The 57,671-nt window shown below is 47.3% G+C and carries 47 protein-coding genes (1 of these 47 running past the window's edge); 18 read left to right on the forward strand and 29 right to left on the reverse strand.

What is annotated here, in order from left to right:
• The first annotated feature begins 400 nt into the window (after window positions 1-400).
• The 4 genes from EST55_RS09065 to EST55_RS09080 all read left to right on the forward strand — a co-directional run bounded on the left by EST55_RS09065 (window position 401) and on the right by EST55_RS09080 (window position 4,211).
• Complete coding sequence (locus EST55_RS09065) at window positions 401-1,540, forward strand: DEAD/DEAH box helicase (protein WP_129497233.1); 1,140 nt, start codon at window positions 401-403, stop codon at window positions 1,538-1,540.
• A gap of 15 nt (window positions 1,541-1,555) precedes the next feature.
• Window positions 1,556-2,476: a pirin family protein gene (locus EST55_RS09070; protein ID WP_129497234.1), complete on the forward strand. Its 921-nt coding sequence runs from the start codon at window positions 1,556-1,558 to the stop codon at window positions 2,474-2,476.
• A gap of 114 nt (window positions 2,477-2,590) precedes the next feature.
• Complete coding sequence (locus EST55_RS09075; RefSeq protein WP_129497235.1) at window positions 2,591-3,487, forward strand: prolyl oligopeptidase family serine peptidase; 897 nt, start codon at window positions 2,591-2,593, stop codon at window positions 3,485-3,487.
• A 28-nt stretch (window positions 3,488-3,515) separates the two neighbouring features.
• Entirely contained in the window at window positions 3,516-4,211 is a 696-nt protein-coding gene (locus EST55_RS09080; RefSeq protein ID WP_100691938.1) for a GPP34 family phosphoprotein, read from the forward strand.
• 27 nt (window positions 4,212-4,238) lie between these two features.
• On the opposite strand, the gene EST55_RS09085 is transcribed toward EST55_RS09080, so the two are convergent.
• The gene (locus EST55_RS09085; protein WP_129497236.1) at window positions 4,239-5,363 is read right to left on the reverse strand and encodes a serine hydrolase domain-containing protein; all 1,125 of its coding nucleotides are present in this window, start codon (window positions 5,361-5,363) and stop codon (window positions 4,239-4,241) included.
• Between the two features lie 43 nt (window positions 5,364-5,406).
• Window positions 5,407-5,970, reverse strand: coding sequence for a helix-turn-helix domain-containing protein (locus EST55_RS09090; RefSeq protein WP_129497237.1), 564 nt, complete (start codon window positions 5,968-5,970; stop codon window positions 5,407-5,409).
• 200 nt (window positions 5,971-6,170) lie between these two features.
• On the opposite strand from EST55_RS09090, the gene EST55_RS09095 reads away from it, so the two are divergent.
• The gene (locus tag EST55_RS09095; protein ID WP_129497238.1) at window positions 6,171-7,580 is read left to right on the forward strand and encodes a methyl-accepting chemotaxis protein; all 1,410 of its coding nucleotides are present in this window, start codon (window positions 6,171-6,173) and stop codon (window positions 7,578-7,580) included.
• Here EST55_RS09095 and dps read toward each other — a convergent pair.
• The 9 genes from dps to sdhC all read right to left on the reverse strand — a co-directional run bounded on the left by dps (window position 7,577) and on the right by sdhC (window position 18,296).
• Window positions 7,577-8,098, reverse strand: a complete 522-nt coding sequence (dps, locus tag EST55_RS09100; protein ID WP_129497239.1) for a DNA starvation/stationary phase protection protein Dps — start codon at window positions 8,096-8,098, stop codon at window positions 7,577-7,579. The genes EST55_RS09095 and dps overlap by 4 nt on opposite strands.
• Before the next feature lie 312 nt (window positions 8,099-8,410).
• Window positions 8,411-9,283: a succinate--CoA ligase subunit alpha gene (gene sucD / locus EST55_RS09105; protein WP_100691921.1), complete on the reverse strand. Its 873-nt coding sequence runs from the start codon at window positions 9,281-9,283 to the stop codon at window positions 8,411-8,413.
• Window positions 9,283-10,449 carry an ADP-forming succinate--CoA ligase subunit beta gene (gene sucC, locus EST55_RS09110; protein WP_088767976.1) on the reverse strand — a complete coding sequence of 389 codons (1,167 nt, stop codon included), beginning with the start codon at window positions 10,447-10,449 and terminating at the stop codon, window positions 9,283-9,285. The genes sucD and sucC overlap by 1 nt, the downstream gene beginning before the upstream one ends.
• A 137-nt stretch (window positions 10,450-10,586) precedes the next feature.
• Complete coding sequence (odhB, locus tag EST55_RS09115) at window positions 10,587-12,158, reverse strand: 2-oxoglutarate dehydrogenase complex dihydrolipoyllysine-residue succinyltransferase (RefSeq protein WP_129497240.1); 1,572 nt, start codon at window positions 12,156-12,158, stop codon at window positions 10,587-10,589.
• Between the two features lie 13 nt (window positions 12,159-12,171).
• Complete coding sequence (sucA, locus tag EST55_RS09120) at window positions 12,172-14,976, reverse strand: 2-oxoglutarate dehydrogenase E1 component (RefSeq protein ID WP_129497241.1); 2,805 nt, start codon at window positions 14,974-14,976, stop codon at window positions 12,172-12,174.
• A 107-nt stretch (window positions 14,977-15,083) separates the two neighbouring features.
• Window positions 15,084-15,797: a succinate dehydrogenase iron-sulfur subunit gene (locus EST55_RS09125; protein ID WP_129497242.1), complete on the reverse strand. Its 714-nt coding sequence runs from the start codon at window positions 15,795-15,797 to the stop codon at window positions 15,084-15,086.
• 16 nt (window positions 15,798-15,813) lie between these two features.
• The gene (sdhA, locus tag EST55_RS09130; protein ID WP_129497243.1) at window positions 15,814-17,580 is read right to left on the reverse strand and encodes a succinate dehydrogenase flavoprotein subunit; all 1,767 of its coding nucleotides are present in this window, start codon (window positions 17,578-17,580) and stop codon (window positions 15,814-15,816) included.
• On the reverse strand, window positions 17,581-17,928 hold the full coding sequence (sdhD, locus tag EST55_RS09135) for a succinate dehydrogenase, hydrophobic membrane anchor protein (RefSeq protein WP_053952372.1): 348 nt from the start codon (window positions 17,926-17,928) through the stop codon (window positions 17,581-17,583).
• Window positions 17,922-18,296 (reverse strand): succinate dehydrogenase, cytochrome b556 subunit, encoded by a 375-nt coding sequence (sdhC, locus tag EST55_RS09140; protein ID WP_129497244.1) that lies wholly within the window; start codon window positions 18,294-18,296, stop codon window positions 17,922-17,924. The genes sdhD and sdhC overlap by 7 nt, the downstream gene beginning before the upstream one ends.
• A gap of 316 nt (window positions 18,297-18,612) precedes the next feature.
• On the opposite strand from sdhC, the gene gltA reads away from it, so the two are divergent.
• Window positions 18,613-19,893 carry a citrate synthase gene (gltA, locus tag EST55_RS09145; protein WP_088767970.1) on the forward strand — a complete coding sequence of 427 codons (1,281 nt, stop codon included), beginning with the start codon at window positions 18,613-18,615 and terminating at the stop codon, window positions 19,891-19,893.
• Between the two features lie 241 nt (window positions 19,894-20,134).
• On the forward strand, window positions 20,135-21,481 hold the full coding sequence (locus tag EST55_RS09150) for a 4Fe-4S cluster-binding domain-containing protein (RefSeq protein WP_129497245.1): 1,347 nt from the start codon (window positions 20,135-20,137) through the stop codon (window positions 21,479-21,481).
• A gap of 19 nt (window positions 21,482-21,500) precedes the next feature.
• On the opposite strand, the gene kdsB is transcribed toward EST55_RS09150, so the two are convergent.
• Genes kdsB through EST55_RS09175 form a run of 5 tightly spaced genes read right to left on the reverse strand, consistent with a single transcriptional unit; the run spans window position 21,501 to window position 27,372 of the window.
• Window positions 21,501-22,262, reverse strand: a complete 762-nt coding sequence (gene kdsB / locus EST55_RS09155; protein ID WP_129497246.1) for a 3-deoxy-manno-octulosonate cytidylyltransferase — start codon at window positions 22,260-22,262, stop codon at window positions 21,501-21,503.
• Entirely contained in the window at window positions 22,259-22,456 is a 198-nt protein-coding gene (locus tag EST55_RS09160; protein ID WP_129497247.1) for a Trm112 family protein, read from the reverse strand. The genes kdsB and EST55_RS09160 overlap by 4 nt, the downstream gene beginning before the upstream one ends.
• Complete coding sequence (gene lpxK / locus EST55_RS09165) at window positions 22,446-23,432, reverse strand: tetraacyldisaccharide 4'-kinase (RefSeq protein WP_129497248.1); 987 nt, start codon at window positions 23,430-23,432, stop codon at window positions 22,446-22,448. Before lpxK ends, EST55_RS09160 begins: the two co-directional genes overlap by 11 nt.
• A complete protein-coding gene (msbA, locus tag EST55_RS09170) occupies window positions 23,432-25,180 on the reverse strand; it encodes a lipid A export permease/ATP-binding protein MsbA (RefSeq protein WP_088767965.1) in 1,749 nt (582 codons plus the stop codon). Before msbA ends, lpxK begins: the two co-directional genes overlap by 1 nt.
• Window positions 25,181-25,215: 35 nt before the next feature.
• Entirely contained in the window at window positions 25,216-27,372 is a 2,157-nt protein-coding gene (locus EST55_RS09175; protein ID WP_129497249.1) for a DNA internalization-related competence protein ComEC/Rec2, read from the reverse strand.
• A gap of 50 nt (window positions 27,373-27,422) precedes the next feature.
• Here EST55_RS09175 and EST55_RS09180 point away from each other — a divergent pair, with 50 nt between their 5' ends.
• Entirely contained in the window at window positions 27,423-27,932 is a 510-nt protein-coding gene (locus EST55_RS09180; RefSeq protein WP_088767963.1) for a DUF2062 domain-containing protein, read from the forward strand.
• Here EST55_RS09180 and EST55_RS09185 read toward each other — a convergent pair.
• From EST55_RS09185 to EST55_RS09195, 3 genes are read right to left on the reverse strand one after another with little or no spacing between them, the layout of a single operon-like run.
• A complete protein-coding gene (locus EST55_RS09185; RefSeq protein WP_129497250.1) occupies window positions 27,929-29,164 on the reverse strand; it encodes a lipoprotein-releasing ABC transporter permease subunit in 1,236 nt (411 codons plus the stop codon). The genes EST55_RS09180 and EST55_RS09185 overlap by 4 nt on opposite strands.
• The gene (lolD, locus tag EST55_RS09190) at window positions 29,161-29,871 is read right to left on the reverse strand and encodes a lipoprotein-releasing ABC transporter ATP-binding protein LolD (protein WP_129497251.1); all 711 of its coding nucleotides are present in this window, start codon (window positions 29,869-29,871) and stop codon (window positions 29,161-29,163) included. Before lolD ends, EST55_RS09185 begins: the two co-directional genes overlap by 4 nt.
• On the reverse strand, window positions 29,864-31,090 hold the full coding sequence (locus tag EST55_RS09195; protein WP_129497252.1) for a lipoprotein-releasing ABC transporter permease subunit: 1,227 nt from the start codon (window positions 31,088-31,090) through the stop codon (window positions 29,864-29,866). The genes lolD and EST55_RS09195 overlap by 8 nt, the downstream gene beginning before the upstream one ends.
• 85 nt (window positions 31,091-31,175) lie before the next feature.
• Here EST55_RS09195 and EST55_RS09200 point away from each other — a divergent pair, with 85 nt between their 5' ends.
• From EST55_RS09200 to EST55_RS09220, 5 genes are all read left to right on the forward strand, one after another.
• On the forward strand, window positions 31,176-31,817 hold the full coding sequence (locus EST55_RS09200; protein WP_129497253.1) for a PilZ domain-containing protein: 642 nt from the start codon (window positions 31,176-31,178) through the stop codon (window positions 31,815-31,817).
• Window positions 31,818-31,888: 71 nt separating this feature from the next.
• Window positions 31,889-35,368 carry a transcription-repair coupling factor gene (gene mfd, locus EST55_RS09205; RefSeq protein WP_129497254.1) on the forward strand — a complete coding sequence of 1,160 codons (3,480 nt, stop codon included), beginning with the start codon at window positions 31,889-31,891 and terminating at the stop codon, window positions 35,366-35,368.
• A gap of 20 nt (window positions 35,369-35,388) precedes the next feature.
• Entirely contained in the window at window positions 35,389-36,483 is a 1,095-nt protein-coding gene (locus tag EST55_RS09210) for a CsiV family protein (protein WP_129497255.1), read from the forward strand.
• A gap of 14 nt (window positions 36,484-36,497) precedes the next feature.
• The gene (locus tag EST55_RS09215; RefSeq protein ID WP_053952388.1) at window positions 36,498-36,977 is read left to right on the forward strand and encodes a MarR family transcriptional regulator; all 480 of its coding nucleotides are present in this window, start codon (window positions 36,498-36,500) and stop codon (window positions 36,975-36,977) included.
• A 2-nt stretch (window positions 36,978-36,979) separates the two neighbouring features.
• Entirely contained in the window at window positions 36,980-38,779 is a 1,800-nt protein-coding gene (locus tag EST55_RS09220) for an ExeM/NucH family extracellular endonuclease (RefSeq protein WP_129497256.1), read from the forward strand.
• On the opposite strand, the gene EST55_RS09225 is transcribed toward EST55_RS09220, so the two are convergent.
• A complete protein-coding gene (locus EST55_RS09225) occupies window positions 38,716-39,735 on the reverse strand; it encodes a hypothetical protein (protein ID WP_129497257.1) in 1,020 nt (339 codons plus the stop codon). The genes EST55_RS09220 and EST55_RS09225 overlap by 64 nt on opposite strands.
• Window positions 39,736-39,834: 99 nt before the next feature.
• Here EST55_RS09225 and msrB point away from each other — a divergent pair, with 99 nt between their 5' ends.
• Window positions 39,835-40,917: a peptide-methionine (R)-S-oxide reductase MsrB gene (gene msrB / locus EST55_RS09230; protein ID WP_276318903.1), complete on the forward strand. Its 1,083-nt coding sequence runs from the start codon at window positions 39,835-39,837 to the stop codon at window positions 40,915-40,917.
• 12 nt (window positions 40,918-40,929) lie between these two features.
• Here msrB and asnB read toward each other — a convergent pair whose 3' ends face one another.
• The 4 genes from asnB to EST55_RS09250 all read right to left on the reverse strand — a co-directional run bounded on the left by asnB (window position 40,930) and on the right by EST55_RS09250 (window position 46,074).
• Complete coding sequence (gene asnB, locus EST55_RS09235; protein WP_100691901.1) at window positions 40,930-42,945, reverse strand: asparagine synthase (glutamine-hydrolyzing); 2,016 nt, start codon at window positions 42,943-42,945, stop codon at window positions 40,930-40,932.
• An 18-nt stretch (window positions 42,946-42,963) separates the two neighbouring features.
• A complete protein-coding gene (locus EST55_RS09240; RefSeq protein ID WP_100691900.1) occupies window positions 42,964-44,031 on the reverse strand; it encodes an aspartate carbamoyltransferase in 1,068 nt (355 codons plus the stop codon).
• A gap of 113 nt (window positions 44,032-44,144) precedes the next feature.
• Window positions 44,145-45,578 carry a sodium:solute symporter family protein gene (locus tag EST55_RS09245; protein WP_129497259.1) on the reverse strand — a complete coding sequence of 478 codons (1,434 nt, stop codon included), beginning with the start codon at window positions 45,576-45,578 and terminating at the stop codon, window positions 44,145-44,147.
• A complete protein-coding gene (locus EST55_RS09250; RefSeq protein ID WP_129497260.1) occupies window positions 45,571-46,074 on the reverse strand; it encodes a hypothetical protein in 504 nt (167 codons plus the stop codon). The genes EST55_RS09245 and EST55_RS09250 overlap by 8 nt, the downstream gene beginning before the upstream one ends.
• Window positions 46,075-46,216: 142 nt before the next feature.
• Here EST55_RS09250 and folK point away from each other — a divergent pair, with 142 nt between their 5' ends.
• The gene (gene folK, locus EST55_RS09255) at window positions 46,217-46,585 is read left to right on the forward strand and encodes a 2-amino-4-hydroxy-6-hydroxymethyldihydropteridine diphosphokinase (RefSeq protein WP_129497261.1); all 369 of its coding nucleotides are present in this window, start codon (window positions 46,217-46,219) and stop codon (window positions 46,583-46,585) included.
• The gene (locus EST55_RS09260; protein ID WP_129497262.1) at window positions 46,582-47,289 is read left to right on the forward strand and encodes an SDR family NAD(P)-dependent oxidoreductase; all 708 of its coding nucleotides are present in this window, start codon (window positions 46,582-46,584) and stop codon (window positions 47,287-47,289) included. The genes folK and EST55_RS09260 overlap by 4 nt, the downstream gene beginning before the upstream one ends.
• 74 nt (window positions 47,290-47,363) lie before the next feature.
• On the opposite strand, the gene acnA is transcribed toward EST55_RS09260, so the two are convergent.
• Window positions 47,364-50,033, reverse strand: a complete 2,670-nt coding sequence (gene acnA / locus EST55_RS09265) for an aconitate hydratase AcnA (RefSeq protein ID WP_129497263.1) — start codon at window positions 50,031-50,033, stop codon at window positions 47,364-47,366.
• A gap of 256 nt (window positions 50,034-50,289) precedes the next feature.
• On the opposite strand from acnA, the gene tesB reads away from it, so the two are divergent.
• Window positions 50,290-51,150: an acyl-CoA thioesterase II gene (gene tesB, locus EST55_RS09270; RefSeq protein ID WP_088767945.1), complete on the forward strand. Its 861-nt coding sequence runs from the start codon at window positions 50,290-50,292 to the stop codon at window positions 51,148-51,150.
• Between the two features lie 20 nt (window positions 51,151-51,170).
• Here tesB and EST55_RS09275 read toward each other — a convergent pair whose 3' ends face one another.
• Window positions 51,171-52,379 (reverse strand): NupC/NupG family nucleoside CNT transporter, encoded by a 1,209-nt coding sequence (locus tag EST55_RS09275; protein ID WP_088767944.1) that lies wholly within the window; start codon window positions 52,377-52,379, stop codon window positions 51,171-51,173.
• 12 nt (window positions 52,380-52,391) lie between these two features.
• The gene (udk, locus tag EST55_RS09280) at window positions 52,392-53,024 is read right to left on the reverse strand and encodes a uridine kinase (RefSeq protein WP_088769362.1); all 633 of its coding nucleotides are present in this window, start codon (window positions 53,022-53,024) and stop codon (window positions 52,392-52,394) included.
• A 225-nt stretch (window positions 53,025-53,249) separates the two neighbouring features.
• On the opposite strand from udk, the gene EST55_RS09285 reads away from it, so the two are divergent.
• Window positions 53,250-56,021 carry a pitrilysin family protein gene (locus tag EST55_RS09285; RefSeq protein WP_129497264.1) on the forward strand — a complete coding sequence of 924 codons (2,772 nt, stop codon included), beginning with the start codon at window positions 53,250-53,252 and terminating at the stop codon, window positions 56,019-56,021.
• A gap of 89 nt (window positions 56,022-56,110) precedes the next feature.
• On the opposite strand, the gene EST55_RS09290 is transcribed toward EST55_RS09285, so the two are convergent.
• Window positions 56,111-56,806 (reverse strand): 2OG-Fe(II) oxygenase, encoded by a 696-nt coding sequence (locus tag EST55_RS09290; RefSeq protein ID WP_100691893.1) that lies wholly within the window; start codon window positions 56,804-56,806, stop codon window positions 56,111-56,113.
• A gap of 7 nt (window positions 56,807-56,813) precedes the next feature.
• Window positions 56,814-57,671, reverse strand: the 3' portion of a protein-coding gene (locus tag EST55_RS09295; RefSeq protein WP_129497265.1) for an EAL domain-containing protein. 732 nt of this gene lie beyond the right edge of the window; the window shows 858 of its 1,590 coding nt (coding positions 733-1,590); its start codon lies beyond the right edge, outside the window — the gene reads right to left on this strand; the stop codon is at window positions 56,814-56,816.

Genomic DNA, 57,671 nt, shown 5'->3' on the forward strand with positions numbered 1-57,671 from the left:
TATGTTCCAGTTATTTGCCATTACTCAAAAGTACCTTTACCGCTTAACATTTATATATTGCGCATGCCCATTTTGTAACCCCCAAAAGCAGCATTCCTAACCGTCTTAACTCACTGGTAATAAGCACTATTCTTACCCTTAATCCAAGTTTACCCGAAAAACAATTCGAGCATGCTCACTTTCGTTGAATCTAATGCGCAATATCACACTTTGATTTTTTGTTATATATCTGACGATAAAAGAGTTAATCCCATAAAGCAATGCTAAACCGTGCAACATCACTGAAGAATGTGCGCAAACAACTGAATCAACCAACCTGTCATAATCGGCAGAGCCGTACCAAATAACCCGCATCTAACGTACAATCCCCCCTTACCACCATTAACCTGCGCACGATCACATGACATTTTCTGATCTCAAACTTTCCCCTGAAACCCTTACTGCCCTAGCACGCCAGGGGTATAGCGAACCTACGCCCATTCAGACTGAAGCTATTCCCTTGCTGCTAGCGGGGAAAGACGTCATGGCGGCGGCGCAAACGGGTACGGGAAAGACAACGGCCTTTACGGCGCCTATTTTAGAGCTTTTGAAAGGTAACGAGCGCGCAACGGCAAACACGGCGCGCGTACTCATTTTAACGCCCACTCGCGAGTTAGCGGCTCAGGTGGGTGAAAACGTTGCGAACTTAAGCGCGGGCCTGCCATTGAATTACGCGGTGGCGTTTGGTGGTGTGAAAATTAACCCGCAAATGATGAAGCTTCGAAAAGGCGTGGATATTCTGGTGGCAACGCCGGGACGCCTGCTGGACTTATACAAACAAAACGCGGTTCGCTTTCCTAAGTTAGAGGTGTTGGTGCTGGATGAAGCCGACCGTATGCTCGACATGGGTTTTATTCACGACATTAAGAGCATTATTAAGTTACTGCCGGCTAAGCGCCAAACGCTGCTTTTCTCGGCAACTTTTTCTGACGACATTCGAGCGCTGGCTAAAGGCTTACTGAAAAGCCCGGTCGAAATCTCGGTTGCACCACCCAACGCCACTGCCGAGCCTATTGAGCAAACAATGTATGAAGTACAAAAAAGCCAAAAGCTGGGGCTTCTATTAAAACTACTGAAAAGTCTGGAGCAACCCAAAGTGCTTGTGTTTTCGCGCACCAAGCAAGGCGCTAACCGGTTAGTTAAGCAGTTGGATAAAGCTGGCTTCTCAGCGGCTGCTATTCACAGCGCCAAAAGTCAGGGGGCCCGCACGAAAGCGTTGTCCGACTTTAAAAGTGGCAAAGTGCAGGTGCTTATCGCCACTGACATTGCCTCACGGGGCATTGATATTGAAAAGCTGCCGTACGTGATTAATTACGACCTCCCACACGTCGCAGAAGACTACGTGCACCGTATTGGTCGCACCGGCAGAGCCGGCCAAACGGGTCATGCTATATCTCTGGTTACAGAGGAGGACGCTCCCTTTCTGCAGGCCATTGAAAAACTCATTGGCCAGCCAATTGAACAGCGTACCTTGGAAGACTCTGCTAAAGTTAAATCATAAACGGAGAGCCCAAAAATGAGTAACTTAGCCAAAGCGTTAGAAAGTGAATGCCAAATTGTCTCGGGGTGCAATGCGCTTAAGCGCGTCATTAGCCCTAAATCGCGTGACTTGGGCGGTTTTACGGTAAAGCGCATATTACCTTCGGTAGGCATGAAATCAGTCGGCCCCTGGGTGTTCTTTGATCATATGGGTCCTGCTGAGTTTGCCGCTGGTGACGGTATTAACGTGCGCCCTCATCCACACATTGGGCTGGCTACGGTTACTTATTTGTTTGAGGGTGAAATTCAGCATAAAGACTCGCTAGGCACGGATGTTGCGGTGCAACCGGGTGACATAAACTTAATGGTTGCTGGTCATGGCATTGTTCACTCAGAGCGGCAACTTGAGAAAATTACAAAACACCCTCACAGCACTCATGGTTTGCAATTATGGTTAGCACTGCCGCAAGCCCATGAACAATGTGAGCCCAGTTTTCATCATTACAATAGCGACAACCTGCCTACGGTGAAGTTTGATGGTGCGCGCGCAAAAGTACTTATTGGCGAGGCGTTTAGTGAACGTTCTCCGGTGAAAACATTTTCTGAGACCCTGTACGTTGAAGTGAATTTAAACGAGGGCATAAGTTTCGAGCTTCCCAAGGTTGAAGAGCTTGCGCTTTATGTCGTTGCAGGCAGCCTGAAAATAGAAAACTTTACTTTGGCAGACCACCACATGGCGATATTCAATGAAGAGCAGGGTATAAAGGTGACCGCACAGGCTAACACTCGCTTTGTGTTGGTAGGTGGGGCCTCGCTTGGTCCTCGCTTCATGGAGTGGAACTTTGTGGCAACCGATCAAGCATTGATTGATGCGGCCAAACAGCGCTGGCAACAGCAGGAGTTTCCTGACGTGCCAGGAGATGCTGAGGAGTTTATTCCACTGCCGGAGTCAAATTAAAAGTGATAATTACTAAATTTATTAGCTAAGAGCCACGCATCTCAGCAAAAGGTCAGCGGAACTTTCTTCGAATGTTTTCAACTAATAAGCCATACTCAATAACAATTTAAAATAATGAAAATCGCTTTCCTGATTTCAATTTTACTAATCTTAAGCGCCTCTCCAGCCATAGCTGGCGAAAAATACCTGCGTAATGATGGTACGGAAATTCAATATTACTTAGATAACGCCACTGCCGATAATTTGCTGGTGATTTTTCAGGGTTCAGACTGTAACAGTGTCCGTCACATGGAGTCAGTTACGACTATTTGGCAAGCACTAGCTCCTGATTCCGCGCTGTTAACGATTGAAAAGTACGGCATTAACGATAGCTTACTTTACTCCTCCGGAGAGCGAGGCGATTGCCCTACCAAATACCTTCAACACAACACAATGGCGCAGCGAATTAATGACGGAGTCCAGCTCATCGACGCTTTGAAGAATTCCTATGACAAAGTCATAGTCGCGGGAGGCAGCGAAGGCGGCTCCATTGCGCTGGCGGTAGCCAAACGAGTTTCGGGCTTGCACTCCGTACTAGCGTTAAACTCGGGTTCCTCCAGCTTTCAGCATGATATCGAATTCAGCATTAAACAGACTGTACCAGAAGACCAACGTAATGAAGCTTTAAACGGATTTCGACAATTTGTGGCGCGAATTAAACAAAGTCAGGAGCCTTTTCCAGCCAACGTCAGCGGACACGGTTACGCATACTGGAAAGATGCCTTAGAGCGAGACTTACTCAAGCCCCTAACAAGCATTGATGCACCTGTAGTAGTTATACAGTCACAGGAAGATAAAAGTGTCGACCCTGAGCAAACGCGGCGGGAAATAAACAGAATTATTTCCAATGGCGCAACGCATATAACACTAAAGATGTTGCCCAGACTTGATCACGGTTTTCGAGATTCAAATGGCCAATCCCAACTAAAAAATGTTGTTGAGGGTGTATCTAATATCATCAATACTAAATGATCGAGAAATCTAAAAAGACAGTTACGCCATGCCAGAAAATTTAAAACTCTACGAAGCTATTATGCTGCTCGCATTGTGCGAAGAAAAAGGCACCATGAGTGGTATGTACGTGGAATACGCAACCTCCGGAGCCATAGCCGCTGAGTTACTGCTGCTGCATCGGATTAAGGTTGATGAAGCCAATAAAAATAAAGTTGCGGTGCTCGATGACAGCCCTACTGGCGACGCACTGTTGGATGAAGCCCTCACGATGATTACTGAAGCCACGCGTCCACGAAAACTAAAAGACTGGGTCCACAAGCTTGGCGGTATTAAGAACCTGAAACATAAAGTTGCACAAGCACTCGCTGATGATGGCATTGTGTCTCATGAAAAAGAGAAAGTGTTGTGGCTATTTGAACGCCAAGTTTACCCGGAGGTTAATCCAAAACCTGAGCAAGAGCTGCGTCAGGCCATGCGTGATGCAGTGCTAACTGATTCCGATGAAGTTCAACCTAAAGTAGCTATTGCCGTCGCATTAGCCAATAGCGCCAAGCTATTACCGCAAGTATTCAGTAAGCAAGAACTGAAAGACCGCAAACAACGCATAAAACAGCTAGAAAATGGTGAGCTAGTGTCTAAAGCCGCCAAAGAAGCCGTTCAGGCTATTGAAGCTGCGGTCATGATAGCCGCTATTATGCCCGCCATAACGGCAGCCTCAGCACCTACTTCCGGGGGTTGCTGAGGTATCAGCAACCCTATAGTTTTTTGTTCAGTCTTCAACAAATGTCTCGAGGAACCTTAACGCCAATGGGTTCTTCTCAATGTGTGCGCCAGTCAAACTATTTATTTCGAACCTCAGACCATCGGTATTTCCAAGTGCGACTAACGTTACCCCAGAGTTAGGGACTTTTAGTAGAAGCCCTGCATAAGCATCCGGCCACCAACCTCCGTGCCAAACTAATTTATGACCCTGCCAGTTCTGGACGAACCAACCGTAGGCATAAGGCATCGGATTCCCCTCTTTGTCACTCGCCGGGGACCACATTTTATCCATCAAGTCTTTAGGTAGGATACGTCCCTCGTCCAAAGCGATAGAATAATGAGCAAGCGCTTTTGCACTGACGATTATGCCTGAACTGGCGTTGAGTTCGGTATTCGGTAATACGGAATTAGCCAGCCCGTCGGACTCTTCCGACGCATGACGAAACGGAGGCGCGATATGAGTCAGTACCTCACTGGCAGCCGGATCTCGCCAACCAGCCGCGATATCCTCTAAGTCCCCCGCTTCAATAACGTATTTATTCACCCAATAACGCCAGCTTTTATCCGTATTCTCCTCTACCCAGTTAGACAACCGACCAAACACAATAGGGTTATAGAAAAAGCTCGTGCCTGGCTCGCCCTGTACCTGGTGTTGAAGTACATGACGCAACGTAATGACTTGGTCGCACTGTAAGTCAGGCACCTGGTAACCGTTATCCAACGTTCCACCACCAAATATATTGCCGCTTGTTGTTAACCAGTGACAACGTCTGTCCCAGTCACTTAAGGTGGTAAAGTCGGCATCGAGATCGATGTGTCCATCAGCTTCCATAGCCAACAAAGTTGCGCCAGTGAATGTCTTTGTAATGGATGCGGCAAGATACGAGGTATCTTCCGTTGTTGGCTCTTCGGCGTCATGATCCTGAAAACCAATGCTCTCGATCATAATAATTTCACCGTCTTTTACCACCGCAACGGACAAGCTCGGGATTAGGTTTTCTTTTCTGAACTCCTTTAAGTAAGCCTGAAATGACTGCATTTTTTCATTCGTAATCTGAGACTGTGCTACCGCTTTACTTGCTGAAAAACAGGCAAGCGTCGCCAGCAGCAAATAATAAATTATTGCTTTCATGATGGTTCCTTTATTAAGTAACTTTAAATGAGAGGTTTGGCGCTCAGCCGCGCTTGCCGAGAAAAGGAATACTGGGGTAAAAGTATTTCTGTGCTTTTATCACAGCAATAACGTTAACCAGCATCACTATGGCGGTGTAAGGAATAACGGCAATAAAGAATAAAAAGCCAAAACCTTCGACACTAAGCAATGCAATAAATGCAAGTGCGTATATGAGTGTCATGGTTATTTGAAAGTTGATAACCGCACGCCCATGAGCGTCGTAAAGTGAGTTGTCTTCACGCTTGTGAATCCAGATGAACAGCGGGCATAAAATATTAAGAAACGGCATCAGAAAGCCAATAAACGGCGATGCGTGCATTAATAACAGCCATTTAGTCTGAATATTCTCTTCGCGGGGGTCATTTAACTGCAGCAAGTCATCCACATCGACTTCAAGCGCGGCAGCCAGCAGCTTCACCGTTCTTAAATGAGGAGTGACTTCGCCTTTTTCTATGCGCTGGATAGTCCGAACCGTTATCTTTGTTCTATCCGCGAGTTGTTCCTGCGAAAACCCTTTCAGCTTACGTTGATAACTTAAGCGTTCTGCAAATTGGGTACTTTTCATTATTGTATTCAGCTCTCTTGCCCGATAGTTCGGGTAAAACTTTACTTAGAAACACCGGACATTGTTACGACATTGCCATGTCATGTTGCTGTCATTTAGGGAGACAGACGACAAGCAACGTATTATTTGAATAAATAGCACTAAACTTCTACTGTTTATAGTTAAGCCAATAAAGTATTCGCATCAATGGAGGTTCCATTATGAACGGCAGCTTTACTTGGAATGCAGACACACTGTTCGTCTTTAGCCTTAACGAGAACCAGCGAGTTTCTTATTGCCCGAATAATATTCAGGGCTTAATGCAAAAGGAAAAAGACGATCTACTACAGCAGCCACTTGATGCGCTTGTTGATAATAATGCCTTACCCGACAAAGTCATTAAAGAGGTAAATACGTCACTGAAGCGCGAAATGCCCTGGAGAGGCATTGTCCCTTTTGTTGTGCCAAATCGCGGAACCGTTTGGTTTGATGTGATTGTACGTGGCATATTTCGTCGCGGGAAAATTACGGGTAGCCAGTGGCTTATGCATCAGGCCGACACTCACTACGAACAAGCAGCTAAGCGAGTCTATAAGCGTCAAAGCGGTTGGTTTAATTGGTTAACCAAGCCCTTTAATCATTGGCGTAATAAGCGCAAGTGGGCTAAAGAGTTGGCTAACGCCGATGGTTCAACCGCAAAAACTCAACACCGCATATTTGGAGACGGGTCTCCCATGGGCAAAGCAATGTATGAGCTTGCACTACGCGAATCATCATTGCTGGCGCTTACCACCCGCCTGGGGGAAGGTAACGAAGTGTTAGCGGAAGCCGTTAATTCAACCTCTGAAAACGCGTCAAAAACTGCCGACGCCACCGAACAGACGGTTGAGGATATTGAACAAATTGCAGCCTCTATGGAAGAGATGGGACAGACCGTTGATGAAATTGCCCGCAATGCAAATGACTCTTCAAGTGCGTGCAATGATGTTAGCGACCAAACAAAAAGTGCCGCCGATTTTATTGCGGACAGTAGCAAGAAAATTACTCAGTTGGTGAATGTCGTTAACGAGAGTGCTAAGCAAACTGAACAACTCTCTCGTAATGCCGACTCAGTAAAAGAAGTCAGTGAGAAGATTGATGCTATCGCTGAGCAAACGAACCTGTTGGCTTTAAATGCTGCTATTGAAAGTGCCAGAGCCGGTGAACATGGTCGTGGATTTTCTGTTGTCGCCGATGAAGTGCGCGCCCTTTCTCAGAAGACACAGCAAGCTGTCGACCAAATTGAAGAGACGGTCAACCGTATGACGCAATCCATGACCACTTGGCGTAATAAAATGTACGAACAACGAGATTTGGCTGAGGAATGCGGAGAGCTAGGCCGAAAATCTGAGCAGCAGGTTTACGAAGTGACTGAAGCCGTAACGGGAATAAATGATCGAATGACGCAAATTGCCGTTGCCGCTGAAGAACATACGAGTGCGGTTTCCGAAGTGAAAGACAGCATGATGTCCATCAACGACAACGTACGCAGTGCTAATAGACTCACCCGTGATACAGAAGGTGAAGTTAAAGCGATTAAAACCCGCTTGCGCGAGTTTCGTTCGCTGGTTGAAGCCTTTGAAGAAGACTAGCTTTTCAATTCGCCAGAGGACGATTCTATGTGCGCCCGGACGAACCACTGGAATTGCTCGAGCTCTGCTAACTGCCCGGTTAACATGTCTTCTGATACCGGGTCGAGCTCAGCCAGTGTTTCCATCGCTTCCCGGTGGTCACCGTTGACGCCGTTATAGACCTTGTCCAGAGCTATTAAATGCTCTGCCACCAACCCTTTGCCTAAAGAGTAGTCTTCCCATCTGCGACGGTCGGCAATCGCTTTAGGCGTACCTACAGGAACGCCACCTAACGTCGCAATTCGTTCTGCAATGGTATCGGTCATTTCACGTACAGCGTCGACCTGAGGGTCTAACATTTCATGCACACCAATAAAATTTGGTCCAACAACGTTCCAGTGCACATGTTTTAGTGTCAATTGCAGGTCAAGCAATGCGACTAAGCGATCATCAAGAATTGCTATGACTTTATCCGCCGACTCACTTTTCATTCCCGGTGCTGTAAAGTCTGCAACTTGGCTTGCATTATTGCTACTCATATTGCCTCCTGATTTATTAACGTTTCAATTAAGCTTACGCATAAAATTATCAGGAAGATCGCTTTGTGACTGCGCGCAGTAAAGGCGAAATAAGACAAGGGCTGGTGCCCGGTGTTGTAGTTCTGTCATGTCAGGGTGTCGAAGGCCATGGATGGCCTTCGTCAAGCTCACACGGACGTGCTAGTAGCGCCCCTGACATAACAGAACTACAACACCCAACCGGCTCTTGGCTTATTCCGCCTTTATTCCTTAGAGAGCAGACACAAAAAACCCGGCGCGAAGGCCGGGTTTTGTTTAAGCGTTGGCGGGATATTACCAGCCAGTTTTCTCTGCAACAGCTTTGCCGATGTCGGCCAGGCTGCGTACAGTTTTAACGCCTGCCGCTTCAAGTGCAGCAAATTTCTCGTCAGCAGTACCTTTACCGCCGGCAATGATGGCACCAGCGTGGCCCATACGTTTGCCCGGAGGCGCAGTAACACCAGCAATGTAAGAAACAACCGGCTTAGTGACATTATTTTTAATGTACTCTGCCGCTTCTTCTTCTGCTGTACCGCCGATTTCACCGATCATAACGATTGCTTCGGTTTCTGGATCTTTTTCGAACAGTTCCAGAATATCGATGAAGTTAGAACCCGGGATAGGGTCACCACCGATACCAACACAGCTAGATTGACCAAAGCCTGCGTCTGTCGTCTGCTTAACCGCTTCGTACGTCAATGTACCTGAACGCGACACGATACCCACTTTACCTTTCTTGTGGATATGGCCAGGCATAATACCGATTTTGCACTCGTCCGGAGTGATAACACCCGGGCAGTTTGGACCGATCATACGCACGCCTTTGTGCGTTAGGTATTCTTTAACGTAAAGCATATCCAGCGTCGGGATACCTTCAGTAATACAAACAATCAGTTCGATACCAGCGTCTGCTGCTTCGATGATTGAGTCTTTACAGAAAGGAGCCGGTACGTAGATAACTGATGCCGTTGCGCCAGTTGCTTCTACCGCTTCTTTTACGGTGTTGAACACAGGCAGACCTAAGTGCTCTTGACCGCCTTTACCAGGGGTAACACCGCCAACCATTTGCGTACCGTAAGCAATTGCTTGCTCAGAGTGGAAAGTACCCTGACCGCCAGTGAAACCCTGACAGATTACTTTGGTGTTTTTATCGATCAAAATGCTCATTATTGACCTCCTGCCGCAGCAACCACTTTATCGGCAGCATCAGACAAGCTCTCTGCAGCGATAATGTTCAGGCCACTTTCGTTCAATTTCTGTGTACCCAGTTCAGCGTTGTTACCTTCAAGGCGAACAACCACTGGTACTTTAACGCCCACTTCTTCAACCGCGCCGATGATACCTTCTGCGATCATGTCGCAACGAACGATACCACCGAAGATGTTAACCAATACGGCTTTAACAGAGCTGTCAGACAAGATAATTTTGAACGCTTCAGAAACACGCTCTTTTGTCGCGCCGCCACCAACATCAAGGAAGTTAGCTGGCTCGCCGCCGCTCAGTTTAACGATGTCCATAGTACCCATCGCCAAACCTGCGCCGTTAACCATACAACCGATGTTGCCGTCTAACGCTACGTAGTTTAGTTCCCACTTAGCCGCTTCCGCTTCACGAGAGTCTTCTTGCGACGGATCGTGCATTTCCTGGATTTTCGGCTGACGGTACAATGCGTTGCTGTCGATGCCGACTTTCGCATCCAGGCAGTGCAAGTTGCCTTCGTCAGTGATAACCAACGGGTTAATTTCCAACAGCGCTAAGTCATAAGTTTCAAACATGTTCGCCAAGCCTAAGAAGATTTTGGTGAACTGCTTAACTTGATCTGGCGTTAAACCCAGTTTGAAACCTAATTCGCGACCTTGGTATGGCTGAGGGCCAACCGTTGGGTCAATTTCAACTTTCAGAATTTTCTCTGGCGTTTCTTCAGCAACGGTTTCTATTTCTACGCCGCCTTCAGTTGACGCCATGAACACGATTTTACGTGAACCACGGTCAACAACTGCGCCTAAGTAAAGCTCGTCAGCAATGTCAGTGCAGCTTTCAACCAAAATCTTAGCAACCGGTTGACCTTTCTCGTCGGTTTGGAAAGTTACTAAGTTTTTGCCTAACCACTGTTCTGCGAATGCACGAACTTCGTCTAAACTTTTAACCAACTTCACGCCGCCCGCTTTACCGCGACCGCCTGCGTGAACCTGACATTTTACGACCCAAATGTCGCCACCAATACGTTTTGCCGCTTCTACAGCTTCATCAGCTGTGTCGCACGCAAAACCTTCAGATACTGGTAAACCGAACTCTTTAAAGAGTTGCTTACCCTGATACTCATGCAAATTCATGATGCTCTTCCGATTCGTTGAAACAACAAAAGCAGCTTACCTGCTGCCTACCCGAATACCGCGCCGAATTTTAACGTGAACGGCGCAAAATTAACAGCCGCAAGCTAAATTAGCATTGCGGCTGGTTCTCAGCGTCTTTAGATATCCAGGATAAGACGTTGAGGATCTTCTAACAGCTCTTTGACGGTGACTAAGAAGCCAACCGACTCTTTACCATCGATAATACGGTGGTCATAAGAAAGAGCTAAGTACATCATTGGCAAGATTTCAATCTTACCGTCGACAACCATTGGGCGCTCCTGGATTTTATGCATACCCAGAATGGCGCTTTGAGGTGGGTTCAAAATTGGCGTAGATAACAGTGAACCAAAGACACCACCGTTGGTAACCGTAAAGTTACCGCCTTGCATTTCTTCAAGGGTTAATTTGCCGTCACGACCTTTAATGGCCAAGTCGCGAATGCCTTTTTCCATGTCTGCAATTGACATTTTGTCGGTGTCGCGCAGAACAGGGGTTACCAAGCCGCGCGGAGTCGAAACTGCAATGCTTACGTCAAAATAGTTGTGATAAACAATGTCATCGCCATCGATAGACGCATTTACGTCCGGGAAGCGTTTCAGTGCTTCAGTCACAGCTTTAATATAAAAGCCCATGAAACCTAAACGCGTGTCGTGCGTTTCTTCAAAGACGTCTTTGTATTTTTTACGCAAGTCCATGATTGGCTTCATGTTGATTTCGTTAAACGTGGTCAACATAGCCGTGTCATTTTTCGCTTGCAACAGACGCTCAGCAATACGCTTACGCAGACGTGTCATTGGTACACGTTTCTGGTCACGGTCGCCTGAAACCGCAGGCTGTTCAGACTGCTGCTTGCTGCTGTCAGAAGACTTAGACGCTGATTTAGAAGAACCTTCTTTTACATGCTTCTCAACATCTTCTTTCGTGACTCGGCCACCTTTACCTGTGCCTTTAACGTCACTTGGTTTTAAGCCGTGTTCACCTAATAAACGACGTACCGCAGGACCCGCGACTTCGCTGTCACCGCCGTCGTCTTTGTTTTCTGCTGAAGACTCAGATTTGCTGTCTTCCGACTTACTTGAGCTGCCGCCTGAAGAAGCGCCCGCTTCAACGATACCGATAACGTCATCCGCACCAACCGTTGCGCCTTCGTCGTGTTCAATTTTAACTAACACACCGTCTGCAGGAGCAACGACTTCCAGAACCACTTTATCGGTTTCAATGTCGACTAAGTTCTGGTCACGTTTAACTTCGTCACCTTCTTTAACGTGCCAAGCTGAAATCGTTGCATCAGAGACCGACTCTGGTAATTGAGGAACGGTCACGTTCATCTTTTCACCTGAGCCTTTCTTCTCAGAAGAATCTGACTCTTTCTTGTCATCCTTCTTGTCGGCCTTTTTGTCGCCGTCGTCTGACTTCTCTTCTTTCTTTGAGTCAGAGCTTTCAGCGCCATCGCCTTCTTCAATTTTGCCGATCACTTCTTCAGCCGTAACAGTTGTACCTTCATCGGCAATAATTTCGCCGAGTACACCGTCCGCTTCTGCGACAACTTCAAGCACTACCTTATCGGTTTCGATGTCCACCAAATTTTGGTCGCGCGACACTTTGTCGCCAGGTTTTACGTGCCACGTTGCGATGGTAGCATCTGCAACAGATTCGGGTAATTGAGGAACTTTAATATCAATCGCCATGGTTCATCTTCACCTATTTAATGGTTAGCGCTTCGTCAACGAGTTTTTGTTGCTGTTTGTTGTGCTCGGATAAATACCCCACCGCTGGAGCCGCTGACGCGTCTCGACCACGATAAGTTAATTGAGCACCGGAAGGTATCGCAGCCCAGAAGTTGTGCTGGCTACTATACCAGGCACCTTGGTTCTGCGGCTCTTCCTGACACCAGACAAAGTCCTTGACGTGTTGATAATTTTGCATGATATCGGCTACTTCTTCCGCAGGGAACGGGTATAGCTGTTCGATACGAATAATAGCCACATCGTCTTGTTCACGGTCGCGGCGTTCTTTCAGTAAGTCGTAATACACCTTACCTGAACAAAGCACCACGCGTTTTACTTTTTTCGGATCCAAAGAGTCGATTTCACCAATCGCGTTTTGGAAGCCTGTATTTTCTAACTCGTCCATCTCTGAAATAGCCAGAGGATGACGGAGCAATGATTTTGGCGTCATGACAATTAACGGACGGCGAACCGGGCGTAATTGTTGACGGCGAATCATATGGAATACTTGTGCTGGGGTAGTCGGTACGCACACTGACCAGTTGTGGTCGGCCGAAAGCTGCAAGAAGCGCTCCAGACGCGCTGATGAATGCTCAGGTCCCTGACCTTCATAGCCATGAGGCAATAACAACGTCAGTCCGCATAAACGCCCCCACTTCTGTTCACCAGAACTGAGGAACTGGTCAATAACAACCTGAGCACCGTTCGCGAAGTCACCGAATTGGGCTTCCCACATAATGAGTGATTTTGGCTCGGCTGTGGCGTAGCCGTATTCAAACGCCAATACTGCCGCTTCTGACAACACAGAGTCATAAATTTCGATTTGCCCCTGACCCTCTCTAATGTGGTTCAACGGCATATAAGTGCTGGCATCTTCTTGGTTATGCAATACCGCGTGACGGTGGAAGAACGTACCTCGGCCGGAATCCTGACCGGTTAGACGAATATGTACGTCCTTATCAACCAAAGTCGCGTACGCCAGGCTCTCTGCAAAGCCCCAATCTAAGGCTTTGTCGCCTTTCGCCATTTTTTGGCGCTCTTGGTAAACCTTCGCAACACGGGAGTTCAGCTTATGCTCTTCCGGATACTGGGAAATTTTCTCAGCCAATTCTTTTAGCTTTTTCGCTGATACTTTGTAGTCGTATTCTACGTCCCAGTCATTACCGATATACGGTGTCCAGTCCACTGAATGAGCACGCATTGGACGGTGTTCTTCGACAACCACTTCACCTTTATCTAAGGCGTCACGGTAGTCCTGCACCCACTGTTTTGCATCGTCTTCGCTGACAGCGCCTGACTCGTTTAAGCGTTTTGCATACAGCTCGCGCGCTACCGGATGCTTTTTGACTTTCGCGTACATTAACGGCTGCGTTGCGCTTGGCTCGTCCGCTTCGTTATGGCCGTGACGGCGATAACAAACCAAATCAATCACTACATCACGCTTAAAGGTGTTTCGATAATCGAGCGCTAATTGTGTAACGAAAACAACCGCTTCGGGGTCGTCTGCATTTACGTGGAAAATTGGCGCCTGAACCATTTTCGCAATGTCAGTACAGTATTGTGTCGAACGAGCATCTTCTCGTTTCGATGTGGTGAAACCTACTTGGTTATTCACAACAATGCGCACTGAACCACCGACCTGATACGCTCGGGTCTGCGACATGTTAAACGTTTCTTGTACCACACCCTGACCAGCAATAGCCGAGTCACCATGAATGGTAATCGGCAGTACTTTCTCGCCTACCTTGTCGCCTAAGCGATCCATACGAGCACGAACAGAACCGACAACCACTGGATTCACAATTTCTAAGTGCGATGGGTTAAAGGCCAGTGCTAAATGCACGTCTCCGCCTGGGGTAGCGAAATCTGAAGAGAAGCCCATGTGATACTTAACGTCACCAGAGCCCTTACTTTCGCCATGCTTACCCGCGAACTCATCAAACAAGTCTTGTGGCTTCTTACCTAAAACGTTAACCAATACGTTCAAACGTCCGCGGTGAGCCATACCAATGACGACTTCTTTTGCGCCCTGCTCGCCTGAGCGAGAAATTAACGCTTTCAGCAGTGGTACTAAGCTGTCGCCACCTTCCAGTGAGAAACGCTTCGCGCCCGGGAACTTAGAACCTAAGTATTTCTCCAGACCGTCTGCAGAAATGAGTTCACGCAGAATTTTTTTCTGTTGCTCTTTATCGAACTTCGCTTTACCTAAATTACCTTCTAGGCGCTGCTGAATCCAACGTTTCTCTTCGGTAGAAACGATGTGCATGTATTCAGCACCGATAGAGCCACAGTAAATGTTCTCAAGAACATTGTGGATGTCTTTAAGCTTCATCGTCTCACTGCCAACCGCCAGCGAGCCTACGTTAAACTCACGATCTAAATCGTCTTTTGATAACTCATGAAAATCGAGAGAAAGGTCAGGAACGGTGTCTTGCTTCCACAATCCAAGCGGGTCGAGGTTAGCGTGTTGATGACCGCGGAAACGATACGCGTTAATCAGCTGCAAGACTTTAACTTGCTTTTGGTCGCTGACCGAGCTGCCGCCACCAGACTGTTTGAGTTTATTCTTCGCTGCTTCACGGAACTGTTCGCGAACATCACTCATTTTCGTATCTGTTGCCTTGCCATCGCTAGGCAGTGCGTCAAACACCTTACGCCATTCGTCGCTAACAGCGGTTGGATCATCCAGATACGCCTCAAACATTTGCTCAATGTAGGCAACGTTCCCACCGGCTAGATGCGAAGTTTCTAGCCATTCACGCATTACACCGTCTTGCATTGCGTTTCCTTCACCTAAATATGTAAACCGATTTTATAAAAAAATAGCCATCCTTTGTGGGATGGCTATCCACAACATAAACCGTTCAAATTGACACGCAGTGAGTCTTAGACCGCGCGATTCAACAGCATCGATTTAATGTGGCCAATAGCCTTAGTTGGGTTCAACCCTTTTGGACAAACATTGACACAGTTCATAATGCCGTGGCAACGGAACACACTGAATGCGTCGTCTAAATCATCCAAGCGCTCGTCGGTTGCTGTGTCACGGCTATCGATTAAGAAACGATACGCGTGCAACAGGCCGGCAGGACCGATGAACTTGTCAGGGTTCCACCAGAACGACGGGCATGATGTTGAACAACATGCACATAAAATACATTCATACAGTCCATCAAGCTTAGCACGCTCTTCAGGAGACTGCAGACGCTCACGCGCCGGCGGCGTTTTCTCGTCGTTAATCAGGTACGGCTTAATTTTCTCGTACTGCTGATAGAACTGGCTCATATCGACAATTAAGTCACGAACAACCGGTAAGCCAGGTAACGGACGAATGACAATTTTGCTGCCTTTCAATGCTGATGTTGGCGTAATACACGCCAACCCATTTTTACCATTGATATTCAGGCCATCAGAGCCACAAACGCCTTCACGGCATGAACGCCGGAACGCCAACGACGGATCTTGCTCTTTCAATTTGATAAGCAAGTCCAGCACCATCATGTCTTGGTTTTCTTCCACCTCTAGGGTGTAGTCCTTCATGTACGGTGCGTCATCAACATCCGGGTTGTAACGATAAATCGAAATATTCAATGTTTTCATCGCTTTAACCCCTTAATTAGTACGTACGAGCTTTCGGAGGGAAAGCTTCGCGCAGTTTCGGTGCCATATTAACCTGACGAGTCACCATGTCTTCAGATTCTGGGCGGTAAACAGAGTGAACCAACCATTTTTCGTCGTCACGGTTAGGATAGTCAGCACGGCTGTGCGCGCCACGGCTTTCAGTACGGAAGTTTGCTGCAACCGCAGTTGAGTATGCCGTTTCCATTAAGTTATCAAGTTCCATACACTCAACACGCTGAGTATTGAACTCTTTCGACGTGTCGTCTAAACGTGCATGCTTCAAGCGCTCACGAATTTCTTTCAATTCTTTCAGACCTTCCGCCATTGCGTCGCCTTCACGGAAGACCGAGAAGTTCATTTGCATGCAGTTTTGCAGATCTTTCTTAATTTGCGCCGGGTCTTCACCTTTTTGTGTATTTTCCCAACGGTTGTAGCGAGCCATGGCCGCTTCAACATCAGACGCTGACGACTCACGCGCTTCGCTGTTAGCCGCCAGTGTCTGACCTAAATGCATACCCGTCGCGCGACCAAATACGACAAGGTCAAGCAGTGAGTTACCGCCCAAGCGGTTTGCACCGTGAACAGATACACAGGCAATTTCGCCACAAGCAAACAGACCAGGTACGGGTTTGCTTTCACCTTTGTCATCAACAGTCAGAGCCTGACCGTTAACGTCGGTTGGGATACCACCCATCATGTAGTGACAGGTTGGAATAACCGGAATAGGCTCTTTAACCGGGTCAACGTGAGCAAAGGTACGAGACAGGTCACAAACACCCGGTAAACGGCTTTCCAGCGTTTCTTTGCCTAAGTGATCCAGTTTCAATTTGAGGTGTGTACCCCAAGGACCGTCACAACCTCGACCTTCACGAATTTCGGTCATCATTGAACGAGCAACAACGTCACGCGATGCTAAGTCTTTTGCGTTTGGTGCGTAACGCTCCATGAAGCGTTCGCCGTCTTTGTTTAACAGGTAACCGCCCTCGCCACGGCAACCCTCGGTTACCAGACAGCCTGAACCGGCGATACCGGTTGGGTGGAACTGCCACATTTCCATGTCTTGCACAGGAACGCCGGCACGTAACGCCATGCCAACACCATCACCGGTATTGATGTGTGCGTTCGTGGTTGAAGCGTAGATACGACCAGCACCGCCAGTTGCTAAGACAACCGCTTTGGCTTTCACGTAGTAAACTTCACCCGTTTCCATGTTCAGAGTAGTGACACCAGTAATAGCACCATCTTGGTTCTTCACCAGATCCAGCGCATACCACTCAGAAAACACAGTCGTTTTGTTCTTAACGTTTTGCTGATACAGCAAATGCAACAGTGCGTGACCAGTACGGTCCGCAGCTGCTGCGGTACGAGCGGCTTGCTCGCCACCAAATTCTTTTGACTGACCACCAAATGGACGCTGGTACACTTTACCGTTCTCAAAACGTGAGAAAGGTAACCCCATGTTTTCCAGTTCCAAAATAGCTTCCGGACCGGCTTTACACATGTACTCGATAGCGTCCTGGTCACCAATGTAGTCCGACCCTTTAACGGTGTCGAACATGTGCCATTGCCAGTCATCTTCGTGTGCATTACCTAAAGCAACGGTAATACCGCCTTGTGCAGAAACCGTGTGAGAGCGCGTCGGAAACACTTTGGACATCAACGCACAGCTCATTCCCTCTTGGGAAATTTGCAGCGCTGCTCGCATGCCGGCACCGCCAGCACCAATCACCACTGCATCAAATTCTAAAGTTTTAACGTTCACTTAAACACCCCACAGTACGAATAAGCCAGTGAGCCAAACAGCGATGAGACCAACGCTGAAAACTAGCTGAATGAAAGCACGTAAGCCAGCGGCTTTTACGTAGTCAGTCAGTACCTGCCAAATGCCAATCCAACCGTGGATAAGAACCGCAGTCAGAACCAACATTGTGGCTACTTTCATCCAAATGTTAGCAAATAACCCACTCCAAACTTCATAGGTGACATCTGGCGTAGAAATGAAAAAGCCCGCCATGAATAAAGCGTATAAACAAATAACGATAGCGCTGGCACGAAGAAGAATAAAATCGTGCGAGCCACTGCGTCCGAAAGTAGCTGCTGCTGTTACCATAGCCAAACTCCTACTAGCACGGAAAGAAGAATAGAAAGCACAATTGAAACAATCGCGCTGGTTCTTCCCGAATCAAGCTCTTCCCAGTAGCCCATATCCATCACTAAATGACGCAGGCCGATAATTAAGTGAAATCCTAGCGCTGTCAAAATACCCCAGCCAATAAATTTAGCGATAAAGCTGGTCATCAGATTTTCAACTTGAGCAAAGCCTTCTGGTCCACTAAGGGAAACAGCAAAAGCCCAAATAAGGAAAACAAGAGACACCAGCATTACGACACCTGAGATACGGTGCAAAATAGATGCTTTGGCAGCGGCAGGAAATTTAATAGTTGATAAGTCTAAATTAACAGGTCTTTCTTTTTTCACGATAGATTGCCTTTTAATAAAGCACAAAAGAAATGTCTTTCACGTGTGTGCAACAAGATAATTGTTACAAATACGGTGAAAGAGTATATCGACCCAAGCCACATTTTACAACGACAAAACAACGATTCGATAAGTGAACTGTTTAGCCATGCGACTAAAGTCTAACTTAACTCAAAAATGAGTAATCTTTTCTTCATCTTCACTACGTATACTTTGCTAGAATTAGTTCACGTTCTGCGAATTAAATTGACATTTACGGGCATGATCGAGTTAAATTAGCCCACTTTTTCAAAGTAAACAGTGAGGAGATTTCCTTATGGCTGATCGTAAAGCCACTTTACAGATTGACGGCCAATCCATTGAACTGCCAGTACTTTCACCATCGGCAGGTAAGGATGTAGTTGACGTCCGAACACTGGGAAAACACGGTTACTTCACTTTTGACCCAGGGTTCCTGGCTACGGGCTCTTGCGAGTCGGCTATCACCTACATCGATGGCGAAAACGGTGTGCTTTTGCACCGCGGCTACCCTATCGGTGAACTGGCAACCAAAGCGGACTACTTAGAAGTTTGCTACATGTTGTTGCATGGCGAAGCGCCAAACGAAGAACAGTATCAAGAATTTAAGAGCACGATTACTAAGCACACGATGGTGCATCAAGGTATCCATAATTTCTTTAATGGCTTCCGCCGCGACGCGCACCCAATGGCGATGCTATGTGCGGTCACTGGTGCCCTGTCGTCGTTTTACCACGATGACTTAGACATCCACGATGAAAACCAACGTCTGCGCAGCGCTTACCGTCTAATTGCCAAAATTCCAACGATTGCTGCAATGGCATACAAGTTCAGCATTGGTCAGCCATTCGTTTACCCACGTAACGACTTAGGCTACGCAGAAAACTTCCTGAACATGATGTTCTCTGTACCGGCCGAGGACTACAAAATTAGCCCGGCTGTGGCTCGTGCTATGGATCGTATCTTCACGTTGCACGCAGACCACGAGCAAAACGCATCAACTTCAACCGTGCGTTTAGCAGGCTCTTCAGGTGCTAACCCTTATGCGTGTATCGCTGCGGGTGTTGCCTCTCTGTGGGGACCAGCCCACGGTGGTGCTAACGAAGCGTGCTTGCGTATGCTGGCTGAAATTGGCTCTGTTGAGAACATTCCTAAGTACATCGAGAAAGCAAAAGACAAGAATGACCCATTCCGTCTGATGGGCTTCGGTCACCGCGTTTACAAAAACATGGATCCGCGCGCGACTGTTATGCGTGAGTCTTGCCACGAAGTACTGAAAGAGCTAAACCGTGATGATCCATTATTGGACGTTGCAATGGAGCTGGAGCGCATTGCGCTTGAAGACGACTACTTCGTTGAGAAGAAGCTCTTCCCGAACGTTGACTTCTACTCAGGTATCGTACTGAAAGCTATCGGTATTCCGACAAATATGTTTACCGTTATCTTTGCCTTGTCACGTACCGTTGGCTGGGTGTCTCACTGGCACGAAATGATGGGCGAAGAAAACCAAAAAATTGGTCGTCCACGTCAGTTATACACTGGCTACACACAGCGTGAATTTAGCCCGATTAAAAAGTAAGGCTAACGGCTGTTCGAAAAGGCGCTCAATGAGCGCCTTTTTTATTGGCTAAAATTCAACAAATTTCCCGAAGATGTCGACAATTAGTTCGTGTACGTTGCTTTTTATTCCCTACAAAACGTGCAACTAGCCCTCAATTTATTTATACTACGTCGCATTTCGCTGGCCACCCATAGCGACAAGGCCGATTTCATTTTCAGTGAGTGCTAGCCACTGACTGCAGATAATTACAGAGAGGCTTATGCAGCAAGTAGTTAACGTACAACAACCCATCATTAAACCTCGTCGATTCAAGGTTTATCAGCACAGACAGCTTGATAAAATCGAAGCACTGAACAAAGTGCCGGATGATATGCGTTTCGAAATGAAAGTCGTAGCTAACGTACTGCCATTTCGAGTCAACGAATATGTGTTCAACGAGCTTATTGATTGGGAAAATGTACCCAACGATCCGCTGTTTCAGCTAACATTTCCGCAAAAAGACATGCTTGAGCCGTCTGCGTTTCAGCGCATGGCTGACTTAATGTCGGGTAAGCATACAACGAATGACGTGTTCGACTTGGCGACACAGTTACGTGAGGAAATGAACCCGCATCCGGCCGGGCAAATGCAGATGAACGTACCCCATGTCGACGGTGAACCATTACCCGGTATGCAGCACAAATACCGTGAAACGGTTCTGTTTTTCCCAGCTCAAGGTCAGTACTGCCACTCTTACTGTACCTTCTGTTTCCGCTGGGCTCAGTTTGTGGGAAAAGCGACTCGCTTTAATTCTAACGACGCTGATCAACTGCACCGCTACTTAGCGCAGCACAAAGAAGTCACCGATTTACTGGTAACTGGCGGCGATCCAATGGTTATGCGTACCCGCAAACTGGCTGAGTACCTTGAAGGTCTGCTGAAACCTGAGTTCGAGCACATTAAAACCATTCGTATTGGCACTAAGTCTCTCACTTTCTGGCCGTATCGCTTCATTACCGACCCGGATGCGGATGAAATGTTGCGCTTACTTGAGCGTCTGGTTGAAGGTGGTAAACACGTGTCAATTATGGCGCACCTTAACCACCCAAATGAGCTGCGTACCGAAGTCTGTCAGGAAGCCATTCGCCGTTTACGTAGTACCGGCGTACAAATTCGTTGCCAGGCGCCTCTGCTACGCCACATTAACGATGACCCGGACGCATGGGCAAACATGTGGACGAAGCAAGTGCAGCTGGGCATGATTCCTTACTATATGTTCGTTGAACGTGACACCGGTGCGAAACGCTACTTTGAAGTACCACTTGAGCGTACTTGGGAAATTTTCCAAAAGGCGTACCAGCAAGTTTCGGGTATTGCTCGTACTGTTCGTGGACCGTCAATGAGTGCCGGACCGGGTAAAGTCGAAGTGCAGGGCGTAACAGAAATTGCCGGTGAGAAAGTGTTTGCACTGCGCTTTATTCAGGGTCGTAACCCTGACTGGGTACAGCGCCCATTCTTTGCCAAATACGATCCGGACGCAACCTGGCTCCATCACCTTAAGCCGGCGTTTGGGGAAGAGAAGTTTTTCTTTGAAGATGAGTATGCGCAAATGTCCAAAATGGACTAGCAGATTCCGCAAGGCCAGCTTAGTCGCTGGCCAATGCTCTCGCCCGCTGCAAGTCGGCTTCAGTGTCGATACCTGCCGCGGGTGTTTTTATTGCCTCAGCGACATGAATACGCTCACCATGCCAAAGCACGCGTAGCTGCTCTAACGACTCAATATGCTCTAGTGGGCTGCTTTCCCAGGTAATGTAGTCCAATACAAAACCAGCGCGATACGCATAAATACCAATGTGACGTTGATAACGTTCAACAATCTCGGGGGGCAACGGCTGCTCTTTAGCAAAATCGTCCCGACTCCATGGTATCGCCGCACGGCTGAAATACAGTGCATAACCGTGGCTGTCAGTCACCACTTTGACTGCATTTGGGTTAAAGATGTCTTCCGCGTCGTTTATCGGTACAGAAAGCGTCGCCATGCGCGCTGCCGTCTGGTTAGCCAGGTTATCAGCTACCTGGCGGATGATTTCCGGCGGGATAAAGGGCTCGTCGCCCTGCACGTTTACAACCACTTCCGTGGTTTCAATGGCCAGTTTATTAATCACTTCGGCCAGACGCTCGGTGCCCGAATTGTGGTCTGGTGAGGTCATTAAAACCTGACCGCCAAAGGCTTCTACCGCCGTTTGTATTCTGCTGTCGTCGGTGGCGACAATAACCCGCCCTGCACCGCTTTGCTGCGCTCGCTCGTAAACGTGCTGAACCATGGGCTTACCGCCAATGTCCGCTAACGGCTTACCCGGCAACCGACTTGACCCATAACGGGCCGGAATAACTACGGTAAAGCTCATGAAGGAACCTTTTCTAACTCTTCATTGCTGAGCTCACGTGCTTTGTCGGCAATTAGTACCGGAATACCTTCGCTAATCGGATAGGCAAGCTGCTCACCTCGACAAACCAACTCGTCTTTTTCCACATAGTGAACCAATTTCCCCTTGCACTTAGGGCACGCCAGTATATTTAACGTTTTAGCTTCAATGGGCATTTCGTTTCCTTTCCAACTCTTTCAGTAACTGCTCTTTAAGCGAATCGGGCAGTTTGGTTGCTATTGGCTGATAATACCAATTATCTAACGCGAACGATTGGCATTTTCCAGCGTCTTTTTCTGTCATTAATAGAGGGAATTCTTTCAAGCCGCTCAAATCACTTTCAACAAACTCATGATGATCATTAAAAGGTACGGCTTGCTCTAGTTTAAAACCTTGATCTTTCAAGGAATTGAAAAACCGCTGCGGATAGCCAATAGCTGCCACTGCGTTATAAGTCTGTTCTTTATCCAGTTCACTTTGCTCGTTATTATCGACCCGATACCATTGGCCGTTTTCGACTTCCGTCACATACCGGGCAAATGGGTGGCGACCATAATTTGACACTACCCATTGAGAGCCTTTTAAGCGCCATGGCCCCTCTCTCAGCGGTCCAGCCGGTAACAGCCAGCCATTGCCAACACCACGTTCAGCGTCCAGCATAATCAGTTCAATATCGCGTTTAAGCGCATAGTGCTGGAGACCGTCATCGGAAATAATGATATCGACGTCAGGGTGTTTCTCCACCATATACTCTGCGGCCTCAACCCGCTTGGGGGCAATAACCACGGGACACCCTGTTCGTTTATGCATCACCAACGGCTCGTCCCCCGTTCTTTCCGCATTATCGCTCTTAGTAACAGAATGAGGAAAAGGGCCTTTCGCCCCATAGCCACGGCTAACAATACCCGGCGTCCAGCCTTCTTCCTTTAGCCACTGACAAAGCGCAATAACCATCGGTGTTTTGCCGGTACCTCCAACGCTGATATTACCCACCACAATAACCGGAAGATCCACTTTGTGACGCTTAAATAACCCTAAAAAATAAAAACTACGGCGCAAGTTTGTCAGCAGCCAAAACAGCAATGACAACGGCGCTAGTAACAATAAAAGCGGATGAATACGCGCCTTATACCACTGCTGTTGAAGCCACATTAGGCGCCTCCGTGAAACTGTAAATTATACAGTTGGGAATAAGCGCCCTCCTGATCGAGAAGCTGTTGGTGAGTGCCTCGCTCGATTATTTCACCATTATCCATCACCAAAATTTCATCGGCATTTTCGATGGTCGATAAGCGGTGCGCAATAACGATAGCTGTACGGTTTTTTCGTAACGCCCCTAAGGCCTGCTGAATATGACGCTCAGACTCCGTATCAAGTGCCGAGGTAGCTTCATCGAGAATAAGTATTGGCGCGTCTTGCAATAATGCTCTGGCTATCGCAATACGCTGACGTTGGCCGCCTGACAACATAACACCGTTTTCACCCACCATGGTATCCAGACCTTTCGGCATATTATCCGTAAACTCAGTGACGTACGCTTGCTCGGCCGCTTTGATAATATCGTCTTTTGACACATCTTTTGACGCCCCATAAGCGATATTGTTAGCAATAGTGTCGTTAAATAACGTGACGTGCTGGGAAACCAGAGCAAATTGTCGGCGTAAGCATTTCAACTTGTAGTCATTAATATTGTGGCCATCGAGTAAAATGCGCCCCTGTTCAACATCGTAAAAGCGGGTCAACAAGTTCGAAATTGTTGACTTACCACTTCCTGAACGTCCTACCAGCGCTATCGTTTTGCCTGGGGCAACATTGAAGCTGACATGCTCTAAGGCTAAGTCATCGCCCTGCTGGTAACCAAAGCTCACATCATCAAATTCAATCTGCCCGGCCGCGCGATCAATCACTTTTGAGCCCTTATCAATTTCAATAGGCTCATCAAGAATAGTAAACACACTCGTTGCCGCAGCAATACCGCGCTGAAAGTCACTGTTCACATTGGTGAGTTGCTTTAATGGGCGTAATAGCATGATCATCGATGTCAGCAAGGTCGTGAACGCACCGGCCGATAGCTCTCCCAGCATTTCCGGGAAGCTCGCTATAACCAGCACCATCGACAAACTCAATGACGCAATAAACTGAATAACCGACGTACTAATAACGCGCGTATTCACCAGTTTCATGTTCTGGTTACGCGTCGTATTATTTATTTCTGAGAACCGTTTTGACTCTTTCTTTTGACCCTCGTGCATGACCACCACTTTGTGGCCATTAATCATTTGCTCGGCGGTGGTTGTCACATTCCCCATGGCGGTTTGAATACGGCTGCTGACTTTACGGAAACGCTTAGACACGACGGAGACAACTTTGGCGATAAGTGGTCCAACAACTAAAAAGACCAGAGACAACTGCCAGCTTTGGTAAAACATGAGACCCAGTAGTCCAATAACAAAAGCGCCTTCACGGACTAAAACGAGCAAAGCCCTGCTACTGGCCTCCGCCACTTGTTGCGTGTCATAGGTGATTTTTGAAATTAAGTCGCCGGTAGAATGCTGGTCGTGGAATGAAACTGGCAACTTCATTAAATGATCAAACAGCTGTTGTCGCATTTTTGTGACAACTTTAAAGCCCACCCAATTTAAGAAGTAGCTTGAGGCAAAATTAAAAAAGCCCCGAATAATAAAGAAAAACGGGACGAAAATGGCACCATAAATGAGAATATCGGAATTTTGCTCAGTTAACCCGTCATCAATAAGGGTTTCAATTTGCGAGAAGAATAATGTATCAACGCCAGCATATCCGATCATACCAATAACTGCGGCGATAAAAGCGAGTTTGTAAGGTTTGATATAACCAATTAAACGCTTAAAAGTCGTCTGTTTTTTTTGCTGAGAATCCATGTAGTCTCATATAAGTCATTAAAACTTTGTGCATTCTACCTGTTTTCATGAGGTAACTCCAAACTCCATGAGTACCCATTACTGGTAATGGTGATTTGCCCCACCTCTTGCGTGCCAAACCAAGGCGCACCGGTACGCTGTAAACGACCTATCGTATATCGGTGCGGGAAGTTATAGCCACGATGTTTTCCATAACTAATGACGTACGCTTCAGCATCTACCGCCTGCAACAATGGCCAACTTGTTGACGTTTTACTGCCGTGGTGAGGAATGGTCAGAATCGTTGAATTGAGCACCTCATTTGAGCGAACTGACGCCAATAACGATTGTTCTGCTCCCATTTCAATGTCGCCGGGAAAGAGCATGGTAAATTCATGCCAACGTAACTGTACAACACACGATTCATTGTTACGGCTAAGCTGACCGCTTTTTTTATACGACGCTGTTGGCCAGTACGTGTGCAAAGATAGTTCATTCCAATAGTTCGTCTGCCCAGCCAGGCATGGCTTGTCGGTTGTCGCGCCAAACCACTTTATTCCAGGATAGCGTTTTTCTAAGTAGGCTTTGCCGCCACTGTGGTCGTTGTCTTTGTGGCTGATAATCACAAGCTCCGGTACTAATCCGTGGTACCGCAAAAAAGGTTCTATGACCTGCTCGGCCACACTGAACCCGCTGTGATAAGAAACCCCGGTATCCATTAATAAAGCACGACCGTTTCTCTCAACAACAATCGCCTGACTTTGCCCGACATCTAATACATGGATTCGCAGTTGCCCGTCTCGCTGATTCAGCAAGACATAGGTAGCGAGCGGTAAACAAACAACAAGCAAGATCCGCTGCCAAACGCGCACAACAGGGACAGTAAAGACAATAATTAGCGCCCATAACGCCCCAAAACGAGCGTCCCGGGTCGCTGCCAAAGTGTCTATTGCCAGCCAATTCCAGGGATGAACACTGAGCTGATTTAAGTAAGGCATTATGTAAACGAGCGGCTGTTCTGCGATGTACCATAGCCACTGAGCGTAACGGCTACCGTCAAATAAGCTACACAAGGTTCCAATAAGTGATAGCGGTAAAATCCAAAAACTAATAAGCGGTAAGACCAGCAAGTTAACCAATGGTGCAAACAGAGAAAAACCGCCGAATAAGTAGACTGATAACGGCGCCATGATAATTAACAGCACCCATTGGATGAACCAGAGTTGTCGCAGGTTGGCCATGCGTCCTGCTTTCGAGCGCCAACGCCAATGGCTGAAAAATAACGTGGTGACGGCGCAAATTGACAACCAAAATCCAGCATCCTGCCAGGCAAACGGATCAATAACAAAAACCCCAAAGCTCGTTCTTAGCAGAAACTGCAAGGGGCTAACCCGAACAGCAAATAATTTGTGCATAAGTACAATGCCCGCGAGAACAAGCGCACGAACTGTCGATATGGCAAAGTCTGCTAAAAATGCGTAAAACACAGCCACTAAAATACCCACACAGGCACATATCAACCGTTTGTTATAGCGTTCGCGAAAACCGGGACCCACTGGTAAATACCGAAAACAAAACGAAACAAACAGAAACACCGCCCCAACCACCATACCGATGTGCAACCCAGATATCGCAAGGCTGTGAGCGAGCCCAGTCTTTTGCCAAGCTTCTTTTACCTCGAGTGACAGCAAACTGCGTTCGCCAATCGTTAAAGCTGCAATAACACCGCCGAACTCTAACTTCGCCTGTTTTAAGGTATCAAAAACCTGCTGACGAATAGTAGGTGAACGGCTTACCACGGATACGTTTTTGATCGAGCCGGTGGCGCTTATTCCCTGTCGCATTAAATACGATTTATAGTTGAAGCTGCCATCGTTACGGTAACTCTTTGGTACTTTGAAGATCGCGGTGCCTTGTATCGTGTCTCCCGCTTTAAGAATGATACTTTCGTCGTAAGTGTAAAGGTTTAACCGCACTTTTATATCTTGGTACCAGGAGGGTAAGAAGTCCCTTGCACGCAAAACCCGTCCCGTAATGCGCGTATGATATTGATAGACTTGAGGGATTTCATCGAGAGTTATTTGAATATCATGCTCTGAGTCAAAGTATTCGCTGGGTAATGACTGAAACTCTTGCCAATAAAGGTTGGCATTCACCCAAGAAATGCCGCAAAATACAACAATAAGTAGTAACCTGATGGTTTTTAAATCCATCGCTTGCTCCCTCCCTGGAGCAAATCGAAACAGGTAATAAACATTACATTATGGCCAGACGCTTTATTCAACGCTTTATGCCTGACCACCAAAAAGTGCGTGAGTCTAAGGCAATAAGAATATTTGGCAGCCTATTGCATGATGCAAATTTATGGCACTTAAATCGGCGATCAGCCTCCGGCGCGTTCGCTGTCGGCCTGTTCTGCGCGTTTGTCCCTGTTCCTTTTCAAATGTTATTAGCGGCCGCCTCGGCCATTCCTTTCCGAGTTAATCTGCCGCTGTCCGTTGGTCTGGTTTGGGTATCGAATCCGATTACCATGCCTCCGATGTTTTATCTGTGCTATTTGGTAGGTAATGCCATTTTGGCTGAACCACCACAGCCCTTTGCGTTTGAATTGAGTTGGGAGTGGCTGGGACATAGCATTTCGACCATTGGTCCCGCTTTTATTCTCGGCTGCTTAATTTTAGGAACACTGTCGAGTTTAATTGGCTATATTGCAATTCGCTTACTTTGGCGGCGCTCGGTCGTTAAAGCATGGCGCAACCGTCAAAGTGACTAGCCCCTGTCGTGCAGCGCCTTAGCAGGTTCTACTTTTATTGCCCGCCAAGCCGGGTAGATGGTTGCCAGCCAACTCATGATAAGTGCAACAGAGCTCACTAAAACAACATCATTCCATTGCCATTGTGACGGTATGTCACTCACGAAATAGATACCGCCATCGAGAATATCGATATTAAATAACGACTCAATAAAACGCATAATGTCCGGCATGAACTGTCCTAGCAGTATACCAATACCTGCGCCCCAAAGTACGCCATAAAGCCCGTTCATGACTCCCTGCAGCATAAAGGTCAGTAGCAATGTTCGGTCCTTCATGCCCAGCGTTTTCAACATCGCAATTTGGCGACGTTTCTTCGCAACCGTCATTACCAACGTCGATACAATGTTAAAACACGCCACGGCCATTACCAATACCAACACCAGATAAACGACCGAGCGAACCAGCTCAATATCTCTGTAAAGATGTCCATGGGTGCGCGTCCAGTCATTCAGATACACCAACTCAGGCAACTGATTACCGACCTCTTGGGCGACTGCCGGTGCGGTGAAGACATCGCTCAATGCGAGTCGAACGGAAGTGACCCCATCGGCAATGGTTAATTCGTGCATCGCCGTATCGAGTGACACGTAAGCATTTAAGTGATCAATTTCACCACCGAATTCAAACAACCCAGTTATCTTCAGTCGTTTGCGTTTAGGGGACTGAAAGCCTCTTTGTGACTTTTCAGGAAACAAAATAGACAATGAATCGCCCACCTTGACATTCAGTTTCTCAGCGATGCCAGCGCCGAGCAAAATGCCGCCTTCAGAAGTCCAACGCTGCCAGTCTTTTTGACTGACGTAATTGGCCAGCTCAGACACCGTATTTTCTTTAGCAGGATCAATCCCTTTAAGTTGAATACCGTGAAAACTGGTATCGGTTTGCACCATAACCGTACTATTAATACCGGGTGCTGTTGCCGTCACACCAGGGTGCTCTAACGCAATTTTGCTGATGAGCTCCCAATTTTTGAGTTCACCTTCCACAGCGCTGTACTCAACATGAGGCACCACAGACAACAACTTGTTCTGTAACACATTTTGAAAGCCATTCATCATCGATAATGCGGCAATAAGCACCGCACAACCCAATGCAATACCTGTCGTTGACGACGCTGAAATAAACGATAAAAAACCCTTTTTATCGCGGCGACTGCGGAATCGTTTTGCCAAGAGCCAAGCTAAACTCATTGATGACTCACCTGTGCATCGTTATTAGAACGTTTAGCATCCAGAGTACCGTCAACTAATCGCTCAACCCGATGCAGCTGCTCGGCCAATGTGTTGTCATGCGTCACCACAATAAAGGCTGTGCCTTTTTCTTTATTCAGTTCGAGCATTAATTGATAAATACTGGCCGCCGCTTCTCCATCTAAATTCCCTGTTGGCTCGTCCGCCAGCACAATATCCGGGTTATTAACAAAAGCCCGGGCAATCGCTACTCGCTGCCGCTCACCACCAGAAAGCTGCGAAGGGCGATGCGACAAACGATGACCTAATCCAACTCGCTCTAATAAAATTTGTGCCGTTTGCTTAGCGTTTTTTGATTTCTCTCCAGCTATTAATAGCGGCATAGCCACATTTTCCAGTGCCGAAAATTCCGGTAATAAATGATGGAATTGATACACAAAGCCGAGGTTGCTGTTGCGCCAGCTGGACAGCTTGTCAGAAGACCAGCTTGTCATGTCCTGATCATTAAACATCAACTCACCTGTCGTTGGCTTTTCCAGCCCGCCCAGTATATGCAGTAAGGTACTTTTCCCTGAGCCTGACGCCCCAACAATAGCAACCATCTCGCCGGCAGAAATGGAAAAGTCGACCGACTTTAATACGTTAACCTGGTTATCGCCGTCCTGATAGGTCTTACTCAGTCCGCTGCAATGCAGTAAATCAGTCATATCGAAGCGCCTCCGAAGGTTGCGTGTGAGCCGCCCGTAACGCTGGGTAAACCGTCGCTAAAATGGTTAATGCAATAGCGGCGACTGCTATCAAGAAAATTTGTCCTGCCTGAATGGATACGGGTAAACCGCCGCTGCCAACGGTGAAACCGCCCCCCACTAACGCCATAATGTCGTTCAAAAAAAAGCTCACCAAAAGCCCGAGAATAACGCCAATCATTGAGCCTACGACGCCGTTATAAGACCCCTGCATAAGAAACACAGAGCGAATGCTTTTATGAGAAAGACCAATAGTTTGCAAAATAGCGATATCGTGGCGTTTGTCGTTAATTACCATAATAAGTGCCGACAAGGTATTAAACGCGGCCACCGCTATAATGAGTGCCAACATCAACCACATCATGCGTTTTTCCATCCCCACCGCTTCAAACAGTTGTCCGTAACTCGAACGCCAGTCAGACACCGTGAACTCAGTTTCATTGCGAATTTGCTCAGCGACAATAGGTGCCTTAAACGCATCATCTAAGTACAACTGTAAACCGGTTACGGCATTATTGGGTAAGCGAATAAGCCGAGCAATGTCATCGCCGTGCGCGAAAACCACTGACTCATCGACTTCAGAGCCCATCGAAAATATACCGCTGACCACAAATCGACGTTGCGAAGGCACTAAGCCAAACGGCGTATAAACGCCGCCTTCCGCCGCAACTAAACGGACGGTATCGCCGGGCGTTAACCCTTGTCGCTGCGCCATTCGCTCGCCAATAATAAGGTGGTAGTCTCCCGCGTTAAGTGAGTTCCAGTCGCCTTGAGTAAGTTTGCCTTTCATCGACTCGGGTAAGCCCACATTAAGCGGATAAACCCCTTGTACTTGTGCCACCGACAGTTTGTCACTTAACTGCACAATGGCTTGGGTTTGAACATAGGGAAGTAATTGCTGAACGGCTTTAATATCCGGCAAGGCTTTGCGGGCTTCCTGCCAACGGGTCAGTTGTCGAGAATTGTCAGAATCATGAACCGTGACCTGAGGTACGGCCCCCAAAATGCGTTCTTTCAGCTGTCCTTCAAAGCCATTCATTACTGACATCACCACGACAAGCGCCATAACGCCCAGCGCGATACCGATAAACGCAAAGCGATTTATAAAAGCAGTAAAGGGTGATCCCTGTCGTGAGCGACTGTAACGCAGTCCGATAAACAGCTCGACGGGCTGAAACATGTTCCCTCAATGTTTTTGTGGTTGCTAATTCATTACGAGCAAGCATAATGACTTGTAAACAGCCTGACAACTAAAAGCAGAGGCAATGATGCAATCGCAGACATCGATGACAGCACCAATAGGCGATTTCTTCACCATACAGGACGACTTCCCGGTGAACTTGGTTCCGCTCGACAATGCTGACCAACTGCCAAATGATGACGAATTTGAAGCGCAAATTCCGGAGCTGTTTTTGATTGCCTCGAGCATGGCCGAAAGTGACACCCATAAAATTCAAGCCATTAAGGTTGAGCAGCCTGCCGGGAGCGCTTTAGTTGACTTTCTTGAACAGCAACACAAGCGTTTGAATATTCTACTTGGCTATATGCTGCGTAACGAGGACGATGCGGCGCATCGGTTCTCTGGGAAGGAATACGGTGGTGGCGGTATCCGGGTTGTTTCTGACGCTCAGTTGGAAGTCGGTAAAATGTTTCAGGCGAAACTTTTTTTCAAACAAGAAGCGTTGGCTATTTACTGTTACGCACGCCTTGAGAGCTCAGAACCACTTGATAACAGTGACCAATTCCTTTGCACTCTGACCTTTGAACGTATTCGCGAAGAAGATCAGGAGCTTCTCATAAGAGCAAGCCTGCACGCTCAAAGCCGCCAATTAAAAGAGCGCTCCAGGCAACGCCGTGAACAAAAAAGTAATGCTGAGGAAAAAGCAGACGACTCATCCAATTCTTAGTCATTTTCAGTATAATACTGTCGTTCGCGCAGCTTTTACTGCAACCTTTTTAACGTAACTATTGAGTAGTCATGACTAAGGCATCTGTATTACGACCTCCCTTTCCTTCATCTAAAGACAAAGACATTACTTGGCAGGAGCTGCAAGGCAGTGCACCCGCTTTGGCGTTAGCGAAACTCATCGATTCAACACCTGGACGGGTTCTGGTCGTCACCGCCGATGCGAATCAGGCTTACCGCTTAGAGGAAGAAGTAAAATTCTTTGCCGGCGAACACACCGAGTATCATGACGACATAACACTCTTTCCTGACTGGGAAACTCTACCCTACGACAGTTTCTCGCCACATCAAGATATTATCTCTGACCGCCTGTCAGTGCTGGCACGTCTGCCGTCTGCTAAGCGCGGTGCGCTTATTGTCAGCGTCAATACCTTGATGCACCGCATTGCCCCAACCTCTTACGTGTCGGGCCAGGCACTGCAAATAGAAAAAGGCCAGCAGCTGGATGCCATTAAGTTGCGGGAAAAACTTGAGCGAGCGGGCTACCGACATGTTAACCAGGTTATGGAGCATGGTGAATTCAGTGCGCGAGGCTCCATTTTAGACTTGTTCCCAATGGGCAGCGAAACGCCCTATCGACTGGATTTTTTCGATGATGAAGTCGATACCATTCGTCCGTTCGATCCTGAAACTCAGCTGTCAAAAGACCCGATAGACGATATTAACTTATTGCCGGCACACGAGTTCCCGATGACCAAAACCGCGATTGAGCGGTTCCGCGCTCAATATCGCGAGCGTTTTGAAGCCAGTACTGAACGCGAATCGGTGTATCAACAAGTCAGCAAAGGCCAGTTGCCGGGTGGTATCGAATACTATTTACCTTTGTTTTTTGAGGAAACTTCCTCGTTATTTGACTACTTGCCGGAAGACACGGTACTGGTGACCTTTGGCAACATTCAGGCAAGTCTTGAACGACTCTGGCAGGACATTAATCACCGTTACGACCAGCGTCAGTTCGACCCGCTGCGTCCATTGCTGCATCCGAACGAGGTGTTTTTACCGGTTGATGCAATTCACGCTAACTTTAAGCAGTACCGCCGCGTGCGTGCCAGCGTTCCTGCCGACATGGCGCAACCTGGTCCGGTTCAGTTTGAGTCTCAGGCTGTTACTGAGATAGCCGCAGACCATCAACAAAAGGCGCCTTTTGAAAAGCTCAACCGCGTTATTACCAACGCTTTAGAAAAGTCAGAGCGGGTTATTCTTTCCGGAGAAACCGCTGGACGTCGTGAAGCACTGCGGGAGATTATTGCCAAGTTAGGTCATAAAGTGACGCTGTGTCAGCATTTAGGAGACGCGCCTGCAAAAGGTGTGGGGTTAATTATAAGCCCCATCGTCAACTCTTTTTATTTGCCCGATGCCAAACTCTGGTTCATTACCGAGACAGAGCTATTTGGAAGCCGCGTAGTGCAAAGTCGCCGCCGTGAGCAAAAAGCCACGGTCAGTGCCGATACACTCATTCGTAACCTGGCGGAGTTGCAACCCGGGCAACCCGTCGTTCATATCGATCACGGCGTCGGTCGCTATCAGGGTCTGACAACACTGGATGCCGGTAATGTCACCACGGAGTTCGTGACTATTGAATACGCAGGTGGCTCGAAGCTTTATGTGCCGGTGGCTAACCTTAATGTGCTGAGTCGATACAGCGGCGGCGAAGAAAGCCATGCACCACTACATAAGCTGGGCAACGATGCCTGGGAAAAAGCCAAAAAACGGGCGGCTGAAAAAGTACGGGACGTTGCTGCTGAGCTGCTCGATATCTATGCCCGCCGCGAAGCTAAGCCAGGCTACCCATTCAAAATTAATGACGAGGACTACCAGCGTTTTGCCGCTGGCTTCCCGTTTGAAGAAACTATTGATCAGCATACCGCTATTGAAGCGGTAAAACATGACATGCAGCAACCGCGAGCGATGGATCGACTGGTTTGTGGCGACGTTGGCTTTGGTAAAACGGAAGTGGCCATGCGCGGCGCCTTTATTGCGGTAAACGAAGGCAAACAAGTCATGGTGTTAGTGCCCACCACGTTGCTGGCACAACAGCATTACGAAAACTTCAGCGACCGCTTCGCCGATATGCCAGTGCGTGTGGAGGTACTTTCTCGGTTTAAAACGACCAAGCAGTCCAACGCAATTCTTAGCGACCTGGCAGACGGCAAAGTCGATATTATTATCGGCACTCACAAGTTGCTGCAAGATACCGTGAAATGCCGCGATCTCGGCTTACTGATTGTCGATGAGGAGCATCGCTTTGGGGTACGCCAGAAGGAAACCATTAAGCGACTACGAGCCGATGTCGACATTCTGACATTAACCGCAACCCCGATTCCTCGAACACTGAACATGGCCATGAATAACATTCGTGACCTGTCGATAATCGCGACGCCACCAGCGAAACGTCTGGCCGTTAAAACGTTCGTGCGGGAGTATGACGAACCGACGGTGCGAGAAGCAATACTGCGTGAAATCCTGCGCGGCGGTCAGGTGTATTTTCTCCACAACAACGTAGACACCATTGAAAAAACCGCCCGCGACATTGAAGAGCTGGTACCGGAAGCCCGTGTCACTATTGCCCACGGGCAAATGCGTGAACGTGAGCTTGAACAAATTATGTCGGACTTTTACCACCAGCGTTTCAACGTATTAGTGTGTACGACCATTATTGAGACTGGTATTGATATACCCAGCGCCAATACCATTATTATGGATCGCGCTGATCATCTTGGTCTGGCGCAAATGCACCAGCTTCGAGGCCGTGTCGGACGTTCGCATCATCAGGCGTATGCTTATTTGTTAACCCCGCATCCTAAGCGTATGACTAAAGACGCCGCTAAGCGCCTGGAGGCCATTTCTCAATTAGAAGACTTGGGCGCGGGCTTTATGCTGGCCACCCATGACTTAGAAATTCGGGGCGCCGGTGAGTTACTGGGCGACGACCAAAGCGGTCAGATTGAAAGCATCGGTTTCACTTTATACATGGACATGTTGGAACAAGCCGTTGATGCGTTAAAAGCGGGTAAAGAACCGTCACTGTCGCAATTACTGCATGAGCGCTCAGAAATTGACCTGAAGTTACCGGCCCTGCTACCTGATGACTATATTCCGGATATTAATAATCGTCTTAGCCTGTATAAACGCATTGCTAATTGCGAAACCAATAAAGAAATTGATGATATTCAAGTGGAACTAATTGACCGATTTGGACTACTGCCTGACGCGGCTAAGAACTTGTTGCGTCAAACCAGTCTAAGGAACCATGCCGAACAATTAGGTATTCGCAAAGTGGATGTCGGTAATCAAGGCGGTGTCATTGAGTTTGCGGATAACACCAAGATAAACCCGGAAGTAATTATCGGGTTAATTCAAAAAGCCCCGAACCATTACAAACTGGACGGTCCAAACCGACTGCGCATCAGTCAGTCGCTTGAAGATACTCAAAGTCGCTTAAAACTGATAGAGTCATTACTTGATGAGTTTTCTGAGCAGTCGGAAGCCTAGTGCACAAGGAGAGCAAATTAATGGCGTCAGTCACCAGTCTGATTAAACACAGTTTAATTGCTGCTATTGTCGTTGCAGCCACTTACCCGGTGAGTGCAAAGGCGCTGCCGGATAAGGACTACTGGCGCTGGTTTGAAGTCGAAGTATTGGTGTTCAAGCAACGTATTGCTGATCAGTCCAGCGAACAATTCCAGCTGTCGCCTGCTCACATTGAAAGTCATCGCGAGCGAGATCTATTAAGCCGCTTTTTAAACCAAAGGCCACGCGCATTAATCAGTAGGTTGCCAGTTTGTGAATCTTCAGAAACAACATGGCGAATGGATATCGCTTGTCGCTTTGAAAATGAAGAACAATGGATACCGATCGCCGGTAATCCGTTCGCACCGACGTCACCTTTAATGAACTTAGCTAAAACGCCGGTTGTTATTGACGGCAAAGGTGGCGACATTAATACGGCAGCAGCCCCGTTTTTAGTGCCGGCTGAGAAGCTGGAGCTGAATGAAATTCGCACTGAACTGCTCAAAAAAGGCCAAGCCACGCCGTTGCTGCACATGGCCTGGCGACAGCCAGTTTTCAAAAAAGGTGTGGGACCAAAGTACCGCCTATTTGCCGGCACCAACTACTCAAATGACTTTTTTTACGACGGTTTCCCTAAGCAAGACGAGGAGTTTGTCGCGCCGTTAAGAAACCCAAATGCCAATAACGTCCGGACCGATATCGAACAGTTATTTGATCTAATAGAAAGTGGTCAACAGCCGTTTAAACCTGTCAGCAAACTGCCGCAGCCTGAGCAAACACCCTCACTCAATCGGAAGCACCCTCTGGTTTGGGAATTCGATGGCCTTATCGACATCTATCTGATCGGCAATTACTTACACATTGACGGTGAGTTTAACTTGCGAGAAATAGATAACCTAAAGCGCATTGGCAACAGCATTGAAGAACAAGCAACACTGGCGTTAGCCGGCGAGCAAACCGATACCGAGTTTTTACGCAGTTATTACTTTTCGCAGCTGCGACGCGTTATCAGCCACGAAACACATTATTTTGACCATCCGAAACTCGGCGTTGTTGTCCAAATTCGTCGGACTGACCTGTCTGCGCCACGATACTAATACGGAGGCCGAAAATGGAAAAGTATGAAGAGCTTCTGTTAGCACTTAGAAAAGTGATTAGAGCCATCGATTTATACTCCAAACAACTCAACAAATATTCCGGGCTCACTGCCCCACAGCTGCTCATTCTAAGAGAAATCAAAGCCGCTGATGGCATCACCGCCAGTAAAGTGGCTCAAAACATTAACTTAAGTCCGGCCACGGTTTCTAACGTGATTGAGCGGCTCGAACATCGTCAACTTATTCATCGGCACCGCAGTGAGCAGGACAAGCGACGTGTATCGCTGTACCTGACCGATAGCGGCATGGAGCTACTAAATAAGGCCCCGCAACCGCTACAGGAAGACTTTATTGAAAAGTTTCAGGCGTTAGAAGAGTGGGAGCAGTCCTTACTGCTTTCCTCCATGCAACGCATTGCCAACATGATGGACGCTGAACGACTCGACGCCGCCCCGGTTTTGGAAGTCGGCAGCTATCACAAACTGGATCATTAAATATGACAGCTTCACTGTATAGAAAAACGTCGTTAATAACAGCTTTAGCCGCCGCCATTTTGCCTATTGCCGCAGTCGCTGATGTCTGCCAAACCGACAACCCAAATATTACGCCCATTAATGTTGTTCAGGGCAGCGGTTTTAGCTCGCCGAAAGCCAATGAGACGGTCACCGTCAGAGGTATAGTGACAGCCAGCTGGCGATCTGAAAGTGAGCTTGGTGGCTTCTTTATTGAAAGTGCCCCAACTGATACAGATGACAACTTGAGCACGTCTGAAGGCTTATTCGTACAAACCAGCAATCACATTGGCAAAATTTCGCCGAAAGACACCATTGTGCTTACAGGTGTCATTCAGGAAGTTGACGAACTTACTACGCTAACCGACGTAAGCGAACTAACCACCTGTGGCTCTGTTGATGCGCTACCGAAGGCGACTCCGTTTACTTTACCCGTCGCCGATAAAAATCACTTTGAACGTATCGAGGGTATGCGCGTCGAGCTTTCCAGTAGCAACAATGAGCCTCTCACTATTTCAGGGAACTACAACTACACGCGATATGGCTTTGTTGACGTATCCGCAGGTCGTTTGTGGACCCCCTCACAAATTGTGCAACCCGGCGAAGAAGCTCGCGAACTGGCAGCAAAGAATGAGCTGAATCGCATTCAAATGGACGACAACAGCAATAAAAGAGACCCCCGTCCATTGCCTTTTGAAGAGCTATTTTCAGGCCCTCACAACAGTTTACGGACAGGAACCAAAATAGAGCCATTGGTTGGTATCGCCAGTCAATTTAATCGCCGTTACCGGTTTCAACCTATAGAAACGCCTCAGCAGCTGAAGTCAGCAGCGAAAACGGTCGCTTATAACGCTCCCGACAAAGCCGGAGGCACGCTAAGAATCGCTAGTTTTAATGTTTTAAACTTCTTCAATGGTAATGGCATGGGGCAGGGCTTCCCTACCCCACGTGGCGCCGACACGCCTGACGAAATGAAACGCCAGCAGGCCAAAATCGTGGCCGCCATAAACGCATTAGACGCCGACGTTGTTGGTATTATGGAGGTTGAAAACGATGGTTTTGGTGAGCACAGTGCCATTCGCCAGCTGGTTGACGCTTTAAACGAGTCGGGCTCTGTCACTTATTCTATTTCCGAACCTCAGGCTCAACGCATTGGCGGCGACCAGATAACGGTTGGCCTGATATACAATAAAGACACCGTCAGCGCCTCTTCTCATGCGTTAGTGAACACCGCTGGTGCATTCGCCTGGGGGAGTCGACCGCCACTGGCACAAACGCTTACCGATCAAGATACCGGTGAACAGTTTACCGTTGTGGTTAACCATTTTAAGTCCAAAGGCAGTTGCCCCGAAGACGAAGAAAGCCCTAATAGTAACCAAAATGACGGCCAAGCCTGCTGGAGCGACTTACGTCTTAAATCCGCTCAGCAATTAACCGAATGGATAGCGGAGGAATCCTTCCCAAACACGGTGTTACTCGGTGACTTTAATGCCTACTTTATGGAAGACCCGATTCAATACTTATCGAACAACGGTTATTACAACCCGTCAAAAGCAACGGACTATTCGTATGTTTATGACAGCCAGGCCGGAGCACTTGATCACGTTTTTGTCGAAAATGAACTGAAAGACAATATCTCAGGTGTGTATCACTTACCGTTTAATGCTGATGAGCCCTGGATTTATGACTACCGTAATGCCGAGTTTTACGAGCCCACGCCTTATCGTTCGTCAGACCATGATCCATTAGTATTGGATTTGCGCTTTTCGGCATCGGGCATGTAAGCATTTGTAGTACCAAAATGAACTTCAAATTCAATGCCGACTAACCACTGGCCTTGCCGTTGCTCTTGTAACTGACTTCGAGGCCAGTGATACCCTACCCAACTTTCAACAAAGAACCACTCTCTTAAATAACGCTGTCTGTTCAGCAAACGAAGGCCGTAGTCGCTGATAGGCACTTCATGGTCCGTTTGCCCCTCTACCCAGGTTTCTGTCGCCCAGGCTTTATCCTCGTTGTAAAGGTGATATAGGCGTGCCGTTGAGCTCCAGCGCACTCCTTCTGTCTCTTCCGCAAAAGTCCCTAATGCGCCCCACTGTAACAGCCAACGTTCATCTAATGCCGACTCATAGTTAAAACGCTGCGAGACGCCAAAGCCATCGCTATCTCGCCAAAATGCCGCTGACTGCAGCTTTAATTGTTGCTTATCGGAAATCACAAAGCCCGTCATATAGCGTGCCCTGACGTAAGTATCAAAACGCAGACCACCACGAATGCCAATACTGTATGAAACCCGATGCCCTTCGTGAATTTCAGGATCAAACCCCAACCCAACCAACCATTCTCGGTCAGATTCCGGGGAGCGTATCACCGACGGTTTACCGGTTGACTCTTCGTCTAAAAACTCGTCATCATCCACACGCCCGATAAACGCTGACACATTGTCCTTCAGGTTAGGCAGTGCGACACGAGCCCGAAAACGCGACTTTACTTCGAAACCGTCGTATTCGTCCCATTGCGGGGCGACCGACAATCGCCCATACGAACGATGGTATTCATTTTCAAATTTTCCGTCACCAAACAAACCGTCAAACCACAGCGCCGTTGCATCAACCGTATCGCCTAGCCCCACTCTGAAACCGTCCAACCAAAAGTCGTCGTCTTTTTGCTCCTGAGCGATAGCGATACAGGGCAAAGTACAACTTAAGGTGAGAATGATTGAGTAAGTAATCTTTTTCATAAAAATTGGTCTATAAAGTAATAACCTTGGCGTTTGGAGTTTGTCATGAAAAAGCTCATTACGATTGTTAGTGCTACACTGTTATTTTCTTGTTTCAGCATGGCACAAAATAACGAGCCAACAAAGCAAAATAATGAAAAAGTGGCCACTCTTGCCGGTGGCTGTTTCTGGTGTGTCGAAGAAGCTTTTGAACAGCTTAGTGGGGTGCGAGAAGTCGTCTCGGGTTACGCTGGCGGTACCGAAAAGAACCCAACCTATAAGCAAGTTTCTTCCGGTCGAACCGGCCACACGGAAGCTGCGCAAATTTACTATAACCCTGACATTATTAGCTATGCAGGCCTATTGCAGAAGTTTTGGCGAATTATGGATCCTACGGACGCGGATGGTCAGTTTGTTGATCGTGGCAAACAATACCGCCCGGAGATATTCGTTCACAACGAAGAACAGCGTCGTATTGCAGAAGCGTCCAAGCAGTGGCTGGCCGAAAATGGTCCTTTTAAAGAACCCATTATTGTCCCCATAACTGACTTTACCTCTTTCTACAAAGCTGAGGAGTATCACCAGGACTATTACGATAAGAACCCTATTCGCTACAAAGTCTATACCTACAACTCAGGACGCTATGACTTTGTCGAAAAACATTGGGGTGACACCTCAGACGTTGACTACCAACGTTTCACTAATGATAACCCCGGTGGCGAGCTGCAATCCGTCAAATCCAACAATAAGCCATGGGTGAATTTTGAAAAGCCTTCTAAGCAACAGCTGCGTGAACAGTTAACCCCGATTCAATATGCCGTCACGCAGGAGGACGAAACAGAGGAAGCTTTCAACAACCCCTATTGGGATAATAAAAAGCCAGGTATTTATGTCGATGTGGTTAGCGGTGAGCCGTTATTTTCTTCCGCGCATAAGTATAAGTCAGGCACTGGTTGGCCAAGCTTTACGCAACCCATAACCCCCAATGCTGTGGTTGAGAAAGAGGACAATAGCTGGTTTTATACCCGCACTGAAATACGCAGTCGATATGCTGACTCTCATGTTGGGCACGTGTTTGAAGACGGTCCGGCACCAACTGGCCTGCGTTACTGCATGAATTCAGCCGCCTTAAAGTTCATTCCACTGGAAGACATGGAAGAGAGAGGATACGGTGACTACATCTCTGCAGTCACCGGTGATTAAAATGTTAGAAAACTAAGCCGTCCAGCCGAGCTCTTTTGCTCGCTGTGCTGCTTGCTGAGGCACGTCAGTTGCGACAAAGTGGTGGTGTAACACCTGAACACCCAGCATATGGTTAATCACGGCGTCCAGCTGCACACGCTCTTCGTTAGGCACGCTTTCGTCCTGATGACGTTCAAAGGTTCTAACCACCTCGTCATAGTCGAGTAACCCTGCTGACTCCACCGCTTCTTTACTTAAGAACTGGTCAGCTAACTTTTCTACGGCTTTCCACTTTTCCGGGTCGGTATGAGCCGGAGGTGCCATAAAAGCAAACTTCTCACGCTTGTAAAGGGTTTCCGGCAATAAGCCTTTCATTGCTTCGCGCAGTACGTATTTCTCTTTGTTGCCTTTAATGCGTAAATGTGGCGGCACAGTAAACGCATATTCTGCTAAATGGTGGTCAAGAAACGCAGGACGCGCTTCCATCGAGTTTGCCATATCGACGCGGTCACCACCCCAGGTCAGTATCTGCCCTTCCAGCATAGTTTTAATCCAAACGTACTGGGCTCTGTCGAGCGGATGACGCCCTTCCAGCATGCTCTCGTCCAAAGTATCCGCAATTGCTTCGCTCGGATCATAACTCTCGACTTCCTGTCGTTTCTTCGCCGACATCAAGGGTAACGCTACAGAAGAACAGGACAACCAAGGCTGCACACAGCTTGGTGTAAAGCCCATTTTCTTATTAAACGCCTCACTGACAAACTCTTCACGAGCCAACATTGCCCCTTTAAATAAAGCGTTGTTCTTCTCCAACAACTCCTGCCATTCAACTCGCTCAACTTCCGGCAAGTGATCCAGTCCATGCAAAAACATGTCTTTGCGGAACGCCGGGTAGCCAGCAAATAATTCGTCAGAGCCCTCACCCGTCATCACCACTTTGTAGCCTGCTTCGTGCACTTGTTGACTCATCAGGTATTTAGCAACACCCAGAGTGTTATAGATGGTTCGCTCGGTATGCCACAGCGTTTTCACAAAGTGATCGTAAAGGTCGTTGGCATTCAGGCTCATAATGTGGTGGTCAGCATTGGTTGCTTCGGCCATTTCTTTCGCTATTGGCGTTTCGTCATAGTCGTCGGAATCGAAACCGATGGTAAACGCTTTTACGGAAGTTTGCGTTGACGCTGAAGCCAGACCCAATATCGAACATGAGTCGATGCCACCTGACAAATAACAGCCTACCGGTACATCGGCGGTCATTCGATGTTGCACCGCTTCGAGTAACTTGGCACGGACGCCTTCAATGTATTCGTCTTCATCAACATCAGCACCCGGATAACTGTGCTCAGGCGGGAAATCGACGTCCCAGTATTTGTGTTCTGACGCAACCACTTTGCCGTTTTTACGCTGCAACTTAACAACATAGCCCGGTTGCACCTGATTAATGCCCTCAAACGCTGTCGAGCCGGGCACCATGACCTGGATTAATTGGTGATACAAGCCCTCTGCTGAGAATTGGCGCTTAACGTCCGGGTGCGCAAACAGCACCTTCAATTCCGAGCCAAACACCACGCCGTGCTCGGTTTCCGTCCAGTACAATGGCTTGATGCCGAAACGGTCGCGCACTAAATACAGACTGTCGTCTTTGGCATCAAACAAACCGAATGCAAACTCGCCACGCAGCTCTTTTAGCGTTTCTTCCAGTCCATAACGCTCGAACAAGTGCAGAACAATTTCTGAGTCGCTTTTACTGTTAAAGCGTGCACCGCGCGCCGTTAAGTCAGCCCGAATACGTTTAAAATCATAAAATTCGCCATTATGTGTCAGCATTAAGCGTTTATCTGCCGACATAAAAGGTTGACGTCCCCGGTTTTCATCGAGGTCAATAATAGATAAGCGAGCGTGACTAAAGCCTACGCCACGCTCCGGTTGAATCTTGTAACCAAACCCATCAGGCCCGCGATGATGCATAATCGCCGCCATGTTAACCAGAGTTTGAGGATCAATGTCTCTTTCCGTTTGGTGATGAAAAACGCCAGCAATTCCGCACATTCTTTGCTTTTCCTCGTATTAAACGACATCAATGACGCGCTCAGCTCGCTGAACCATGCAGGTCAGTAGCGCCATACGTAAAAACACTGCCCCTCTGGCCTGACTGAAATACCAGTTATGAGGCGTATGATCTAAGTCCGTTGAAAGTTCTTCACCACGCGCCAGTGGATGCAAAATAATGGCGCTTTCTTTCAGTGGCGACTTTGCCGACAGATGAAATTCACTGCCGTACGTATTCACTGAGTTACCTTCCCATGAAATGGCATTGATATAAACCACATCAAGCTCTGGTAATACCTCATCGAGATCTCTGGTGCTGCGAATCTTAATACCCGCCTGCTCTACCTGTTCTTTTTGTTCACTACCAAATAGCTGCTCTGTTGACGCTTCATCGTGAATGATAACCACTTCATCGATAGCTTTCGGAAACTTGGTTAAGCATTTTATAAAGCTTCGTACTGTACGCATTTTATTGGGCACACCGATAATACCAATTTTAATAGGCGCTTTTTCAGCCTCTTCGGTCACTAAATCAGGGCGCCATTTAAAAATCGCGTACATATCAGACAGTGCTTGTGTCGGGTGCTCATCAGCACCATTCCCGGCGTTGATAATTGGGATACGCAGCGAATCGATCATTTCCTCTAACGAGGTCTCGTTGTTGTCCCTAAGCACCACGCAATCGCCGTAATTATTGAACATTTCAGCGATGTCCGACAAACACTCGCCTTTTGCGATACCAGTAGTTGAGCGGTCGGTTATTGACATAATATCGCCGCCTAGCCGATGCCAGGCACTCTCAAAAGAGAGCCGCGTACGAGTGCTGGGCTCGTAGAAAGCACTGATTAGAATCTTGCCCTGTAACGACGTACTAAAACGACGCGGGTTAGCTTCATACTTTGCCGCCAAGCGAAACAACTGCAACATGCCTTGCTGAGAAAACTGATCAGCCGACACGATGTGTTGATTCGCTAGTTTCAGTAGGTAATCGCCGTCCTCCTGAATGGCTTTCAACAACGCCTTCGGGTGGGCATCACCACAGACATCCGGGCGCTCACGTTCGAAGGATACATCCTTTATATTCATAGAATTACCATATTGTTTTTGAAATTAAATCTTTTACCCAGAGCACCAGAAGTATTACAGGCGCTACGCAGCTGAGGATCAATGCAATGATAATCATCCACTCGAATACCGACTCACTCATTAGCATGTGCGTCTTCCTCCTGCAGCTGGCTCCAGTCAAAGCTGTCTTGGCTGGTCACAATACCCACAGCACATATCATGCCCGATACGGCACAAGACACCAGCGCTGCCACATAAAACCCTATGGTGAAATACCCTATCATGCCGCATGCGGTGCCAATAGCCATTGCTATGGCCGCATAGGTGCCTGTCAGCTTTTTGTGATAAAGCCCTAACAGTATGGGCCAGATAGTGCTCGCCACAAATGCTCCAGCAAAATTCAGTAATGCCCCCAGCGTGGCTATTTTTGGAAGGCAGAAAAGCCAGGTCACAATACCAAGCCCTAAAATACAGCTTCGGTTAAACCGCATCAGGTTTTTATCTGACGCACCTGGTTTTAGCTTTTTGTGATAAATATCTTGTGTAACCAGGTCTGAGGTCGCAGCCAGCAAAGAATCAAGACTGGACGCTAAGGCTGAAAATATCACGATAAAAACGATAACCGCGCCAGCTTTCCCTAACACCGCAGCAGCAACCGTGGGGCCTATCATGTCCATGCTCGGCGGGAATATGCCTAGCTGCGGGGCCGCCAAAGCAATAAAACCAGTAACAATAGGTATAGGCAGCCACATTAACCCGCCGGTCAAATAGGCTTTATAAGCGACACCTTTTTTAAACGACAATGCCCGTGACCACCATACGTTGGAATGAAATATCTCACCCAGACCAAAGAAAATATTATTAAATAAGAACATAACGGCGGCAGGAAATAGGACATCGAGCAGTTTTGGGTGCTCCGCTGTCAAATTTTCATGAATACTACTAAGACCGATATTGTCGATAAGCCAATAGGCAATAAAGCTGACCCCAGCGATAATAATGAGAGCCTGGATAAAGTCCGTTGCGATAACCGCGCGCATACCACCAAACAAAGTATATCCCACACAAATGACCAGAATGGTCGTCATACCAATGTGATACTCAAGACCGGTCAAAGACTCTAAAAGAATACCGCCAGCCATGCCCAGACTGATTAACCAGCCAAATGCATAGACCACTGAAATAATCATGAACACGACCCAGGCAAACTGACCATAGCGCAGTCGGATAAAGTCACCTGAGGTATAACCGTTGGGCAACAACTCTTTAATGCGTTTTGCCATAGGGGCAAACAGAATGAGGCCAAGCGCCGCGAATGAGTAGCCAATCATACCCCACACACCAAACTGGAACGTCAGTTGCGGTGCAACCAGTGTGGTGTTGCTGGTCACCCAGGTTGCCATTGCCGTAGCAGCTGCAAACGCAAAGCCAACATTTCGACCGGCCAGCGCAAAATCTTCGTGGCTTTTATTCTTACGCCCGAGCCAATAACCGAAACCTATCCAAAATAGGCCGAAAAGCACAATGATGAGAATGCCGGTACGAGTGTCCAGTGCAAATTCAGTCATGAGAGTGGTGCCGTGAATGTGTCCAGTTACGGTGAAATAGAAGCAACGTCGTTACGACGGCCACAAAAATAATTAAACCAATAAAAAATAATGTCAGCGCCTGCCATAGCGGGTAGTGCTCGACTCTGACTTGAATGACATTACTGACCAGTACATCGCCGTCCGAGGTTTCGGCTCTGGCTCTTAAATGATAAAGACCATCTGAAAAACCAGTCAGTGAGATGGTGGAAAAATCCCCTAATGCAGGAAATTGCTTTTTATTCTGAGTGAAGCCTGTATCGGTCGCGACTTCAATCGTAAGCTTATTAAGCTTTTGTTGAGCAGACTTTGCAGACACTGAGACATTAAAGTACCCTTCTTTAATAATCGAGCTTGGCCCTTCAATGGTAAGCTGAGGGGATGATTCATCGGCAAGGATCGTCGTTGGCAGGAAGCCAATAAAACAAAATAAAAACAAGATATAACAATAGTTAACGCTTTTTTTGTTTTTTGTCATTGAGACATCTGCTCGCCAACGCAAGTTGAAATTTCAGGCTATCAGCCAATTATAGCAATTTCAACTGTTTCAGGGGGCATCCGTTTTACGCTGTACACCGTATATGACACAACATATTTTTTACGTTTAGTGGCTTTTACTTATGAAGTATTTATGCAGTCTGGGTTCAAACATCGATCCTGAAATGAATATCCACCACGCAAAACAACAGTTACAGGCGTTGAACAGTAACTGCTTATTCAGTCAAAACATAGCCACGAAGCCGGTTGATATTGATACACAAAACGAGTTTCTCAATGCCTTGTTTATTATCGATACATCACTTAGCTCACATGAGCTTAAGCAACGGTTTAACCAAATAGAGGAAGCCCTGGGACGCGATCGCAGTGATCCAGAAAGAAGCATCAAAGATAGAACCATCGATATCGATATTTTAGGACCTCTTGATGAGGGGCCGGAAGTGCCAGATTACTTACAATCACTCACAACAGAATTGGGGCTTGCATCATGACAAAAACCGCACTAGTGACAGGTGCTGGACGCCGCTTCGGATTTGAAGTCGCCAAAGCACTGATAGAAGATGGCTACAAAGTTTTTGCGCATTACAACAGCTCAAAAGACGGTGTCGATGAACTGAGTCAATTAGGTGCAGAGCCCATTCAAGCGAACTTTGCCCGCCAGCACGACGTTAAAGAGATGGTTACTCAAATTAAGAAAAACAGTTCCAAACTGGATCTGTTGATTAATAATGCGTCCTGTTTTTTCGACAACGACACCGTAGACAACGATTCAGAAGCGCTTGAAGCCATCTTTCAGGTACACAATATTGCTCCCTATTTGCTTATTACCGGCTTACAACAACAGCTGTCGAATTCCGACAATGGGCTTATAATCAACATTACGGATATATACACCGACAAACCTTCCACTAATTACATTGCTTACTGCGCAGCGAAAGCCGGCTTAGCCAATATGACTCAGGCCTTTGCGAAAGCATTAGCACCGGATATACGTGTGAACGCCATTCAACCAGGACCCATTTTATTCCTTCCGGAACACGACAACGAACATAAAATGCAGGTGCTGGACGAAACACCTTTACGGGTAGAAGGTGGATTAGAGCCAATGATAGACACCGTCCGCTTTTTACGTGACAACCCATTTCTAACCGGCGAGTCGATAAAAGTTGATGGCGGCAGAGCGCTTAATTTGTAGTGCCTTTACCTGTTAACGAATAGCCAATAAAAACCCCGGCTAAAAAGCCGGGGTTTTGTCATTTCAGCTGACGATTACTTAAGCATTTGGCGCAGTACGTAGTGCAAAATACCGCCGTTCTTGTAATAGTTCATTTCGTTACCAGTGTCGATACGGCATTTCACCTTGAACTTAGCCTCTGAACCGTCTTTGCGTTTTGCAACAACGTCCAGCATTTGACCCGGTTTAAGGTCATCGCTCAGTCCCAATACCGAAATTTGCTCTTCACCAGTAAGCTTGTGCTCTTCAACGCTCTCTCCGTCGGCAAATTGCAGCGGCAGAACGCCCATGCCAACCAGGTTAGAACGGTGAATACGCTCGTAACTTTCTGCGATAACAGCCTTAACACCCAGTAATCGAGTACCTTTTGCTGCCCAGTCTCGGCTAGAGCCCGTACCGTATTCCTTACCAGCCAACACGACTAAAGGTGTGTCGTTTTCCATGTACTTCATGGCAGCGTCGTAAATTGGCATTTGCTCGCCGGTCGGAATGAACTTAGTAAAGCCACCCTCAACATTGTCGAGCATTTGGTTCTTGATACGAATATTGGCGAATGTGCCGCGCATCATGACTTCATGATTACCACGACGCGAACCATACGAGTTAAAGTCTTTCACTGCCACACCATTTTCCTGCAAGTATTTGCCTGCAGGAGAATCCGGCTTAATAGAACCCGCCGGCGAAATATGGTCGGTGGTAATGGAGTCGGCAAACACCGCTAAGACATTTGCGTCTTTTATGTCGCTTGGTCCTTCTAATGGCTTATCAATACCTTCGAAGAACGGTGGGTTCTTAACGTAGGTCGACTCATCCTGCCAATTATAGGTTTTACCCTCAGCGACACTAATGTTCTGCCACTCTTCGTCACCAGCAAAGACTTCAGCGTACTCTTTGCCGAACATTTGGTTATCAACCGTTTTCACCGCCTCTGAGATTTCGGCGCTGCTTGGCCAAATGTCTTTCAAGAATACGTCATTGCCGTCTTTGTCTTTACCAATAGGGTCTTTGGTTAAGTCGGTACGCGTGGTACCTGCTAACGCATAAGCAACAACGAGCGGTGGTGAAGCGAGCCAGTTCGCCTTAACTTCTGGGTGAACGCGACCTTCAAAGTTGCGGTTACCGGACAACACCGAAGATACGGTTAAGTCCCCCTCTTGAATCGCTTCGGTAATTTCATCGTCCAATGGACCCGAGTTACCAATACACGTCGTACAACCGTAACCCACTAGATGAAACCCAAGTTTATCAAGGTAGTCATCTAAACCCGCTTTCGCCAGATAATCAGTCACGACTTTAGAGCCTGGCGCAAGCGATGACTTAACCCACGGCTTACGCATTAACCCTTTTTCTATCGCTTTCTGAGCCAACAGACCAGCAGCCATCATGACGCTTGGGTTTGAGGTATTGGTACAAGAGGTAATGGCGGCGATAACAACGTCACCATGTGACAAGCTGTAATCCTTGCCTTTTACCGGCACTTCTTTATCTTTCTCGCTTGACTGACCATTCGTCTCAAGAATCAGGTCAAAGTTACTACCTAACTGCTCCATATTGACGCGATCCTGCGGACGCTTAGGCCCTGCCAACGACGCCGTCACATCACCTAAGTCTAACTCCAACGAGTCGGTATACTCAGGTTCGTTGTCGTTGTCACGCCATAGACCCTGAGCTTTGCTGTACTTTTCAACCAGTTCAATGGTCTCTTCGTCACGACCTGACAGGCGGAAGTAACGCAATGTTTCATCATCCACCGGGAAGAAACCACAGGTTGCACCATACTCTGGTGCCATATTTGATATGGTCGCACGGTCTGCCAGCGGCAGGTTGTCTAAACCTGGACCGTAGAATTCAACAAACTTACCAACCACACCTTTTTCACGCAGCATTTGCGTAACGGTTAATACCAAATCGGTTGCGGTAACGCCTTCGTTGAGTTTACCGGTTAAACGGAAACCAACCACTTCCGGAATCAACATAGAAACCGGCTGGCCCAGCATTGCGGCTTCTGCTTCAATGCCGCCAACACCCCAACCTAATACACCAATACCGTTGATCATGGTGGTGTGTGAATCAGTACCGACTAGAGTATCCGGGAATGCAAAGGTTTTTCCGTCTTCCTCTTTAGTCCAGACACTTTTACCTAAATATTCCAGGTTTACCTGGTGACAAATACCTGTGCCTGGCGGCACTACGCGGAAGTTTTCAAACGCGCCCTGTCCCCATTTCAGGAACTCGTAACGCTCTTTGTTACGTTCCATTTCAATGCGAACGTTCTCTTTAAATGCTTCAGGACTTGCGTACTTATCAACCATTACCGAGTGGTCGATAACCAAGTCGACTGGTGACAAGGGGTTAATGGTTTCCGGATCGTGACCCGCTTTATCAACCGCGTCTCGCATGGCGGCCAAATCGACGATGCCAGGTACACCAGTAAAGTCTTGCATCAGTACGCGCGCCGGACGGTACTGTATTTCACGGTCAATTTTCTTTTCTTTCTGCCAATCGACCATGGCTTTTAAATCGTCTTCATTCACTGTGCTGCCGTCTTCATTGCGCAGCAAGTTTTCTAACAACACTTTCATTGAAGCCGGAAGTTTTGAAATATCCCCTAGAGCTTCTGCCGCTTTGGGCAAACTGTAGTAATGAAAGGTTTTTCCGTTAACCTCTAATGTACTTAAGGTTTTCAGACTGTCGTTGCCTGACATAGATACTCTCCCTTTCGCTTCTTAAGCGTTTTGTTAAGCCAAACGATACTTCTAATATAGACAAACAGAATCGTTTGAGCCACATAAAGTGCTTTCTATGCAAACACAAATCTAAGAGTTGTGCCAACACACCGCACGTAAAATGTTCAGTTAATCTACTATAATCGTTATTTTCTTACTTTATATTACATAGTCCGAAAAAACCGTTTAAGATCAATAAGACTTAAGTTTAAATCAGCACTACAGGACGCAGGAAATGAGCAAGGTACTCGACGATTTATTGAACCTATTGACACTGGAAACCATTGAAGACGGGTTATACCGCGGTCAAAGTCAGGATTTAGGCTTTGGTGCTGTATTTGGCGGCCAGGTCATTGGTCAGGCGCTGTCTGCGGCAAAAGAAACATTACCGGCCGAACGTGTCTGCCACTCGTTTCACAGCTACTTTTTGCGTCCGGGCGATGCCAAAAAGCCCATTGTTTACGATGTAGAAAACATTCGCGACGGTAAAAGCTTTTCAGCGCGGCGGGTGCAAGCCATTCAGTACGGCAAGCCTATTTTCTATATGACCGCGTCGTTTCAACAGCAGGAAAGCGGTTTTGAACACCAGGACGTCATGCCAGAAGTTCCCGGACCAGAAGGTTTGATATCAGACCTGGATATTTACCGCGAACACGAAGAATTGATTCCGGCGCCACTTCGCAATAAATTTATTTGTGAAAAACCAATAGAAATGCGTTTTGTAACGCCCTATAACCCATTTAAGCCGGAAAAAGACGAACCTAAGCGTTATGTTTGGTTAAAAGCCAACGGCAATATGCCCGCGGACACTCGCGTGCATAAATACCTACTGGCTTACGCGTCAGACTTTAACTTTCTGCCAACCGCGTTGCAGCCTCATGGCGTTAGTTTTGCGCAACCCAATATGCAGGTTGCGACCATTGACCACGCCATGTGGTTCCATCGTGATTTCCGCATGGATGACTGGGTCTTGTACGCAATAGACAGCCCATCAGCCAGCGGGCAGCGTGGCCTGGTGCGTGGTCAAATATATACCAGAGACGGTATGTTGGTCGCATCGACCATTCAGGAAGGTGTCATGAGAGACCGCAGTTAATTGCGGTCTCCGGAGCTTTATTAGGTCAGGGAAACAAAGAAACCAGCTATCGCAGCGCTCATCATATTCGCAAGCGTCGCGGCTAAAAGCGCTCTCATACCCAATCTGGCTATGTCATGACGGCGACTGGGTGCCATACCACCAAGACCACCAAGCAAAATAGCAATGGATGAAAAGTTTGCAAAGCCACATAGCACGAACGTCACAATCACCTGCGAATGCTCGCTCATTTGCTCTTTGTAATTCACAAAATCGAGATAAGCAACAAACTCATTTATAACCAGCTTTTGGCCGATGAAACTACCGGCAAGGTTCGCTTCATCCCAGCTGACGCCTAACACATAAGCGACTGGCTGAAAGACATAACCAAATACTTCCTGCAAGGTTAAATCTGCGTAACCAAACCAGCTACCAACCCAGCCGAAAATACCATTAATTAACGCAATAAGTGCCACAAACGCCAGCAACATTGCGCCCACATTCATCGCCAGTTGCAAGCCACTGGACGCACCTTGCGCTGCCGCATCAATCACGTTAGCTGAGTTATCATCCACTTCTATTTCTTCAAGATCATTACGTGGCTTTTCGCACTCCGGAATCATCATTTTGGCCATAAGGAAGCCAGCCGGGGCTGCCATGAAACTTGCCGCAATTAGGTATTTTAGCTCTACGCCAACCCCGGCATAACCCGCCAAAACGGATCCGGAAACGGACGCCATTCCGCCCACCATTACGGCAAAAAGCTCAGAGCGCGTCATAGTGCCAATAAAAGGCCGCACCATCATGGGCGCTTCCGTCTGCCCCACGAAAATATTTGCCGCCGCTGACATTGATTCCGGACGACTGGTGCCTAGCAGTTTCTGCAGCCCACCACCGAGTATGCGAATGACCCACTTCATAATGCCCAAATAATAAAGCACAGAAATAAGTGAAGAGAAAAAGACAATCACGGACAGCACTTGAATGGCAAACACAAAACCAAAGTCTTCGGACGCTAAGTTGCCAAACAAAAAGTCGATACCCGCTTTGGTGTAGCCAATAACAGTCGATACGCCCTGTGCGAAACCAAACAGCATTTCACGACCAATAGGCACGTAAAGTACGAAGCCAGCAAGAACAACTTGAATAGCAAACGCACCTAGAACGGTGCGCCAGCGGATAGCTTTGCGGTTTGTCGAAACCAGATAAGCAACGAGAAAAATAATGGCAATGCCAAGAATACTATTCATAAGAAAACCAGTTTATTCCGCCAGCAACTGACGTATTTTTGTTTTTATAATGTCAATGGCTATTTCGTTCTGGCCACCACGAGTGACAACAAGATCAGCGTATTGCTTAGATGGGAAAATGAAGTCAAAAAACGCCGGTCGCACATACTGTTCGTATTGCTCTGTTACCGACTGTAAATTTCTGCCACGCTCTTCAATATCGCGTTTAATACGACGCAGCAAGCAAATATCAAGGGGGGTATCCATAAATACGGAGATATCGAACTGTTCCCTCAGCTTTTCGTCCGTCAGTAATAAAATACCTTCAACCATAACAACCCTTGCCGGTGCCACTTTAATGGTTTCGGGAAGGCGGGTGTGCGTTTTATGGCTGTACTGCGGCATTTCAACCGCTTCGCCAGCCTTCAACTGTTTTAAGTGCTTCATGAGCAAGTCATGCTCAAAGGCCGCCGGTTGGTCATAGTTGGTCAGAACTCGCTGTTCCATCGTCATATGACTCTGATCGCGGTAGTAGGCATCCTCGGCGAGAATGGCGATACCGTCAGTGCCCAACTCCGCAACTAACTCCTGATAAACCGTCGAGGCAAACAAACTTTTGCCTGACGCTGAAGCCCCCGCTATTGCTATAACTGTCGTCTTATTCACCGTCTTATTCACAAGATACCGTATCTATTTTCTGCAAATCGCGCGCAATTATCCTTGATTGTCTGCGTAATTAAAAGACTTGACTGAAACCTTATTTATCACAAAAAACAGTGGGCGGTTTCAATATGTTTAATTTCGTTACAATTTAACAGGTCATTTATCGGGCACACCCCGCTGGGGTTTCGTATAGTAGTGGGGCTTATAAAAACAATATTGGGAATAATTATGAAGATGATGAAAACCCTCACTGCAGTTGCAGTGACGACGGTTCTTTTAGGCGGCTGCCAGTCAACAACATCGGCTAGTAATACAACCGCTGTTAGCCAGTCTCAGTTTCCTGAAGTGAAGGTTAACTACGAAACATTTACCTTAGATAACGGATTAACGGTTGTCGTTCATGAAGATCGCAAAGCCCCCATTGTTGCCGTTAACGTATGGTACGCCGTTGGCTCTAAAGACGAAAAGCCCGGTAAAACGGGTTTCGCGCACCTGTTTGAACATTTGATGTTTAATGGTACTGAAAACTACGACGACGAATATTTCGGTCCCTTTGAACGTGCAGGCGCCACTGAAATGAACGGTACCACCAACAACGACCGTACGAATTACTTTGAAAACGTTCCAACACCAGCGCTTGATATGGCGTTATGGATGGAGTCTGACCGCATGGGGCACTTGTTAGGTGCAGTGACTCAAGAAAAATTAGACGAGCAACGGGGCGTTGTACAAAACGAAAAACGCCAGGGCGAAGCTCAGCCTTACGGCAAAGCCTGGAGCTACATTGCAGAACAAACTTTCCCTGAAGGTCACCCATATTCCTGGTCGGTTATTGGCTCGATGGAAGACTTAAATGCAGCGACACTGGACGACGTACACCAATGGTTTAAAGACTACTATGGTGCAGCCAACGCTGTACTCGTCTTAGCCGGTGACATTGATGTTGAAACCGCGCAAGAAAAGGTCACCAAATACTTTGCTGACATCGATCCGGGCAAGCCGTTGAAAAAGCAAGAAACCTGGGTCGCAAAACGCGATGAAACCAAGCGTGCCTCCATGGAAGACCGCGTTCCTGCCGCCCGTGTTTACAAGGTTTGGAACACCGCTCAAATGGGTACGGCAGATTCAGAATATTTAGGCTTATTTGCTGACATTCTTGCCAACGGGAAAAACTCTCGTTTGTATGAGCGTCTGGTCTATGACGAGCAAATTGCCAGCTCTGTTGGCGCTTTCCAATACGGTCGCACACTGGCCGGTCAGTTCATGATTACGGCTGATGCAAAACCAGGTGTTGAGCTTGAGCAAATTGAAGCAATTATTAATGAAGAGTTACAGCGCTTAATTAAAGAAGGGCCTACCCAAGCAGAATTGCAACGTACTAAGTTCAGTACGACAGCAAACTTTGTACGCCGTGCTGAAAAAGTGGGTGGCTTTGGTGGTAAGTCAGACATTCTTGCCTCTGGCGCTGTCTACCACGACGACCCTGGCTTCTATGCACAAGAAATGGAGTGGACAAAACAGGCAACCGTCAGTGACATTCAAAATGTCGCTCAAAAGTGGTTATCCAGTGGCGACTTTGTTTTGAACGTTGTACCACAACCAAACTACACGGCGCAGGAAACGGATGCAGATCGTTCAGAGCTTCCTAATGTTGGCGACTTACCTCAGCTGGAATTACCAGAAGTTGAGCAGTTTACACTATCGAATGGCTTAGATGTCTATTTGGCACAACGTACCGATACCCCAACCATTGAAATGAGCTTAGTCTTTGACAGTGGTTATGCGTCAGATGTTGGCGGTAAATTAGGTACAGCAAGCTATACCATGTCAATGCTGAAAGAAGGAACTGAGAGTTTGGGAGCATTAGAGTTAAGTGAACGCTTAGAGTCTTTAGGTACCAACCTAAATGCCTCAGCCAGTCTGGACAGCTCTCGCATTAGCATGGACACGCTAAGCGTTAACTTTGCCGAAAGCTTATCGTTAATGAATGATGTTCTGCAAAATCCGGCTTTTTCAGAAGAAGAAATTGAACGCAAACGTTCAAATTGGATAGAGGGCATTCGCAAAGAAGAAGCTCGCCCTCAAACTCAGGCTCTGCGCGTTTTGCCTGGCTTAATGTTCGGTGATGGTCACGCATACAGCCAGCCGCTGACGGGCTCTGGTACGGTCGACTCAATTAAGTCTCTGACGCGTGAAGACTTAGTTGAGCATGCACAAACCTGGCTACGCCCAGACAATGCAAAACTGGTCATTGTGGGCGACACCACAGTAGAGCAAGCTAAATTATTGCTGGAAGAGCAATTTGCCAGCTGGCTGTCTCCGGCAACACCTAAGCCTGAAAAAACACTGGATGCGTCTGCAGCATCAAACGACAGTCGCGTTTTCCTGATTAATAAACCGGGAACACCTCAATCGTTAATTATTGCGGGGCAGCTTGCACCTTCAGGTCAAGTCGACAACGCCGATACCATTGACGTGATGAATACGATTCTCGGTGGCAGTTTCACCAGTCGTTTAAATATGAATCTCCGAGAGGATAAGGGCTGGTCTTACGGTGCTCGTTCTATATGGCTGGACAACGAAGGCCCCGGACTATTAATGGCACTTGCGCCGGTTCAAACGGACAAGACTCAGGAATCCATTCAGGAAATTGTCAAAGAGTTTACTCAGTATGAAGGCGATAAGCCGGCAACCGACGATGAACTTGCCAAAGTTAAAGCCAACAAAACAGCCAAACTTCCTGGCGCTTATGAAACCAAAGGCGCTTTATTGAGCGGGTTGGTAAGTACCTTTAACAAAGGCAAAGACGTTGAGTATCTTGAGTCCTATGGTCAGCGCATCAATGCAATTACTCTGGATGATATCCAGGAAAGCGCCGATAATGTGTTAACACCAAACGCAATGACCTGGGTTATTGTTGGTGACTTAGCTGAAATTGAAGATAAAGTTCGCGAACTGAATCTAGGCGAAGTCACTATTCTTCAAAGTGACGAAGAATAAAAAGTAAAACAGGCTCAATAAAAAGCCCCGGCTTCATCGTTAAGCCGGGGCTTTTTTTACGCATTAACGCGAATTAATACATTGAACCGTTAAGCGCCAAATAACTGCTCGGCGCGACTATGCAGAATCCAGCTGGTAAGAATATATTTGTCATTAGACACCGGCGTTCTACCACGGTGAGTATGGGTGAAATACGCGGGAGCAATAACCATTTGTCCGGCTTTGGGCTTTAACGAACGCTCCTGGTAGTAAAAGTCGGTCTCCCCCCCTTCTTCCACATCGTTTAAATAGTACATAAATAACAAAGCACGATGCAGTGGCTCGGTTGAGCCTTTCTGAGGAAACGTCTCGCAATGCCAGTAGTTATAATTGCCCTCACCTTTACGATAGCGCTGCATTTGAATGGCGCCTACCCGAAACAGCTTTTGCATAATCGCCATTTCATTGCCTTTGGCTATTTCATCAAAATTTTCATGGGTCAACGGAGTTGGCTGTTGAGTCTTCGGATGCTGAAGCGTAAGAGCCACAGGCGCAATTAACGCAAAGTGATATTTCTTAAAATACTGCAAAGCATGGTCTGCCGTCGTTTTTTGAATTTTCAGCAGTAAATCTTGATACTCTGCGTGAGAGTTGAGCATTAAGTCTGTGCTCGACTTTTTCTCCACATCCACTCCACCGCCAGTGCGGCCTTGAAAAGTGTGTCCGGAACTCTCAAAAGTATCAATCAACTGCTTACAAAAGTCTGATGACAATGCATTATCGTAAGTTTCTATAAAATCCGTCATAGGAAAATCAGTTTAGTAGTCGGTTTACTTCAGGGCTTGGTTTGCCAATGTAGTAGCCTTGCAAGTACTCGATGTTCTGGCTACACAAGTAGCTGTTAACTTCTTCATTTTCAACAAACTCGGCAACAATAGGAATATTCAATTCCTTACAAATGCTAATCATGCCATTCAAAATGCTGGCACTGGTCTCGTCATATAAAACATTCTGAACAATACTGCCGTCAATTTTCAGGTAGTCTGGACGTAGACTAATTAGTCGGGAGAAGTTCGAATATCCTACACCAAAATCATCAATCGCAATTTGGCCACCCAGCTGTCTTACCTCTTGCGCAAACGTCTGAACTTTTTCGAAATCCTCGGTCGATTCCGTTTCGGTGATTTCAAATATCAGCTTAGCTTTTTTGTGCTCCATGAGCACATACCGTATGAAATTTACGGTTTTGTCGTTGAGTATGTCTTCAATCGATAAATTCACCGATATCGCAACGCCAAATTCTTCAGACGCTAACACCGCTTGCTCTATGACTGAACGTGTAATTTCACAGTAATAACGCGTCGTTTTTGCTTTATCTAAAAACATTCCCGGAGGTAAGTCACTGTTGTTGTCACGCATTCTCACCAGCGCTTCATAATAACTCGGACGCTCGTTCGAGGTGCTTTTAATTGGTTGGTAATAGTTCACAAAGCGGTGATCGGTAATGGCGGATTGAATTTTAGGAATCCAATTAACCTTGTTTTCTTTTAAGAACTCACGCTCTCGCACGACTTCTATTTTGTGCCCGGAATAAATTGCCTTCGCTTTTGATAAAGCACTCTCTGCGAGCTGCAGATGCTTGCTGTCACCGACCCCCATTCCTATGGCCAC

Origin of the sequence: Idiomarina sp. 29L (assembly GCF_004123135.1) — a bacterium.
GTDB lineage: Bacteria > Pseudomonadota > Gammaproteobacteria > Enterobacterales > Alteromonadaceae > Idiomarina.

Excerpts from the sequence above, each read along its gene's own strand:
- EST55_RS09245 (WP_129497259.1), bottom strand. The coding sequence starts at position 45,578 with ATGACTGAATTTGCACTGGACACTCGTACCGGCATTCTCATCATTGTG.
- lolD (WP_129497251.1), bottom strand. The coding sequence starts at position 29,871 with ATGACTGATTTACTGCATTGCAGCGGACTGAGTAAGACCTATCAGGAC.
- EST55_RS09200 (WP_129497253.1), top strand. The coding sequence starts at position 31,176 with ATGATGCAATCGCAGACATCGATGACAGCACCAATAGGCGATTTCTTC.
- EST55_RS09150 (WP_129497245.1), top strand. The coding sequence starts at position 20,135 with ATGCAGCAAGTAGTTAACGTACAACAACCCATCATTAAACCTCGTCGA.
- EST55_RS09290 (WP_100691893.1), bottom strand. The coding sequence starts at position 56,806 with ATGACGGATTTTATAGAAACTTACGATAATGCATTGTCATCAGACTTT.
- kdsB (WP_129497246.1), bottom strand. The coding sequence starts at position 22,262 with ATGAGCTTTACCGTAGTTATTCCGGCCCGTTATGGGTCAAGTCGGTTG.
- sucD (WP_100691921.1), bottom strand. The coding sequence starts at position 9,283 with ATGAGCATTTTGATCGATAAAAACACCAAAGTAATCTGTCAGGGTTTC.
- EST55_RS09075 (WP_129497235.1), top strand. The coding sequence starts at position 2,591 with ATGAAAATCGCTTTCCTGATTTCAATTTTACTAATCTTAAGCGCCTCT.
- msbA (WP_088767965.1), bottom strand. The coding sequence starts at position 25,180 with ATGGATTCTCAGCAAAAAAAACAGACGACTTTTAAGCGTTTAATTGGT.
- EST55_RS09160 (WP_129497247.1), bottom strand. The coding sequence starts at position 22,456 with ATGCCCATTGAAGCTAAAACGTTAAATATACTGGCGTGCCCTAAGTGC.
- asnB (WP_100691901.1), bottom strand. The coding sequence starts at position 42,945 with ATGTGCGGAATTGCTGGCGTTTTTCATCACCAAACGGAAAGAGACATT.
- dps (WP_129497239.1), bottom strand. The coding sequence starts at position 8,098 with ATGAGTAGCAATAATGCAAGCCAAGTTGCAGACTTTACAGCACCGGGA.
- EST55_RS09275 (WP_088767944.1), bottom strand. The coding sequence starts at position 52,379 with ATGAATAGTATTCTTGGCATTGCCATTATTTTTCTCGTTGCTTATCTG.
- EST55_RS09175 (WP_129497249.1), bottom strand. The coding sequence starts at position 27,372 with ATGGATTTAAAAACCATCAGGTTACTACTTATTGTTGTATTTTGCGGC.
- odhB (WP_129497240.1), bottom strand. The coding sequence starts at position 12,158 with ATGGCGATTGATATTAAAGTTCCTCAATTACCCGAATCTGTTGCAGAT.
- EST55_RS09180 (WP_088767963.1), top strand. The coding sequence starts at position 27,423 with ATGGCCAGACGCTTTATTCAACGCTTTATGCCTGACCACCAAAAAGTG.
- EST55_RS09215 (WP_053952388.1), top strand. The coding sequence starts at position 36,498 with ATGGAAAAGTATGAAGAGCTTCTGTTAGCACTTAGAAAAGTGATTAGA.
- EST55_RS09250 (WP_129497260.1), bottom strand. The coding sequence starts at position 46,074 with ATGACAAAAAACAAAAAAAGCGTTAACTATTGTTATATCTTGTTTTTA.
- EST55_RS09210 (WP_129497255.1), top strand. The coding sequence starts at position 35,389 with ATGGCGTCAGTCACCAGTCTGATTAAACACAGTTTAATTGCTGCTATT.
- folK (WP_129497261.1), top strand. The coding sequence starts at position 46,217 with ATGAAGTATTTATGCAGTCTGGGTTCAAACATCGATCCTGAAATGAAT.
- EST55_RS09195 (WP_129497252.1), bottom strand. The coding sequence starts at position 31,090 with ATGTTTCAGCCCGTCGAGCTGTTTATCGGACTGCGTTACAGTCGCTCA.
- sucA (WP_129497241.1), bottom strand. The coding sequence starts at position 14,976 with ATGCAAGACGGTGTAATGCGTGAATGGCTAGAAACTTCGCATCTAGCC.
- EST55_RS09225 (WP_129497257.1), bottom strand. The coding sequence starts at position 39,735 with ATGAAAAAGATTACTTACTCAATCATTCTCACCTTAAGTTGTACTTTG.
- msrB (WP_276318903.1), top strand. The coding sequence starts at position 39,835 with ATGGCACAAAATAACGAGCCAACAAAGCAAAATAATGAAAAAGTGGCC.
- EST55_RS09090 (WP_129497237.1), bottom strand. The coding sequence starts at position 5,970 with ATGAAAAGTACCCAATTTGCAGAACGCTTAAGTTATCAACGTAAGCTG.
- EST55_RS09095 (WP_129497238.1), top strand. The coding sequence starts at position 6,171 with ATGAACGGCAGCTTTACTTGGAATGCAGACACACTGTTCGTCTTTAGC.
- mfd (WP_129497254.1), top strand. The coding sequence starts at position 31,889 with ATGACTAAGGCATCTGTATTACGACCTCCCTTTCCTTCATCTAAAGAC.
- EST55_RS09070 (WP_129497234.1), top strand. The coding sequence starts at position 1,556 with ATGAGTAACTTAGCCAAAGCGTTAGAAAGTGAATGCCAAATTGTCTCG.
- EST55_RS09240 (WP_100691900.1), bottom strand. The coding sequence starts at position 44,031 with ATGAATATAAAGGATGTATCCTTCGAACGTGAGCGCCCGGATGTCTGT.
- EST55_RS09085 (WP_129497236.1), bottom strand. The coding sequence starts at position 5,363 with ATGAAAGCAATAATTTATTATTTGCTGCTGGCGACGCTTGCCTGTTTT.
- EST55_RS09065 (WP_129497233.1), top strand. The coding sequence starts at position 401 with ATGACATTTTCTGATCTCAAACTTTCCCCTGAAACCCTTACTGCCCTA.
- sdhD (WP_053952372.1), bottom strand. The coding sequence starts at position 17,928 with ATGGTAACAGCAGCAGCTACTTTCGGACGCAGTGGCTCGCACGATTTT.
- gltA (WP_088767970.1), top strand. The coding sequence starts at position 18,613 with ATGGCTGATCGTAAAGCCACTTTACAGATTGACGGCCAATCCATTGAA.
- EST55_RS09080 (WP_100691938.1), top strand. The coding sequence starts at position 3,516 with ATGCCAGAAAATTTAAAACTCTACGAAGCTATTATGCTGCTCGCATTG.
- EST55_RS09285 (WP_129497264.1), top strand. The coding sequence starts at position 53,250 with ATGAAGATGATGAAAACCCTCACTGCAGTTGCAGTGACGACGGTTCTT.
- EST55_RS09260 (WP_129497262.1), top strand. The coding sequence starts at position 46,582 with ATGACAAAAACCGCACTAGTGACAGGTGCTGGACGCCGCTTCGGATTT.
- EST55_RS09220 (WP_129497256.1), top strand. The coding sequence starts at position 36,980 with ATGACAGCTTCACTGTATAGAAAAACGTCGTTAATAACAGCTTTAGCC.
- EST55_RS09125 (WP_129497242.1), bottom strand. The coding sequence starts at position 15,797 with ATGAAAACATTGAATATTTCGATTTATCGTTACAACCCGGATGTTGAT.
- acnA (WP_129497263.1), bottom strand. The coding sequence starts at position 50,033 with ATGTCAGGCAACGACAGTCTGAAAACCTTAAGTACATTAGAGGTTAAC.
- EST55_RS09185 (WP_129497250.1), bottom strand. The coding sequence starts at position 29,164 with ATGAGTTTAGCTTGGCTCTTGGCAAAACGATTCCGCAGTCGCCGCGAT.
- tesB (WP_088767945.1), top strand. The coding sequence starts at position 50,290 with ATGAGCAAGGTACTCGACGATTTATTGAACCTATTGACACTGGAAACC.
- sucC (WP_088767976.1), bottom strand. The coding sequence starts at position 10,449 with ATGAATTTGCATGAGTATCAGGGTAAGCAACTCTTTAAAGAGTTCGGT.
- lpxK (WP_129497248.1), bottom strand. The coding sequence starts at position 23,432 with ATGTGGCTTCAACAGCAGTGGTATAAGGCGCGTATTCATCCGCTTTTA.